Consider the following 57671-nt stretch of genomic DNA (forward strand, 5'->3'; position numbering starts at 1 on the left):
TGGAGGATGGCAAGCACTACACAGTGAAGGTAGTTAAAGTTCCCGCTGGTTACGAGCCGACTAAGATCGGCCAAGGCACGCAGGATAATGACTCCTCTAAGGATTCGGCCAAGACGTACAAGGATCTGTCTCAAGACGGCGCCAAGGACGACTCTCTTGACTTTGGTTTTGTTGAGCCTGAGCCTGACGTTCCGGGTTCTGTCTCCGTCGGTGATTTTGTCTGGGTTGATGCTAACGGTAACGGTATCCAGGATGAGGGTGAAGAGGGACTCTCAGATGTAGTTTTGGAGCTCGTTGGCCCAGACGGCAAGCCAGTGACAGACGTCAACGGCAAGCTAGTCGAGAAGGTCACCACGCGTGCAGACGGCAAGTACACCTTCAGCGATCTTCCAGTATTGGAAGAAGGCCAGAAGTACACGGTGAAGGTTGTAGAGGTTCCTGAAGGCTATGAGCCAACCAAAACGGGTGAGGGAACAACAGATACAGATTCCTCCACGGATCAAGCCGAGACTACCGCGGACCTGACCAAGCCGGATGCAGAAGATAACTCCCTCGACTTTGGCTTTATTAAAGTCGAAGATCCAGAGAACCCTGATTTCCCGGATGATGAAGATCCAGAAGGACCATCCTTTAACTGGAAGTATCTGATTCCTTTCGCTCTGATTCCTGTTATTGGCGCTTTGGTATGGGGTTCTTCGCAGGGAAGTAGCTCCCCTGGAACTCCTGCTCCCACTGCCCCTAAGACGCCAGGGTCCACCACGACCCCAGCTACAGCTGCACCTCAGGCTCCGGAATCTGCTGCACCAAAGGCTCCTATGAAGCGGCAGTTGGCTGCTACTGGTGCGAGCGTTCTGTACACGCTATTGGCGGCATTGCTGCTGGTTATTGCTGGTGTATTCCTTGTGAGGTTGCGTCGTCAAGACTAGTTCTTGGCTACTAGATAACCAGCATTAAATAAGGCGCTATCCACGTTGTTGGGTAGCGCCTTGTTTGTGGTGTCGTCGAGAAGCAAATGCAGATACAATGCGGTGTGCATCCGCCATAAGTAGGCATACGAGACGAAAGACGGACATTTATGCGCAGGGACACAGTCCGCACAACCTCGGGAGATGGGGTGCTGAGGCAGCGATATCGGTCTTTTGTCACGTGGTTGGATTTTCCTAGTGTCAGGCCGCGCCGCATGGTGGTTTGGCAGGATTGGCTGGCTGCCGCGATTCTCTTCGTGGCAACGGCTTTGGTGCGGCTCGCCTTTTTGCTGTGGATGCGTGGCGACGCCAGCCTTGAGGCTTTGCCGTCCAAGTGGGACGGCCGGATTTATTTAGCCATTGCTCAATACGGGTATTTTAGTGAGGCCGGGGGTGCACCAGATCCCGAGATATATCAGACGCGGCTCGCATTTTTCCCGGGATATCCAGGACTGATAGCCGCTGTGCACACAGTGACCCGGCTGAATTATCTCACCAGTGCACTTTTGATCTCGTATGTCGCAGGGGTCGCGATGACCGCCGGCGTGATGGCGATGGCCGCACGGATGGGGGCCGACAAACGGTTGCGATTGGCTGCCGCGATGCTGGTGCTAGGTGCACCTATGAGCACCACATTCACAATGGTCTATACCGAGGCAATCTTTTTGGCCTGTGCCGTGTGGGCTTTGGTCGCCATGGTGGATAGGCGCTGGTTACTGGCGGGAATATGTACTTTTTGTGCGGGCTTTTTCCGGTTAACCGCAATTGATCTTGTGGCGACTTTTGCCGTGGTAGTTGCAATCTATGCTGCCCGCAATTGGCGAGCGTGGGTTGCCGTCGCGGTATCTACTGTCCCGTTGGTGAGCTACCTGATGTACGCATCGCATTACACGCGTGACATTGGCGGTTACTTTGGGATGCAGACCAAAGGCTGGCACTCTACCTTTGACTTTGGTCGCGCTACTGCGATCTGGGTGAGCACTCAGCTGCGCGAAGGCAACAACGTGGGCTATCTGCTGTCCATCGTGTCCATTGTGGGAGCACTAGGCGCGGTCATCGTATCTTTTCGACGGCTTCCGCTGGCGTATTGGCTGTTTGGCGCAGCGATTACGGCTAACGTTGTGCTTTCCGACGGCATCATGCACTCACGTCCCCGACTTCTACTCCCGGCAGTGGTGCTTTTACTTCCCGTTATTTTCCAGCTCCCCAGGGGGCGTTACGCGTTACCCGCAGCCGCGATGTGCTGGTTGCTCGTGGGCGCATGGTTTTCCGCATATATGATCGCGGTGTTCCAGTGGGCGATCTAGCAGGTATTTTCTTCTGCTAGCTATGAACTGCCCACGCCACGTCGTGATAGCGCAAAAGTGGACACAATCATGGCGATCAAAGCCAGAGCCATCCACAACCAGTTAGCTCCCGATACTTGGAACTGCTCGCCCAGGACGGCATATCCCAAAGCAAAAGCAACGATGGGTTCTGTAACCGTCATGGCTGGTAGCGAGTTTTTTAAAGCTCCGGCGTTAAAAGCATATTGCTGTACGACCGTACCTAGAATTGCCCCGGCCGCAAGGGAATAGCCCTGCCATGTGGTGGCAAGAGCAAAGAAGCCTCCGTGGGTGAGCACATCTACGGTGGCCTTAGAAAGAACGGCTACGTAGCCATAAATTCCGCCGGTCACTATGCCTAAGAGCAGGGCTTTTTCGTTCCTGATCTGTTTTTGAGCGAATCGTTCTAAGACAAAGAGGACGAGAAAACCTATGGCCAGTGCGGGAAGCCAGCGTCCCAGCGGGGGCTGCGGGTCGCCTGCGGAAGGATTTCCCAAAAGCACGAGCACAGCGACGGCCACCGTGAGCAGCCCCGCCCACGTTATTTCGTCGATTGCCATGCGGCGGCCGTCGTAACGCGCGGAAAGCGGAAGCGTAAACATCAGGGATAATACGAGGATTGGTTGCACCACTAATAACGTGCCAAAACCCAGGGCGATAATTTGCAGGCCATAGCCCGACAATGCGGTGAAGCTACCTAACCACCAGGCGGGGCGTCGAATAGCTTGCAAGAATGGGGAGCCCTCGGCGGGTGCTTCTTCTGCAATACGATGGCGCACCACTGTGCCCCAGGCGATAGTGAGCGCCGAGGCCAGGGCGAACCCCATAGCAAGAAGAGTGCTGTACATCGACTTCTAGCCTATACGGGTTGTTGCTAGACGACGTAGCACTCGCGGAAGATAGTGCCCCCACTGCGCATGTGCTGCGAGCAGGGGTAGCGGAAGATGAATTAAAGCCCCCAGTGTTGAATCGCGGTGCTACCGTAAAAATATCCAAGGTCAGCTCCACAGTAGGGGAGAAGAAAATGGCAGCGCACAAGGGTATTTCTGTACAGAAAACCAGCGAAGATGTTATCCGTGTCCGGAATCTAGACAAGAGCTTCGGATCTTTTAAAGCACTCGATCAACTAGACCTGAGCGTTGCCCGTGGGGAAGTGCACGGCTTTTTGGGTCCTAACGGGGCAGGAAAATCTACAGCCATTCGCGTGCTGTTGGGGCTGCTCAAGGCCGATGCAGGCGAGGTAGAACTGCTGGGTGGTGATCCGTGGAAAGATGTTGTTGCACTACACCGCAGGCTCGCATATGTGCCAGGCGACGTTTCCCTATTGCCTGGAATGAGTGGTGGGGAGGCTATTGACCTTTTAGGTTCTCTCCGGGGCGGACTGAACACGCAGCGCAGGGCGGAGCTCATAGAGTGCTTTGAGCTCGACCCGACGAAGAAGGGAAGACAATACTCCAAAGGTAACCGCCAAAAGGTGGCGCTTGTTGCTGCCTTAGCTTCTGACGCGGAACTGTTGATCTTAGACGAGCCCACCAGCGGTCTTGACCCTCTTATGGAAAGCGTATTTCAGGACGTTGTACGTGAAGCTAAAGAGCGAGGAGCGACGGTGTTTCTCAGCAGCCACATCCTCGCGGAAGTAGAGGCACTAGCGGACAGAATGAGCATTATTAAAGCAGGTCGCATCGTTCGAACCGCCACGCTAGAAGAGCTACAACAAACTGCGGCAACCACTATTACTGCGGTGTTGCACCGTGTGCCTGATGCCAAAGACTGCCCTGAACAGGCACACGTTAACGGGAACACTCTCACTGTTAGCGTCCCACAAAAGCAGGTCGGAACGATACTGGAACGCATACTTCCGCTGGGCATCGATAAGTTGACTGTGGAGCCACCGTCCCTGGAAAGCTTGTTCAAAGACCTGTACGGGGAAGAATCAGAGCCAGGTGAGGGACAATGATCGGGACAACACGCCCCCTGGTTGGCACAGGTGTGCTGCTCAAAGCCACGCTGCGCCACGAGCTGAAAAGGTTTATTCCGTGGATCGCGATAGTGACCATGTTGTCTACCTCTTCAATTCTTGCCTATGCGTGGATGTTTCCGCATCGAGAAGACCGGGCTGTATTAGATGCCACCATTGGCGGAAACCCGGCCTTAGGGCTCATCTTTGGTCCCGCGAGAAACCTCTATACCAACGAGGGGTTCAATACCTGGCGGGCTTTTGCTTTAGGCGGCTTTCTTACCGGTATTGCTGCCATCTTTGCGGTGACCAAAGCAACCAGAGGCCAAGAGGATTCTGGACAAGCAGAGTTACTTGCCTCCGGGGCTATGGGACGCGGCTCTCGATTGGCTGTGGCCGTGTTGCTGGGGATCATAGGGTCAACACTGGTCGGAGTGGTGACGGCACTATGCACACTCCTCTGCGGGGCGGAAGCAGAGGCGACGTTGCTACTGGCAGCAACGTTTACTGCTACCGGGTGGATGATGAGCGCTGTAGCCGCAGTCGCCGCACAACTTGGCTCTACCGCCCGAGCCGCTAACACCCTAGCAGTGAGCACATTATCCGTGCTTTTTATCCTTCGAGGATTCCTATTATCACTGGAAGCACCCGCGTGGACTAACTGGGTAAATCCGCTCGGTTGGTTGGATGAAACCCGCCCTGCCACGGACAACCACTGGTGGCCGCTCTTATACGCATTGGTGTTTACCCTCATCGTGACGGCTGTGGCCTTTGGCTTGTCATCTGGCCGCGACTTTGGGCAGGGCATCATCCCGTCGCAACCTGGCCCCGCGCATGGTTCGCTGAGAGGAGTAGAAGGCCTCATCTGGCGACTCAATAAAGCACCCGCGTTTACCTGGGTCATCGCCTTTGTGGCTTTAGGCGTGATCTTTGGATACTTCATCGGGTCTGTCAAAGACCTACTGGCTTCAAGTCCCGCGATGGCAGCCATGATGGCGGGCGGCGCTGTGGATCCAGCGCAATTGGTCAATAACTTTGCGGTGACCATGCTCAGCATGTTGGGGATCATTGCGGCTATACCAGGAGTTCAAGTGGTGCTGCGAATAGTCTCGGAAGAGAATAGTCAAAGGATTGAGCCGATTCTCACTGGTGGAATTAGCCGACTCCGGTATTGTGCGGTAACACTGGCCGCTGCAGCTGCAACAAGCACCATGTGTCTTCTCACCGCTGGTGTCCTGGTGGCGTGGCTGAGCAGCCGTGCTGATATTGGGCTTAGTTTCTTGGATGTGTTTATCCAGGCTGCAGTGACCTCGGTAGCAACATGGCCGATCATAGGAATAGCTGCAGTGGTGGTGGGCGCGCGCCCGAGGTTTGCGATTGCCGCATGGGTTGGAGTGCTTGAGTCATTCTCCATCACCATCTTTGGTCCCACATTTAAAGCCCCCGACTGGACAATGGCTTTTAGCCCCTTCCATCACATACCGCATGTGATGGAATCCGATGCTCACGGGTGGGGAGTGCTAGGGCTTCTGGTTGTATCTGCTCTTCTCTGTGTTATCGGGTGTAGTGCCTTTAACCGCAGGGACATTGGAGTGGGATAAAAGTGGAGCATGAGAAGAACAGCATGCTGAAAGTAATGCGGACGACAGTAATTTTCTCTTTATGTCGCGCCGGGAGGGTGTAAAAATATAGGTGGTTTTTAAAAAACTTTGTTTTGACCACTTACATGAGCCGCCTCTTTACTGCGGCGTGAAAAATAGACTGTATGATAGTTATTCGCAATCGTATGGTCTTGATCTAGGGGCACATCCAGTACAGATGGCTCCGGGAAGGGCGTTGCCCGTGGCACTTGTCGTCCAGAAATATGGCGGTTCTTCGCTGGAAAGCGCGGAAAGAATTCGTCGCGTTGCCGAGCGAATCGTGGCCACTAAAAAACAAGGCAACGATGTTGTTGTGGTGTGCTCCGCAATGGGAGACACCACTGATGAGCTTCTCGACCTCGCCTCCCAGGTTAATCCGGTACCACCTGCGCGTGAGATGGACATGCTGCTTACAGCAGGAGAGCGCATTTCCAACGCACTTGTGGCCATGGCGATCGAATCATTTGGTGCGAAAGCCCAATCTTTCACCGGTTCGCAAGCAGGCGTGATTACTACTGAGCGCCATGGCAACGCCCGCATTGTGGACGTTACTCCAGGGCGTGTGCGCGAAGCGCTGGATGGCGGAAAGATCTGTCTTGTTGCTGGATTCCAGGGAGTTAACCGTGAGTCTAAAGATGTGACCACGCTGGGACGTGGCGGCTCGGACACCACGGCAGTTGCCCTTGCCGCGGCGCTCAATGCTGACGTATGTGAGATCTATTCAGACGTAGACGGCGTGTACACGGCCGACCCTCGCATCGTGAGCAACGCGCGCAAGCTAGATCAACTCTGCTTTGAAGAGATGCTGGAACTTGCAGCGAGTGGCTCAAAAATTCTTGTTCTGCGCAGCGTCGAATATGCTCGTGCATTCGGCGTTCCCCTGCGCGTTCGTTCGTCGTATAGCAATGACCCCGGAACCCTAGTTGCCGGATCAATGGAGGATATTCCTGTGGAAGAAGCAGTACTTTCTGGCGTAGCAACTGATAACTCCGAGGCCAAGATCACGGTCCTGGGCATCCCCGATTCACCCGGTGCTGCTTCTGTGGTCTTCCGTGCGCTTGCCGACGCCGAAATCAACATCGACACAGTCCTGCAAAACATCTCCTCCCTGGAAGACAACCGCACGGACATCACATTCACCTGCCCGCGTGCCGACGGCCCCCACGCCATGGAGCTCCTACACAACCTGCAGCCGCAGAACGACTGGCAGAACGTGCTTTACGACGATCAGATCGGCAAGGTTTCCCTTGTCGGAGCCGGTATGAAATCGCACCCAGGCGTTACCGCAGAATTCTGCGAAGCACTCCGCGACCAGGGGATTAACATTGAATTGATCACCACTTCCGAGATCCGCATCTCCGTGCTGATCCGTGAAACCGACTTGCCTGCAGCAGCGCGGGCTCTCCACGAAAAGTTCGAGCTTGGTGGGGATGAAGAAGCTAAGGTTTACGCTGGGACGGGGCGGTAAGCCGGGAGTGGCTTAAGAAAACCGTGTTATAAAAGACCTCTTGTACATAGTATGCAAGAGGTCTTTTTGGTGTGATTGTTTAATTTTGCATGGGGCTCACCCTAAAGGGGGGAGTAAAGATAAGTGTAAGAAAAATCTATGCAAAAGTCTCTAAAACGTTAATAAACCTTATTATTATTTCTGCTATTCTTACTCTTTGGTGACCGTGAGGATATAGTGTCCGATCGGTCAATCTGGTGTTGCATATCGAGACGATGATGCGATATGAACCTTGAGACTTGGCCTAGTCATGTGACGCTCTTTTTGATTGGGAAAATCCTCAGGTGCCTTGTGAAAAATAAGATAGAGAGTAAAGATGGTCGATTCGCGTTTTTATGAACGCTCCCCAATGCGCAGGCTGATCACCCTGATGATGGTGGTCGTTGTTTGCGTAGGTCTAGTGGTTTCCCCTCGTGTTCCTTCTGCTGGTGCAGCAGAGTGTAAGGGGGAGATTAGTAATGTTCAGTGGCAAAATAATAACCATATTGAGAATGGAAAATTTGTCGGTTCGTATGGTGAGGGCGCAGACGTCCAGTTCAATTGGAAAGTCGATGCTAATGCTGACGAAGGTGCCGAATTTACCCTGAAAGTGCCGGACCAGCTTACTCGTCTAGGGCAAGGGAATTTAACGCTTAAATCCCCTAAGGGGGAGGACGTAGCAACGGGAACTTGGAATGAGTCAACTAAGACTTGGACTTTCCGATTGACAAGTTATGCAAAGACGCACGGTGATATTTCCGGTACTGCATTTTTTACTGTGCAGTGGGATAGGTCAAAGACAACGTCGAATACTGATTATTCATTACTTTTCTCAGGATGCCGTGGAGAAGGAACTCTTAGTGGAAAGACTCCAGAAGAAGGGATCGGTGGTGTTGAGCAAGCGACGGGAAAGACTGGACTCTATGACTCCAAAACTGATTCTGCGCGTTGGAACGTCTATGTAGCAACTGCAAGTTCGGATGTGTATGACCCAGTAGTTGTGAGAGACATCGGAAACTCACAGCTTCTCGTGGGGTGCTCGGATGTTACGGTATTTGACCGCACGCCTTATCCGTTCACTGCTATTAAAGATACGCCTATAGACAAGAGTAGGTGGGAGTGTTCAGAGGAAAACGGTGGAATAACTGTTCGCATGCTACCGGATGTACATGGAAGATATCTGACGGCTGGACAGTCGTTAACAATCGGTCTTGAAACTGCTATTACGGATGATGTTTCTCGGATCATTAAAAATAAAGCAACAGTTGAGAATGCGCCTGATGGTGTTAAGGAAGTAGAGTATCAGGTAGACCGAGGTGGTGCTGGTGGTATCGGAGCGGGTTTCCAGGGTAACGTCAGCATTTTGAAAGAGGTGGCGGGCGAGACAGCTCCCGAACAGAGTCAGAAATTTGATTTTGAATACAAATGCGGTGATTCTACTCAGACTGTTTCTGTGGCTGCGGGCGAGACCTCTGCGACATTAACCCAGCGTTCTTCCTCGACATGTTCTATTACGGAGAAGAACGTTGTTGAAGGAGTTACTACCACTTTTGAGGTTGAAAATACGGGAGAAGGCAAACCCGCCTATACGGTTCCGATTGAAAAGGGCGTACTAATACGCTTTGACAAGAACAGCTCCACGAACCTTAAGGTCAAGGTCACAAACACCTACCCCAATAAGCCAGAAGCTAAGAAGGGCAAGTTTGTTATCAAGAAGACTGTTAACGGCCTTGACGCTGGCCAGAAAGATAAAGTCTTCAAGTTCAATTACACCTGTAAAGCACCAGATGGTGATGCCGACACAGAGCCGCAGCTAGCAGAAGTAACTGCTAGCAAGCCCTGGCAATCGGGAGACTATCCTGAGGGAACAATCTGTGCGATAGAGGAAGACCTTGAGAGTGCAAAGGTTCCTGGTTACTCACTGACTTCTGCCCAACCTAAGGGAGATGTCACGATCAAAGCCGAAGGCACTGAAGGTTCCCCGGTAGAGTTCGCTGCAACCAACTCTTATACCAAGGATCTTGGTAGCTTCTCCGTCCAGAAGAAGATCGATGCATCAGCTGAGGCAATGCCGCTGCTCAAAGATCAAGAATTTGGCTTCAAGTACACCTGTGGCGCTGACAACGGCGAGTTTAAGCTCAAAGACGGTGAAACAAAGAAGGTTGAAGGCATTGCCGCTGGCACAAAGTGCACCGTCGAGGAGTCGGATGCCAAGGTGCCAAACGGCTTTACGTGGAGTGGAAAGATCGAAGGCCCTGAGGAAGCTACCAGCTTTGAAATCGAAAAGGATAAAACCCTAGCCTTTACTGCCACCAACACCTATAAGCAACAGCATGGTGGCTTCACACTGTCCAAGAACGTGACCGGTGATGCAATCAACCTGGAAGAATTGCAGAAGCGTTCTTACACGTTTAACTACACCTGCACCACACCAACTGGCACTGTCCTAACAGACAAGGTTGAGGTCACTGAGGGAACCCCGAAGGCAATCGACAACATTCCAGCAGCCTCTACCTGTAAGGTCACGGAAGTCGAGGCCCCTGCTAAAGACACTGACTGGACCGTTGACTTAAGCGTCAATGAAAAGTCGGTAGGCGAGACCGCGGAGTTTACGGTTCCTGCTGAAGGTGAGCCGTCGATAAGCATTCTTGCAAAGAACAACTACCGCCAGCACAAGGGAAGCTTCACGATTGAAAAGATTGTGGATGCATCGGAAGGTATCGTCACGCCGAAGGAATTTACGTTCACGTGGCAGTGCGGCGAGGCTGAAGGCGCTGAGATCGTCCGGGTTACCAACGGCAAGGGTCGTGTAGGAATTGACCGCGCATTCCCAGTGGGCACCAAGTGTTCAGTGAAAGAGCTGGAGGCCGAAGCGGAAGACGCAAGGCTCATCACAAGCTGGGAAAACCAGGAATTCACGATCGACAAAGACAAGCAAGACGTGATTGTTTCTGCGACGAATACCTACAGGTACGCAGAAAGCAAGGTCAAGATTGTGAAGAAGCTTGAAGGTCCGGCAAAGGATAAGGCAAAAGACAAGACCTTTACCTTCGATTACAGCTGCGTCCTTAATAACGAGGCTATTGAAGGTTCTGTGAATATCACTGGTGAGGGTGCAACCGAGATTCCTGAATCTTTCCCTGCAGGTACCAAGTGCACCATTACTGAGCGGGACGCAAGTATCTCTGGAACCACGTGGACACATCGGATTGCAGAGGATGGTCAGATCACCATTCAGAGTCCGGCTAAGGTGTATGAAGTCGGTGTAACCAATGCTTACTCCAAGCCTGGTTTCCCCTGGTTCATCCCGCTGATTCCGCTTGTGATCATTCCGTTGCTGCCGTTGTTCCCGCACCCGACTCCTGCACCGCAGCCAGCTCCACAGCCGGCACCGCAGAATCCGTCGGAACAGCAGCCTTCCCCCAAGACTCCTGAAAAGAAGCCGCAGAAGGAGAAGAAGGTTCTGGCACGCACTGGCGCTAACGTATGGATGTTTATTGTTATCGCTGCACTCCTTGTGCTGTTGGGAGCATTCCTCCGCAGGCGCGGTAACAACTCATAGGATTGTTTAGCTTGTAAATAAGCGGTCATCCTATTTAAAGGAGGCGAGAGGGAAACCTTTCGCCTCCTTTGGTGTTCTCTAGCATCCCTTAACCCGCCCTGGGGGAATGGCGTATGGAATGGGTCAAAACACGATGGGCGCGGTGGCGTCGCGAGGATCCGCTATCGCGTTATAAGGGGCAATCATGGGGCTATGGAGGGTTGTCTTTTATGTGTAGGCTCGGTATTTAGTGGTGGGTGTTGCACAATGACACGCAACGCCCCCGGAGCAAAAGAAAGGGAACTTTGACTATGACTACTGTCGCCGTCGTGGGTGCAACAGGCCAGGTTGGCCGAGTAATGCGTTCGATCCTCGAGGAGCGAAAGTTCCCTGCAGATAAGGTGCGTTTTTTTGCCTCTGCGCGTTCTGCTGGAACTACGTTGCAGTTCAACGGTGGAGACATTGAAGTGGAAGACCTCGCGGTTCAGACCGAGGACTCACTCAAGGACATTGATATTGCATTGTTCTCCGCTGGTGGCAGCACTTCTCGGCAGTACGCTCCCTTGTTCGCCGCTGCCGGTGCCACTGTGGTGGATAACTCTTCCGCGTGGCGCAAAGACCCCGATGTGCCGTTGATCGTTTCTGAGGTTAACCCTGAGGATAAAGACAACCTGGTCAAGGGGATCATCGCTAATCCGAACTGCACCACGATGGCAATCATGCCGGTGCTCAAGGCGCTGCATAACGTTGCATCGGTGACCAAGATGCATGTTGCCTCCTACCAGGCGGTTTCCGGTTCGGGTCTCGCCGGCGTGGAGACGCTGGCCAAGCAGACCGCTGAGATCGGTGATCGTTGTGTGGAATTGGTTCACGATGGTTCCGTGGAGGCCCCGGAGGAGCTCGGCCCTTATGTCGCTCCGATTGCGTACAATGCGCTTCCTTTCGCAGGTAGCTTGGTTGATGACGGCCTGAATGAGACCGACGAAGAGCAGAAGTTGCGCAATGAGTCGCGCAAGATTCTGGGGCTTCCTGAGCTCAAAGTAGCTGGTACATGTGTACGCATCCCGGTGTTCACCGGACACACGATGGTGGTGCATGCGGAATTTGAAAAAGCTATTACTCCTGATGAGGCGCGGGCAGTGCTTATCGACGCCCCCGGCGTAGAAGTAGTAGACGTACCTACTCCGCTTGCTGCTGCAGGTCGTGACGATTCTCTGGTTGGCCGTATCCGCCAGGATCAAACGGTTGATGACAATAAAGGCCTGGTGTTCGTGGTTTCCGGCGATAACCTACGCAAAGGCGCAGCACTGAATGCTATTCAGATTGCGGAGTTGCTTGTGTAAGCAAAGCGTAATTGTTGTAGGCGCGGTACTTCCTCATATCCAAGGAGGTGCCGCGCTTATTCGTATTTAGGCGCTAGCAGCGTTGGGGCGTCCGGCTGCAGCGACTACGTCGGCACGGGCGCGAGCTACGCGGGAACGAATCGTACCGATGCGGACGTTGGCGATTTTCGCTGCTTCCTCGTAGGAATAGCCGAGCACCTGCGTCAAAATGAGGGCTTCACGACGTTCGGCGGGGAGGGCGTCGATAAGCAAACGCACGTCGATCCAGTCGGACCAGGTGTTTTCGCCATTGGTGGAGAGTACGGCGGGGTCGAGGTCTTCTACTTCCGCGGAAGACTTTCGAGGGCGGGCCATGTCATGGCGAATATTGTCCACCCACACGCGGCGTGCGAGTGAGAGTAGCCATGTTCGTGCTGACGAGCGCGCAGCGAATCGGGGGAGTGCGCTCATGACGCGGAGATACGTCTCCTGTGTGAGGTCGTCGGCGATTTCGCTGCCACCTAGGTGGGCGAGCAGGCGCCAGACGTCATTTTGGGTCTCACGGATGAACTCGGTAAGTGCGGTTTTGTCGCCGCGGCCGGCAGCGAGTGCCAGTTGGGTGACGCGATCGTCGCGTTCCGAGTTCTTCATAACTAAGGACTTTACCACCTAAACAAAAGTTGTAAGGTGAACCTCTCAATAAAAATCTGTTGCAAGGTTTTAGTTTTCAATGTAAGGTTATTTTTAACTTAAGACTCATTCCAAGTTCCAAGCCAGCCCTTGAAGGAGGGAATTCCCATGAACTCACCAGTCGACCCCATCATCAGCGCCGGAGAGCGTACAGAGTCTGTTGCTCACACAACGCGCGAAGGCGGACAGCCAGTTCCTAGTGAGAACATTTCCATCACTGCCGGACCTCAGGGCCCTAACGTTCTTAATGACCTCCACCTGATTGAGAAGCTCGCCCACTTCAACCGCGAGCGCGTTCCGGAGCGCAACCCTCACGCTAAAGGCCACGGCGCTTTCGGTGAGCTACACATCACCGAAGATGTGTCGGAATACACCAAGGCCAAGCTGTTCCAAAAGGGCACCGTCACCCCGATGGCTATCCGTTTCTCCACGGTGGCTGGCGAGCAAGGTTCCCCAGATACCTGGCGTGACGTGCACGGATTCGCGCTGCGTTTCTGGACCCAGGACGGCAATTACGACATCGTGGGTAACAACACCCCTACCTTCTTCCTACGTGATGCCATTAAGTTCCCGGATTTTATCCATTCCCAGAAGCGCCTAGGCCGTAACGGCCTCCGCGATGCGGACATGCAGTGGGATTTCTGGACCCGCACCCCTGAATCTGCTCACCAGGTGACATACCTGATGGGTGATCGTGGCACTCCTAAGACTTCCCGCCACCAGGATGGTTTTGGTTCCCACACCTTCCAGTGGATCAACGAAGAGGGCAAGCCGGTATGGGTGAAGTACCACTTCAAGTCTCGCTTGGGCTGGGACACCTTCACCGACGCTGAGGCTCAGGAGATGGCGGGCAAGAACGCTGATCACCATCGCGAGGATCTCTACAACGCTATCGCGCACGGCGACTTCCCCATCTGGGACGTCAAGGTCCAAATCATGCCTTTTGAGGACGCAGAAAACTACCGTTGGAACCCCTTTGATCTGACCAAGACCTGGTCGCAGAAGGATTACCCGCTGGTCGACGTTGGATACTTTGTTCTCAACCGCAACCCCAAGAACTTCTTCACGCAGATCGAGCAGTTGGCGCTCGATCCGTCGAACTTGGTTCCAGGCGTAGGCCTGTCGCCTGACCGCATGTTGATGGCTCGTGCGTTTGCGTATGCAGATGCTCAGCGCACGCGTATTGGTGCAAACTACCGCCAGCTGCCGATTAACCAGCCGGTGGTTCCGGTGAACACCTATGAGCATGAGGGTCCGATGGCGTATCAGTTTAATCCGGCAGATGCGCCGGTGTATTCGCCAAACCGCTATGACAAGGGTGCTGGTTACCTCGACGATGGTGAGACGTCTTCTTCGGGTGTTACCTATGGTCAGGCCAGTGATCTTTTTGTTAATCCTGATCCTCACGGCACGGATCTCACCCGTGCGGCTTATGTAAAGCATGCTGAGGATGATGACTTTATCCAGGCGGGAATTCTCTACCGTGAGGTTTTTGACGACGGAGAGAAGGAGCGCTTTGTAGACAACGTTACCAACGCTATGGCAGGTATTTCTCCAGAGGTTGAGGAACGAGTTTACTGGTACTGGACCCAGGTCGACGAGAACCTTGGCGCAGAAATTAAGCGAGTTTTTGCCACCAAGAAGTAACAACTAAGCATTTAAGCTTTACGACGCCTATCCCACGAGCTTCCCCGCGAAGTTCGAGGGGATAGGCGTTTTTGGGGCTTGGGTGGCTTGATCGGGACACTTTTGGGTGAAGTTTTTCAAAACCGGCATATTTGCCACCTGAACATGTTAGCTTCCCCTTTAACGATTGAGCTTTATGTCTACAGAAGTACTCAAATCCAGAAGCGGTGGTTACTCCATATGAATGGGGAGGTGTAATGAAATTTAAAGAAGATATTTTCCCTGAGCATAAGGATAAAATTGGTGGTCTTGTTCAGTTTGTGAATCTTCCGTATGAGAGCGCCGTTGAGTATGCATGGGATCAACTAAACGTGAACCAGGGCACAACTCGAAAGTTTCCCTCCAGATATGATCTAACAGTAAAACCAGGGGATTTTGTTCATGCGATTCCGCAAGGTGGAAGGATATTTATAACCGTAGAGACGGAGAATCCGCGTTGGATCGCAGTTATGGGTGTTAATGAGCTTGCGGATTCAAGAGTTGCTTTCCTTCCGAATAGGACGGCTTTTCTTGGTTTTAATTTCCCTATTGCTAAGAACTCTGAGGTTGTATCGATTAGCCAATCTGTAAATTCTAATTCCTGTAGCTTTAACTATTCAAAACTTGATTACCCTTGGGGTGGCTATTTTGGCGAAGGGGATTTTTATATTAATCCAGCCAGGCTTAGTGTTTTTTGCGAGAATGTAGAGGGCTGGCATTTTGAAAGGTCATCGAATGATGAACGCGGAGAAAACGACGTAATATTCGATTTTGAAGAGCCTGAATTTTATAGCCGTCGTTTAAAAAAAGAGCGATTTAATCCAGATATGATGCTTCGTTATTTAGAACGCCTGGATATAAGGCTGCGTGATGTGAATTTTTATTCGGGGAAAATGACTATTCTGCAAAGGGCTGACTAATAATGTCGATAGTTGATATGAGGAAAACGCAGCCGTTAGATTCCCAAATCTATTATATAAATATGTCCTTTGATCAGTTCATGGGGTATGTCCGTGAATACATAGACGGTCTTGATGATCAATTCCCAGCGACTCTATTTGAAGTGGGACAGGGGGGACGTGAGAGATGGTTACAGCTACAACGTGGCTGGGAATACGGGAATGTCTTAATCCAGGAAGTGGCTAATCCGGATTGGGTTGCGATTATTGATCCTTACATTGACCATACAATGTCGTATTTTTCGGAGATTAATCAGCCAAACTACGTCTTGCTGGGAGCCGGTTCAACGATGTATTCCGGTATTGAGAAAATAAGCGATGCTGATGGATTTGGTATGCCTCAAACTTTCTCCGTGATCGCATGCGCAATCTTCCTAGAAGACCCTTTCTTTCCTGCGCATGGAAGATTGCGTCCTACTTTTTTGTCGTGCAGCTGGGGACCTCATGTTGAGGCAGGGTGGCTCTTAGCAGAACAAAGTAGATTTTATGACGATGTTCGGAGATCCCTATGGGCATCGAATGAGCTTGGTACGCAGGGGCTCACTAAGTTCGCGGTGAACTTATGGCCTGAAAAAGAAAAAACTTTCGGACGGAAGACCTACAACCACCTTGATCTCGATTGGAACGGATGGGGACCCGACCCTACTTTCCGTCCTGATCCTCAGCGTCCGGTGTATGAGTGGTTCAACCACCGTGTTGTTGATGGCTGGGGAAAAAATTTGGGTTTAGAAGTCTTTGACACCAAATTCCATGTAGGTCGGCAGGCCATCTTTAAAGAGCTACAGCGTAAAGATAACTCGTATATCAATGCACCATTGCTGTATGAAGATTTTCGCCCTTTTGAAGAACGGCAGAAAATGATGGGCTTTAGCCCTGACCATATGCAATGGTTGGTTGATCAGGGATTGTACTGAGAGAGCAGGAGAACATGGCTAAGTGGAATAACGGTTCTATCGGAATTGATGTCTGCGCGGATCAAGAGCTTTTTACTCCCACCGCAGCATCATTATCCTTTGCACCTGGGCATGTGACTATTTCAGACTCCGCAGCAGAATCTTTAGAAGATCAGATCGTTGAAGGCGATATGGCTGAGATTGTTGAGGCCATTGACTCTTTTGCAGCTTGCTCGGTAGCGGAGGCCTCCCAATCGTTTGATTTGCCGGAGCCGGGATACCTTGAGGCAGTTAAGCCGGGTTCTCATGTCACATATCCCGTTGTTGAAGAAACAGATAGCGAACTCGCCGACCTTGCGGGGATCCCCGTAGAAATTGGGGATTTCTCCTGGAGCGCAGTGCTGCTTACTCGGTGGGAGGGCTGCGTGAATGTTGCCCTGGAGTGGGAACTTGCTCGGATGCTCTACTTCTGGAACAAGAGGTGGGGGATGGAGTTGGTGGCACTTTCAGAAGACACTGAAGCCACAATGCTGGTTCGCGTGGGCGATCCGAGAGGAAACCGTGAGGAGATCGTCGCAACGCTTGCCGCAGCGGGCGACGAACTTGTTGTTATTCCGGGGCCAGATGGCTCCCTGATACTGAAAGTGTGGTGGGACTAGTGGGATTCTTTGGGTTTGGAAAGAAAAAACAGCAGCAACCGCAGACTCCGGTGATCCGGATGGCGCTTATGGCGCTGGGGTACTCCCCAGATATTGCTCCCGACGGCAACGGTGGAGAAGTGAACGTGGTGACGCTAGGAGACCTGACGGTTTACTTTTGGAACGATCCCAGCCTGTATCACGCTCAAATCGAATGGCCGTTAACCTTCAGTCAAGAAGACACTATGCATGCGGTGGTGGGCGCACACATGCTGAACGTGAATTCCTCTACCGGTGTCTTCCGCGTGGATACTTCCAAAGGACACACAGCAGTTGTGTGTCGCACGTGGCTACGCGCCGAGGACGGAGCAACGTTTGATCAGTATCTCCGCTTTGTTCAAGCGGCGCTTCAAGACGTGCTGCCCGAGGCTTCAGCTCTGTATGACGACATGTTTGGGACAAACTTTGAGGTTCCAGAGCCACCTGAGCAGCACCCACTCTTCGCAGAAATTCCAGCTCACCTAGATACTCCGGAATTTGAAACACCTGAGGTGACAGCGGATCGGGTTGCGGCGCTGTACTCCGGGGAGATATCTGAAAAAACTGTGCATATGACCGTGAAGGGGCGAGAATTTGTTGCAGAGGTTCATCCAGCGGAGACCCCAACAGGGCCCGCCCGCATCCTGGAGATCTCTAGCTTTAAAGATCTACCAGCCAGCGGCCCCAACGATATTGCAGCGCTGATAAACGCGACGGCGCAGTTCAACGACTCCATGGATCTTATCTGTGCTGTTCTCGATGAAGACGGGCAAAAAGCATCTTCGGAGAATCTGGGACAGCCCGCAGCGCGGATGGTTATTCGCGCGCGTTGCGACGCCACCGTGGGGCTTTCAGATCCCCAACTCAAGGGCTATGTCGATGAGACGATGCACACCATCGCAGGCCTACTCAAAGCCATTAGCTAGAGCTATCCCCGGCTTAGTGCACTTCTAAGAGGAAGGACTACGCCGGGGATTTTTTAGTCTTGTTGTTCTTTAGCTATCCCGTAGAGGGAACGGCCCATGAGGAAGCTGCCCACGGCTAGGACGATGAGCAAACCAGCGATCGTGATGATGACACGAACCAGGTTTCCCCACCAGAAAGTGCCATTGCCGATGTCATTGATAAGGGAAGCAATCAGGATAAGAGGCAGCGCGATGCTTGTCGCAGTACCCATAAGATTTGCTCGGGTAAGAGCATCCGGGGCGCGGAGCAAAGCGATGAGTGTGGTGATGATCAAAAACGACGCTATGAGAATCAACGCGCTTGCTGCAAAGTCATAAAACATTAGCGACGTCCCTTCGAGATGATGCGCGCTGCCGACATCGTGGGCAAGATGCCACCAACCAACGCAGCGAGCAAGGCGATCTCATAATTGATCTGTGTGTGGTTGACCATGCACCAGATCATGTAGAAGCCGATCATGGAGTAAAACACCATGTCTGAGATCACGGCTCGGGTGAGCTGATCTTTGGTACGGATCATCAGAATAATCGTGGCAATAATGCCTAGTATGGTGGCAGCCATGCCAATAGAGGAGGCGATGAGAAACATTAGTTGTCCTCCTTAAACACTGGTTTAGGCGAGGGGTATTCCCAAGTCGCCTGGTCAAGAACTGCAGCAAAGTCAGGATGTAGACCCTTCACATGAGGCGCAAGAGTCTCTTCCATGTGAGCAAGATCTGCGAGCACAGAACGCGGGTCTGCGCCGGCAACCGCGTGAACAAGAAGATAGCGCTGGCCAGAGGATTCGGCGGAGTCGTCTTCCTCCAACGTGATCGACATGGTTCCCGGAGTGGCCGTGATCGATGCCGCAAAAACCGTAATCTGCCAATCTTTTGTTACCCGCAAGGGGTAGCGGACCACACAAGGATCTAAGTTCTTGCTGCCCGTGAGAGTGTCCTTAGTCAGGACCCACCCGGCTATGAAGACTTGGCCAATAAGCCAAAACGTGTACTTGATGGCATGTAGCATTAGCGGCCTCCCTGCAGCGTGGTGTTAGTGGCAACACCTACCGGCGCGTCCTCGCCTTGGTGGAGGACTGCGGTGGAATAGGAGTTGACGTCGAGAAGCGACTCCGATGCGTCGTTTGTAGCAGACACGAGCGGGCCTGCGAACAGGAACATCCCGAAAGAAACAACGATGAGGAAAGCGCCGGGGGCCAAGCGCAACCACGGTACCCGCAGACTTTCGGGGATGCGCTGCGGATTCATCGGAGCGCCCCAATAGACTTCGCGCCAGAGGCGCAGCATGGAGAGAAACGCCCCGAAACTAGCCAGGATAATGATCGCGATGACCAGCCAGGCCTGCCATGATGCAGAATCTGCGATTCCCAAGATCAGGAAGACCTTGCCCCAGAGCCCAGAAAACGGCGGGAAACCAACAACGGAGAACGCGCCGGCAGCAAAGACCGCAGCCACCCACGGATCCCGATGGGCGATTCCAGAGAGCTTAGACATCTTGTCCGTGCCATAGGTTTCCTCGACCGAGCCAGACGTGAGAATCAGAGAGCCCACAGTGATCATGTGGTGCAAAGCATAGAGAATGCCTGCTGCAATCACGGTCTTGGCATTGTGAGAGGCAAAGGCAAGGACAACAAGGATCATCGGCATGCCGTTGACCATCTGATACGCCAAAACCCTGCGCATGGCGCTTTCGCCCAGACCTGAGAAAGCACCCACGACCATGGACAAGATGCAGATCGTGATAATCAGCCAGATCCAGCGGGTATCCAGATCAAAAATCACCACGTAGATGCGCATCAGCATGTACACAGCAACCTTGGTGTGCATGCTAGAGAACAACCCCATCACGCTGGAGGAAGTTGCAGGGTAAGAACGTGGCAGCCATGTATGAACCGGGAAAATGCCCGCTTTGACCACCATGGCCACGACGACGATACCCATGGCTACCGTCACAGGGCCGTTACCAGCGGCGGCTCCCGCTAGTGCTGCAATGTTTACTGCACCGACAACACCGTAAACAATGGCGACACCGATAAGCAGCAACGTAGAAGTAGCCAGGTTGACCAGTACAAACGTGCGGCCAGCGCTGAGGCGTGCCCAGGTGCCGGTCATTGCCATCAGGCCATAGCTCGGAAGCAGCATGACCTCAATGAACACAAAGAAGTTAAAGAGATCGGCGGTGAGCAAAGCGCCCATCACGCCGGTGAGCAGCATGAGCGATAGAGAGGAATAAAAACGCGAGCGAGTCTCACCGACAACAATGGCAAACCAGTTGGACGCAAAGGCCACGACAGAACACGTGATGATCATGATCGCTGAGAAATGATCACCAACAAAGGGGATAGCTACGCCGCCAACGTACTTACCCACAGAGTGGGCGATGGTTCCGTGCTCGGATACGTAGGCAAACAGCCACACACCTGCGGCTCCGGTTCCTATCGGCGTGATAAGAGCGAGGGCATCGCGGAGCACACGCCACGGCGCGATTGCCGCGACCGCGACCAGCGCAAGCGGGATACCAACAAACAATGGAAGCACGTAATCCATTAGTGAGCCTCCTTATTATCTGTGTGATCATCCGCGGAGTTCTGTCGCACGCGGCGGGCGCGTTCGCGTACGAGGTGCGCCTCGTCTTCCGCGAGCTCAGCGTTGGTGGTGGAGCGTCCTAGAGTCTGCAATGGCGAATCTTCGTCGGCAACTTCTTCCGGCTCGGTATCGTCGGAGCGGCCCAAGCCAGACAACGTAAGCATGTACGTGGTGGTTGCCATGGCAATAACAATGGCTGTGAGGACAAAGGCCTGAGGGACAGGATCAGCAGCCACATTGAGATCGGTGATGCTGGGGAAAGGCTCGCCGCGCCACGCTGGCACTCCGATAGCCACAATAATGAGGTTTGCGGCATGGCTAATCAACGTCATACCGATGACGATGCGCAGCATGCCGCGCTGGAGCACAAGGTACACACCACCGGCGGCAAGGATGGCGATTGTGAGTGCGAGAATCACTTACTTCTCCTCCTTTGCGGTGAATGATGCGGCGTCGAGATGGCGGTCGTTATCTTCCCGGAGCGCCTTGGACGCGAGCTCGGCCTTCTTGGCCAAACGAGCGCGCTCTGGTTCAGAAGGAGGCAGGTGAGGCTCGGCCCCAAAGTCATCCAGGTGGCCCACCTTGGGTAGGGGAGTCAAAGGCGAATCCTCCCGGTTGTAGTTCAGGTTCTCGTAATCCAGACCAGGGCGAAGATAACCGCCCAAAGCGTTGATGGCCATGCTGACCATGCCCAGCACAGCAAGGTACACACCGATGTCAAAGATCATGGAGGTAGTCCAGTGTTGCCCGGCCCAGTGCCCGTGAATCGCGTAGAGGAAGGAACCGTGAGTCAGGCCGAGGAAACCTGCAAAGATGGCGGTCAAAATTCCTATGCCCGTGAGATAAATGGGAGTACGTACTGGGAAAATGTGCTTGTCACGAGGGAACGAGAGATAGCTCAGCATCATCGCGGTGCTTGCCACAAGGGCTGCGATGAAACCGCCGCCTGGTGCATTATGGCCACGCCAGAAGATCATGACGGACAGCACCACGAGCACGGGTACCAGCGCTTTAAGCAGGACGCGAAGCGGAATCGCGTTGAGATTCGCGCCGCCAAAAGGCGCCGGGTGGGTGTCTTTGGCAAAGGGGTAGCGAGGCATAGACGTAATCACTGCGGCGATTACGATAGCGGCCATACCCAGGACCGAGAGCTCGCCCAAGGTATCAAACCCACGGAACTCAACCAGGATGGTGTTCACTACGTTATCGCCACCAGAAATCTTGGGGGCCTCGTTGAGGTACCACATGGCTAGCTCGCTGCGCTCGTGGCGCGACAACAGCACCCAGACCGAGAGGAAAGCGAACAGGCCTACTCCGGTTCCCATCGCAATACCGAGGGCTTTCTGACTCTTGCGGGGTTTATGGAAGTGACTTGGCTGCTGGCGCACCACCATCATCATGATGACTACGGTCAGTGCCTCAACCATGAACTGCGTCATCGCGACGTCGGGAGCACCGAGCATGAAGACCTGCAGCGTTACACCTGCGCCGACCACGCCGACCAGAACCACACCGCTTAGGCGTTTTTTGGTGCGCACCAGAGCGATCACTCCGAGCAAGACCATGACCAAAGGTATGGCGTCATACCAGCGATCCGTAGAGATGCGGGCAGGCACCGGGATGCCATCCACTCCGCCGCTCACGAGTCCCGGCAGAACGTAGAATGCGCCGAAGATAATAATGGCCAGGAACATATACGCCAGATGACGGGTAGGAGCGATGGAGTCTGCCATCTTGCCCATCGAGCGACCCAGACGAGAAGAACCTTCATTCATGATCCGGAGTACGTCATTGCCGCTGGCTGGGAATAGCGGACGGCTGCCCAAAGCTGCCCAAATCTGCTTGCGGAAAATAACTCCCACGATTCCCAACACAAACACCACCATGGAGATGATGAACGCAACCGATAGGCCGTGCCACAAGGCAAGATGCGTGTGGGGATCCTCTGCGACTACGTCGACAGCTTCAGAGATAGGGGCATCAAGATAACCCAGGGCAAAAGCTAACGGTAGGGAGAGCGCGCCGGGGAGTGCTGCGGGAAGCCAGAGTGAGACAGGGGCTTCTTTGACGTGCGTCATATCGCGGTCGCCGTCGATAAAGCCATCGGCAACGATGCGCACGGAGTACGTAAAGGTAAAGAGCGCGCCGACGCCTGCCGTGAGCAGGAGGGCTACGATTCCGGCTTTGCCCAGGGGGGCTTCGCTCAAGGCTGCGAGCAGGCCCTCTTTAGACACGAATCCCAGCATCGGAGGCACCGCGGCCATCGAGGCTGCTGCCAGGATGACGGATCCGAAGGTAAACGGTAGCTGTCGCCAGGAAGAGCCCAAACGGGATGCGTCTCGTGTTCCAGTTTGGTGGTCGATGACGCCGATGAGCATAAAGAGCGACGACTTAAACAGCGCGTGCGCGAGCGTGTGCACTAGTGCTGCGGCCAAAGCGAAAGGCGTGCCTACGCCGATGGTGGCCACGATCCAACCAAGGTGGGAAACAGTGGAGTATGCGGTGAGCTTTTTCAGATCTGTTTTTTGGATAGCAAAGAATGCCGCCATGACAGCGGTAAGCATGCCTACCGTTATCAGTAGGAGATTCCACGTGTGGTTGTTATGGAACACAGCGCTGAAGCGCATTAACACATAGATGCCGGCCTTCACCACGGCTGCGGCGTGAAGGAACGCAGAAACCGGGGTAGCGGCAGCCATTGCCTCCGGCAACCAGAAGTGGAAGGGGAACTGCGCGGATTTAGTAAACGCGGAGATCGCAACGAGCACGCCGAGCACCGTGGTGAGCACTGGCTTTTCCGACCAGAAGTCAGACGCCAGAATCTCATGGATATTAGTGGTTCCCGCTTGGGTGGCGGCGATTGCCATAGACACCAGCAGGGTAAGGCCACCGATAAACGTCAATATCAGTGTGCGTTGCGAGCCTAATTCTCCACCGCTGCCGCCAGACCTGGCGATGAGCATGAAGGAAGCAAGAGAGACGAGCTCCCATGCGATGAAGAGGGTGAAGACGTCGTCGGCAAGCACCAGCATGAGGATGGCAGCCATGAAAGCAGTCATCAGAGTGTAGAAGCTGGTATTCCCCGTTTTTTTGGGGAGATAAGACGCAGAATAGATAAAGACGATGGAGCCGATAACAAGGGCGAGGAGCGCAAAGAAAACGCTGAGGGCATCGGCACGCAAAGCTAACTGTATGTCGATGCCGTGGCCGAGGGCGTCGGGTATCCACGTGTATGTCCAGATGAGAGGACTCTCATCGAGGATGGTAGGGAGTTCTTTACAAAGGAGTCCGGCCGCGATGAGCAGCAGGGCCGCTAAGGGCCACCCCGCCTTTCTATCGCAGGCCCGGACGGCTACAGGCGCGCAGGATACCGTAAAGGCAGCCAGCACGAGAACTAACAATAAGGTCACAGATCACTCACACCCACAGATTCGGGGAATTTTTAGATTTTGGTCAACTTTTTTCACGTTACCAGTGTTTGTTGTGTTTACTATGGTCAGGTGGGGCTTACAGCATAGAAGTTTTGCATGCATATTGGGGCGTTTCGGTGGGTCGTTAACCGAAAAATCAGCTGGCTAAGTACATTTTTATAGTATGAGTCGATTTGCCGTTCGCCACTTCAGCGCAGCTATTCTTCTGGCCGCTCCACTGATCGCCGGCACTGTGTACGCAGTGAGCACTGATTACGATCTTGCCAGTTCCTGGTCTACGGGGGAAGAATCAGCCGGGGCCCCCGCCGTGCATGACGACGCAGCGCTTGTCGACGCCCGCCGCGCCGCCGGTGAAGCCGGCGCCCAAGCAGGATTACTCAAAGGCGGCACCAAACAGCTTGCGGACGGCACCCACAAGCTTGCCGACGGCTCCAAGCAACTCGGAGCAGGAACAACCGCAGCCCGCGACGGCGCCGCCAAGCTTGCCGACGGCATGAACCAACTTCAGGCGGCCACCGGCCAGCTGGGAGACGGTGCGACGGAGATCGCCAACGGTGTAGACCAAGCAGTGGGGCAGCTCTTTGCCCTGGAAGCCGTTCGTGGGCAAATTCTCGGTGCGCTTGATCGAACCATCGGAGACATCGCCAAGAGCAAAGACCCCAAGGCCGCGGAGTTCAAGCCACAATTGGAAGACTTCCGCAGCCAGGTAGACACCTTCCAGGTGGACAAAAACATCACCGATCAGCTGACCAAACTCCGCGATGGCTCCCGAGAGCTTGCCAACCAGCTGCATGTGCCGGGCTATGGCTTCCACGACGGCATCTACTCGGCCACCAAAGGGTCCAAAGAGCTTTCCGCAGGGCTTAATGAGCTCGCTGCCGGTGTAGACGAGGCCCTCAAAGGCGTAGAGCAGCTAGATCAGGGTGCTCAAAAAGTCGACGGGATGGCAAAGACAAACCAAGATCGCGTGGGAGCGGTATCCCGAGCTCTGCCTGTTATCCAGGCTGGCACCCCCGAAGCGGAAGAAGCAGGAATAACCAAAACCCTTGCTCCGATGTATGCCTTCCTCATCGCCGCAGGAGTCATGCTTGCCGCCGGTACCTACGGGCGTGGCCGAGCATGGGTAGTGAGCCTTGTTGGAGGCATAGCGCTTGCTGCTCTAGGAGGCGCACTCGTAGCGATCCTGGGTGCCGAGCTTGGTGCGGTGGAGGCTGCCGCAGCCGCCGGTATATGTGCCTTGCTTGTCTTAGCGTCTGGGCTGGGCACAGCAGTCCTGATCCGTGCGTTTGGTGCTACATGGGGCTATCTCGCCGCACTCGTTGGGATTATCGCACAGGTAGGAATCGTGGGATGGGTATGGAATTCTGCGGCGACAGCGCAGATCGGCACAACCGCCCAGGCACTGGTGAACCTTATGCCGTTGAACTATCCCACGCTGGCGCTAAGCTCGCTCGGCAACGGGACAAACTCCCCAGCGCTCTGGGTCTCCGTCCTGGTCACTGCTGGTTTAGCAGCCGCCGGGGCAGTATCGCTGAAGCTGCTGGGCAGGCGCGAGTCCTCAGGTGCTCATGCAGCACCCGAGGACATCACCTACTAGTTTTTCTCTGAATCATGCGCGCCGGTAAGGGGTAACACCTCTACCGGCGCGACGCTTTCTAGGATCTCCTGCTCTGGTGTCGCGGTCTTGCCTGGATCCACTGGCGTTACCTCAGAGACCTCGATAACGCTTTGATCTGCTGTGCCTTCGGGGGAAGCGGTGACTGCTTGCGGCGTTGGTTGGGCGTCGGCAAGCTTAGGCGTGACGTTGAAGAACTTATCCAAGCCCTTGACGTTAAACTGCGTGGAGTTATAACGGCTGTTATTTGAGGTATTCCACTGTGACACCACGATATTCATGTCGGCGAGAGTGGAAAAAGGCGTGATATAGCCGCCGTAGAGCTGGGTGAAGTTGTTTTCATTTTGCTTAGCTCCCCAGCCGCCGGTGCCAGCGACCACCACGTGAGCCGGCTTAATCTGATCCCAGCTTTGGTCGATTTTTTCGGAGATCCGCACCTCGATGGCCCAGGTCTCTTCGTTGAACATGCTGAGTACCCAGTGCCCCTCGATTCGGCGCAGGGACATCTCGCCGGCTTTCACCGAGTTGCTGAGGATCGGTGTGAGAGATGCACCATCGACATGCGTGGACCAGGTGCTTGTTGTGGGGTTATAGTGCTCCCACTTCTGCTCATCGCTGATGTCCGCAGGGCGGAAGCGGGTGAGATAGACGCTGTGCGCGCGGCCAAACTTGGAGGAGACCATGTACACGTATCCGTCGTCGCCGTTTTCCCAGGAGAGAAGGCTGCCGAACTCGTTCATGTAACTAGCGGGTATCTCGTTGACGCTAGACCAGGTCTTTCCCTGATCGGTGGACTTCCAGATCTGAGTTTTTATGACGTTGCCCAAACCCTTATGCCACATGGCCTGCATGTAGATTGTTCCGTCGATGTTAATGACGTCCGAGGGGAGGAGCGTCAGGCGGTCTTTGTGCTCGTACTTAATAAGCTGCTCGGCTTTTTCGCCCTCGTTGAGCGGGCGAAGGATCTGTATTTTCCCGTCTTCTCCCAGCTTGGCCACCAAGCCGATCGGGCTTTTCCACTCGCCTTGCAGGCCCTCGCCAGTGAAAGAATCTCCGAAGATGATGGCAAATTCTTTGCCGTCCTTGGCTAGTCGGACCATTTCACCTAGGTCGCCGGAAAGGATGCCGAACTTATCGGATTTACCGCGTCCAAAGAGATCGTCGAGCATGGTGACCGTGAGTCCCTCGGAGATCCGGTTTGGGCGCTGCGGGGCGGGCTTAGCGTCTGGGATCGAGGAGCCGGAAGAGCCGGAGGAACCAGAGGATCCTGAGAATAAAGCGGAAGGCAGTCTCGTGATTGTCCCAAAATCGATGGCGTGTCCGGTGCTTACGCCGGTGAACGAGCTAACAGTGATGAGGGCGGCAACCGTCAACGTTTTTCGACGGGTCATTCTCATTGCATGCCTTTCTATATACTTCACGCGAATCAAATGAGCATATCAGTAATAAAGGCTGATATTTTTGTGTGACGGGGAGGGGGTTGTCGTTAGAACGCTAGCGGGGTGTGTGGGGTAAAAGCCCAGGTCGATTTTTCTAGCGTTCTCAAAAACGACAAAACCTTGGGGTGCTGAGTTGGGTAGCCTGCATTTCCATAGACAAAGGGGTAGCGTGTGGCCTGATTTTGGGCTTTTGTCTATGGAAATGCAGGGTCTGTCGGTGATAAGAATGGCAGTGGCGGCAGTGCGGTAGAGCAGCGATAGCGCACAGAAAAACAGGCCAGCAATCCATAAGTGGATCACTAGCCTGTTCTCAGTGGTCGGGATAACAGGATTTGAACCTGCGACCTCTTCGTCCCGAACGAAGCGCGCTACCAAGCTGCGCCATATCCCGTCGATACTGGACATACTTTAGTTGATCGACGTGGGAAACAGCAAAACTGCAGATGGTGCGCGAAATGCATTTGCACCGAGTGCACCGTAAGGTGCCAGCAGCTAGCCTTAACGCTTTTCCGTGACGCGGATCAGCGTGGCAGAAGGGCGGCAGAAAAGCCGGATAGGGGCGAATTTAGAAGTGCCCAGACCATTGGAAACGTGCATCCACATGTTCCCAAAAGTGTGCAGTCCCTGCACTCGCTGTGCATCGATCCCGCAGTTGGTAACAAGGGCACGGGAGCCAGGCAAACAGACTTGGCCTCCGTGGGTGTGGCCGGAGAGCGACAACATGTAGCCGTCGCGCTCAAAGCGCTCTAGTACGCGTGGCTCGGGGGCATGCAGCAGCGCAATGCTGAGGTCTGCGTCCGGATTCGGCGGGCCGGCTATTTCTTCATAGTCGTCGAGGTCGTGGTGGGGGTCGTCGACACCCGCAACGGCGATGCGCACATGGTTGATTTGGAACTCGTGTCGAGCCTGATTTGCGTCGCGCCACCCGTGCTCTATGAAGGCGGCACGCATTCCTTTCCATGGCAGTGCTACCTCGCTCGGTTTGCGCTTTTTGCCAAAGAGATAGAGGAAGGGGTTGACCATGCTGGGGGCAAAATAGTCGTTGGTACCAAAAACAAAGAGCCCTGGGCGTCGGAGCAGCGGGCCGAGTGCACGCAGCACTCCGGGCACGCCTTTGGGATCGCTGAGGTTATCTCCCGTGTTCACAACCAGATCCGGGGCCAGCTTGTCCAGCTGTGCTACCCATTCTTGCTTCTTAATCTGGTTGGGGATCATGTGGAGATCGCTGAGGTGCAGGATCCTAAATTCGTCTTCGTCTCTTAAGACTCCAGGTTCTAGGATGGGCAGTTCCACGATTTTGAGCTCAAAGTTAGAGCATTCGCGATATGCCCATGCAAGGGTGGAAAGTCCGGTGAGTCCCAGCACGCCGGTTGCCGTGAGAAGAGTCTTTTTCAATGAAGCCACTCGTACAGCGTACCTGCGAGTAGGCTTAACAACCATGAGTGAACTCAAGATGAAGATCCGTGCAGATTTGACCACCGCTATGAAAGCCCGGGAAAAGGAGCGTACGGGCACGTTGCGTATGCTTTTAGCCGCGATCCAGACAGAGGAGACGAGCGGAACAAAGCATGAGTTGACTGATGAGGACGTGCTCAAGGTCATTGCTCGTGAGATTAAAAAGCGCCGCGAGTCCGCAGAGGTGTACGCCGGAGCAGGCCGACAAGAGCTAGCCGACGCAGAAACTCAGGAGGCAGATATTCTTGCGGAATATCAGCCCGCCCAGCTAGACGACGCCCAACTCGCCGCACTCGTTGCTCAAGCAGTGGAAGAAGTCGCCGCGGAGCATGGCGACGTCACCATGAAGCACATGGGCCAGGTTATGAAGATCGCTACAGCTAAAGCAGCAGGCCAGGCTGATGGCAAGCGCCTGTCCACGGCAGTTCGTGCGGCGCTAGCCTAAGCCCTTTCCCGGGTGGTGACTACCTGCCAAGTAGCTGTTCCAGCAGGTTGGCTAGGTCGTTGCCTCCCTGATTGCGGTTGTCATCGGCGGGGGCTTCGTCTCGTGGTATCAGGGGGCTGGTGGTTCGGCGGGGGGCGGTGCCGTCGGAAAGCACAAGCTTGATGGTGGAGTCGGACTTGAGGGGGACAGGAACCTCGGTGCGGACTACATGGTCCTTGGGGAGGCCATTGCCTGCGGTGTATTCGGTGACAACTTTGTATCCCTTGCCTGTGAGCTCGCGCTTTACGTCGTCGCCGTTGCGGCCGATGTAGGAGCTGCCGAGGTCTTCCGAGGATCCGCGATTGTACTTTGTGTCATAAGCAGGCAGGGTGCCGGTTGCGGCGCGGCCGGCTGCCGTCGCAGCTGAGAACCAGGTGCGGGCGGGTTCGTCGCCGCCGAAGAGAGTGCCTTTTCCACACTGGGAGACCGGTGAGGTACACAGCGGGGACACGGTTGTTCCGTCGTTGTAAATGTAGGCCGCAGACGCAAAGTTGGAGTTAAAGCCGAGGAAAGCGGCCGACTGGTGTGACTCCGTGGTACCTGTCTTGGCGGCTGTTGGGGCACGGAATCCCGCGGCCTTTGCCGCAGCCGCGCCGGTTCCCTTGATGGTGTCCTGGCTCAGGCCGTTGGCCAGCGCATTGGCAATTTCTTTGCTGACAGCTTGCTCACACGCAGGACGCTCTAGGTACACCTCGTTGCCATTGTGGTCGGTTACTGACTCGATAGGGCTTGGCTCGCACCACATGCCATCGGAAGCCAGGGAAGCCGCAACATTAGAGAGCTCAAGGGCATTGACGGCTGTGGGGCCTAAGGTATAGGAACCCAGATTGTGCTCTTTGAAGTAGTCCGCGATGGAGTTATTTTGATCAAAAGAACCCTTCTCTGAGTAACTACGCAAGCCCAGTGCTACGGAAATATCAACCACATCGCGCACGCCAACAGACTCGATGAGCTGGACAAAGGGAGTATTGGGCGAATATGCCAGAGCATCGCGCAGAGACATCTGTGGAGCGTAGGAACCAGAGTTTTCTACGCAGTAAGTTCCGGGTGCACAGCCTGAGGCGCCGCCGTCGCCAAGCCCCTTGGCCTCATAGCGGCGAGGAACCTGTAGGACAGTGTCCAAACCATAGCCCTGCTTGAGTGCAGCCGCGGCCGTGAAAATCTTGAAGACTGAGCCGGCGCCGGCACCCACCAGCGAGGACGTTTGTGGGAGAACCGTCTGACCTGCGTTGAGATCCAAACCGTAATCACGGGAGGACGTCATCGCCAGGATCTTGCGCGAATTAGTGCCGGGTTCAATGATGTTCATAACATCTGCGACTCCCGGGGATTGTGCATTGACCTGGCTGGTGACAGCGTTGTGAGCGGCCGTCTGAGTTTGAGGGTCAAGCGTGGTTTTAATCGTGTAAGAGCCCTTAGTGATCTGCTCGGTGCTGAGGCCTTTTTTGTTGAGGTAATTAAGGACGTGGTCGCAGAAGAACCCGCTATCGCCAGCTGCGATGCAACCATTTGCCAACCCCTGAGGTGCGTCTAGCACACCGAGTGGTTCTGCTTTGGCCACGTCGGCTTCTTCCTGGTTGATGTAGCCGTTCATCACCATGGAATCCAAAACGGTATTGCGGCGCTCAAGAACCGCATCTGCATTGGTAAACGGATTGAGGTAGGAAGAGGACTGCACCATGCCGGCAAACATCGCAGACTGGGCCAAAGAGAGTTCAGAGGCGGATTTGCCAAAGTGAGTCCGTGCTGCGGCCTCGATACCAAAGGAATTATTTCCAAAGGGCACCAGGTTGAGGTAGCGGGTCAGGATTTCATCTTTGGAGAGCATCTTGTCGATGGTCGAGGCCATCCGCATCTCGCGCAATTTACGTGGGATGGATGTTTCCGTAGCTGCTGCTTGCTCGTCCGCATTGTTCGATGTGACAAGAAGTAGGTAGTTCTTCACGTACTGCTGGTCCAGGGTGGATGCGCCCTGTTCAACGCCTCCGGCAAAAAGATTGGCGGCGATTGCGCGCAGATTGCCTTGTAGATCCACGCCTTTATGCTCATAAAAGCGGCGGTCTTCGATAGAGACGATCGCGTCTTTTACCGTCTGTGGGATTGCTTCAGACGGCACAGAATACCTGCGTTGGGTGTATAACCAGGCGATCGGTGAGCCTTGGTTATCTAAAATGGTGGAGACTCCCGGGGCAGACCCATCGGTCAAATCTTGGAGATTGGACTGCATTGTTGCACTAGTGCGTGCAGCTGCAACGCCTGTGATGGCAGCTACGGGGGAGAGCGCTAGGGCGCTGGCAGCCCCTGCTGCTACAGCAGCGGCGACGATCCTGGTGAGTGAATTCCACTTTGACACCCCTTTACCCTAGCTAAGCAACCGTTGTAGGGGGAAGTAGGAAATATCCCCACAAAGTGTGATGCATTCGACTTATGCAACTTTCTGTGAATAGACTTACATGAGTTCACGTTGGGCGCCTGTAAAAGGGTGCAGAGACTTGGCTTTTTGAGTCTCTAGTTCGTTCCAAGATTTATGTCAGGAGGAGTTCATCATGACAACTTCGTTGATGAACGTACGTAAGATCAGCCCCCTAGAGGAAGATGCGCTGGGGTCACTTCGGGCATTGGAGCGTGGAGACTGGGTAATGTATGCCCACTGTCGTAATGAAGACCCGGATGCCCTTTTTGTCCGTGGCGCGGCGCAGCGACGGGCGGCAGCGATTTGTAGTGAGTGCCCCGTGATGATGCGCTGTCGTGCTGATGCTCTTGATAATCGTGTGGAGTTTGGAGTGTGGGGAGGCCTTACAGAGCGGCAACGACGTTCCATTCTGCGCAACAACCCTGACATTGAGAGCTGGCGAGATTTCTTTGCACGTGGCGGCGAGCTCGCCGGAATATAACTGGAATATAGCGAGGAGGCCCTAGTACCACCGCTAAGGTGGAAGCCTGTGCGCTGCTCCCACGAGCGCGACGGGCAGGCTGGCACGTGCGTACTGGGCGTGCGGGATTGCTGCATGGTGGGCGTCGTAACGCTCCTGCATCCCTTAAGCCTTTAAAGCGAGGTTGTGGCAGGTACAGTTATAGGCATGACTAAATGGGAATATGCCACTGTACCTTTGCTCACTCACGCGACTAAGCAGATTCTGGATACTTGGGGCGAGGACGGCTGGGAGCTCGTCAGCGTTGTGCCGGGGCCAAACCCGGAGAATGTTGTCGCTTACATGAAGCGCGAGGTTGAGTGATGCCGGCAAGCGAAAACCTTAAAAACCTAGGCATAGAACTGCCGGACGTTGCAGCGCCCGTGGCTGTCTACATTCCGGCCACCAAGGTAGGAAACCAGGTGTGGACCTCTGGCCAGCTACCTTTTATCGACGGCGCACTGCCGGCAGTGGGCAAGGTTGGGGCGGATATATCCGCGGAACAGGCTGAATCCTATGCTCGCGTGGCCGCGTTGAATGCTCTGGCCGCCATCGATGCTGTGGTGGGCATTGATAATGTGACCCGAGTCCTGAAAATCGTGGGCTTTGTTGCCTCTGCTCAGGATTTCGGCGGGCAGCCTGGCGTGGTCAACGGTGCTTCGCAACTCATGGGGGAAGTCTTTGGCGAGGCCGGGGCGCATGTGCGTAGTGCCGTAGGAGTGGCGGAACTGCCGTTGAATTCTCCGGTTGAGATCGAAGTTGTTGTTGAGGTTGCTGAGTAGGAAAGAGTTGGCAGTCTTCTATGCAAACGGACCCCGCAAAACTAACGGTGGGGTTCCGTTTAAGTAGTTTGGCATGGCAATAATCGCTAAGCTGATGAGCATGGAGCATCCTGCTTACAGTCAGCTACGGCCGGTTAGTCCGTCCGTTTCGGTGGTACTTTGTCCCAATCCGGGGTACGCCGCTCTCGAAGGAACTAATTCGTGGGTCGTGCGTGCAGAGGGGGACTCGCGCAGCATAGTTATTGACCCTGGTCCTGAGGACGAGGGTCACCTTAATGTACTCAATAGCAAGGCCAATGAGGTTGGTCTGATACTGCTCACGCATAGGCATCACGATCATGCTGACGGAGCGCCGCGCTTCTATCAGCTCACAGAGGGAGCTCCTGTTCGGGCGCAGGACCCGGCTTATTGCAAAGGCGGAACGCCGCTTGTCGACGGCGAGGTAATCACCGTGGACGGCGTTACTCCCCAAGTAGAGGTTGTTTTTACGCCGGGACACACCGCCGACTCCGTATGTTTCTTTGTGTGGAGCGGGGAACCGCACGCATCGGAGCTAGAGGGGATTATCACTGGCGATACCATCGCTGGGCGCCATACCACGATGATTTCCGAGACCGATGGTGATCTGGGGGATTACCTCAATACTCTCGCGCTCCTGGAGGAGCGTGGCAAAGACGTGTGCCTTATGCCGGGCCACGGGCCGGAAGGGCATGATGTTGCAAGCTTTGCTCATTGGTACACCCAGCGTCGTCGTCAGCGCTTAGATCAAATTCGCGCAGCGCGCGCCGAGCTCGGCGAGGATGCATCCATCAAACAGCTTATCGACGCCGTCTATGATGACGTAGACCCAGTTCTGCGAGGTGCTGCAGAACAATCGACCCGCGTGGCACTGCGCTATCTGGCGGAACAAGAATAACTGCATCTACAAAAGGCCTGGTGGCTCGGCTGTTCCCATGCGGGAGCCGGGCCACCAGGCCTTTGTAGGGAGTGAAGACTCAACTCCCTACATGTGAGCGCTGGAAAGTGTTAGCGTGCGCGCTTTGCCAGGTGCTCGGTGTCTACGATCAGGACCGACTTGCCTTCGAGGCGGATCCAACCGCGGTGAGCGAATGTGGCTAGAGCCTTGTTCACGGTCTCACGGCTTGCGCCCACGAGCTGAGCGATCTCTTCCTGGGTGAGGTCGTGATTCACGCGGAGGGCGCCGCCCTCTTGGGTGCCAAAGCGGTTTGCTAGCTGCAGAAGCGTCTTAGCAACCCGGCCGGGGACGTCGGTGAAGATCAAGTCTGCGAGGGATGCATTCGTACGGCGCAAGCGGCGCGCTAGGACGCGAAGTAGCTGCTCGGAGATCTCTGGGTGATCGCTGATCCACTGGCGCAGCATCTCCGAATTCATGGTGGCAGCATGAACTTCGGTGACGCAGACGGCGGAAGACGTACGTGGGCCTGGGTCGAAGATGGACAGTTCGCCGAACATGTCGGAAGGGCCCATGACTGTCAAGAGGTTTTCACGACCGTCGAGTGAGTGGCGGGCCAGCTTCACTTTTCCGGAAGTGATGATGTACAAACGGTCGCCAGGCTCACCCTCTTCAAAGATTGTTGCCCCGCGCGGGAATCGGACGCTTTCAAGCTCCTGAATCAGATTACCGACCGCAACTGGATCTACACCCTGAAAAATTCCGGCGCGGGAGAGAATATCCTGCACACCATCCACGTCAATACTCCTCTAGTAGGCCGCGCTAGGAATCTCTCCAAGCCTGAGCTATAGCTAGTGCGGCGTTATAACCGGATCGTGGCACGATTGTGGAGAGCACTTTCGCATTGCTTCGACCGGTTTAGTTAATGTTTCCTAGATCACCATACTATGTACTGCGTCACTTTTGCACCCTCAAAATGGATTGGTCACAAAGTGAGGGGTTTGGGTGCTGAATGGGGGTGAAATTTTTGAATTATCACGAGTAAATTACTTTGCCGTGGGGTTCGGGGTCCGCAGCGGGGGTGCCAAAAAGGTGGGGTTATTTTTCGTCGCTAGATAAAAAATTCTTAGCATCGCCCGTGGAGTCAGGTTCTTCCGCTTCTGCGCTGGTAAGTGGAAGGTCAGTGATGTTGGCTGCGGCGTTATTCTCCTCAGTAATTCCGTGCGGGTGGAGGACCTTGATCTCTAGACGATCCATCCATAAGAGGAACAGTGCGAGAGCAAAGGGGACAAAAAATACCAACAGGAAGCTCATGCTGCCACTTTAGCCTTGCATCAGGCGGCGTGCAGCGCAGTTTCGGACCAATGTCATAGCCCTGGAATAAGGTAGGTGCCATGTCGAGTCAGTATCCATTAGAGTTGCCAACCTCTCCGCCGGTTGCCCGGGTCAAAGTGGGGGCGCATAAGGCTGCACGTGGGCAAGAGACTCCCCTAGGGAAGAAACGTCGGGCGCGGAGGATTAACAGGCTTCTGAGCGTGGGATACCCAGAGGCCCATTGTGAGTTGGATTTTAAAAATCCGTTAGAGCTCACAGTGGCCACAGTACTGAGCGCGCAATGCACTGATGTGCGCGTTAACCAGGTGACTCCTCGACTTTTCTCCATGTATCCAACTGCATGGGATTATGCCAACGCGAATGAAGTTGAGCTGCAAGAAATCATCCGGCCTACCGGATTTTATAAAGCAAAGGCAGCGCACCTCATCGGGCTAGGGCAGAAGCTGGTGGCTGACTTTGATGGCGAAATCCCGCAGGGCATAGAGGACTTGGTCAGCCTGCCTGGTGTGGGAAGGAAAACTGCCAATGTAGTTCGCGGAAATGCCTTTGATATCCCGGGCCTGACCGTGGATACGCATTTTGGCCGGCTGGTGCGCCGCATGGGCTTGAGTTCTCACACTGATCCTCTGAAAGTGGAGGCAGAACTCGCAGAGCTCATAGAGAAGAAAGAATGGACGATGTTTTCCCACCGCATCATCTTTCATGGTCGTCGTGTATGCCATTCGCGTAAAGCTGCCTGTGGGGCTTGTTTTCTGGCTGCGGAATGCCCGAGCTTTGGCGCTGAGGGGCCTGTAGATCCCGAGCTGGCATCTGCGTTGGTGGTAGGGGATAATCGTGAAGCATTATTGGAGTTGGCAGGAGCTTAAGTATGAAAAAGACAATCGCTGCTTCCTTTGGCGTTTTTGTCGTGATGCTTGTGTTCCTGGTGGCAGCAGTTCCTCATCTTCTGCATGGAGACAGCTCGGGTAACCAGAAGGAAAGCGCCGGGGCTGAGGGTAGTGACACTGTGGCCCAGAACGTTCAGAATCGCCCGGAATGCCCCGTTACGGACGTGGGTGGGGTCGCGCTTCCGTGCTTGGGTGCTCAACACCGAGCTCATCCTATGCCTGCTGTTACGGTGGTATCGCTATGGGCTTGGTGGTGTGAGCCGTGCCGCAAGGAGCTACCGCTTTTTGACGAACTCGCGGCTAAACATCCAGAGTTTTCCGTGGTAGGAGTTCATGCAGACACTAATGCCGCTAACGGCGCTGCACTGCTCAACGATCTTGGTATCCAGATGCCATCGTTACAAGACAATAACAATAGTTTCGCAGCTTCACTTGGGTTGCCTAAGGTAGTGCCCATCACCCTTGTTTTTGATCAGAATGGAAAGCTCATCTCGACGATCCCGAAGCCCTTTGAGCACTATAGAGACCTTGAGTCTGCAGTGCTAAGAAATCTTCCCGCAACTGCTACCCCTACGGAGGTTTCCTGATGGACATCAACGAGGGGAGACTCGGTGATTTCCCACGTCCAGATATCCCTGGGGAAAATATCACGCTGCGGCCTGAACGCGCCCCCGTATGGATGAGGCGCCTAGTCGGAGATGTGACGGGTGGCGCCATCGACGGCAGGATCCGGCGGGCACTGCGTCCGGAGTCTTCCCCAGATTCCACTAAGCGTGCCGCGGTGCTGGTTCTCCTCGCCGGCGCGGAAACTTCAGCGGAGATGCCTAACGACGCCTCCGTGCTGCTCACACACCGTTCGCCAAGCATGAGAGCCCACTCTGGACAGATAGCTTTTCCGGGTGGCCGCCTGGATAAGACTGATGTGAATGCGGTGGATTGCGCTCTCAGAGAAGCATGGGAAGAGACTGGTTTAGACCGTCGGACCGTGACACCTCTCGCGCAGCTTCCTGAAGTGCATATTCGCGCAACAGGTTATCCAGTGCTTCCTGTGTTGGCCCACTGGCACAGCATCGGCCCCATTGGCGTGGTCAGTCCACAAGAGGCCGACTCAGTGGCTAATATCCCCGTGTTGTCTCTCACGGATCCCGCTAACCGGTTTATGGTGCAACACAAAGACTGGTCTGGGCCGGCATTCCGGGTAAATGATTATGTGATCTGGGGTTTTACCGGAGGACTGCTTGATGCTCTTATCGCACATGCGGGATGGGAGCATCCATGGGATAAAACCACCCACTACGATTTGCACAAGACACTGTCTGAATCGCGAAACAACGAGCGGCTTGGCCAGTTGTATCCGCGCAGGTAAAACACCGACTGCGGTCAGGCTCTCAGATATCGCGCCTAGTGCGCTTTAGTACACACGCTCATAGGAAGGTATCCCACAGACGTGACTCCAGGAACAGTCGTGGACATAATCATCGGGCTGGCGCTCATCTTGGCTATCTTTTCTGGATGGCGACAGGGAGCATTCGCCTCGGTGCTCTCAACCTTGGGTGTGATAGCAGGCCTGATATGTGGGGCTGCCCTAGCTCCGGTAGTCATGGAACAGACGGAATCCACAGCATTGCGTTTCCTGCTTGCTTTGGGCACGGTGATTCTTCTTGTAGGAATAGGCAATCTTGTTGGAGGGCTTATCGGCTCGTCGCTGCGGGATCGGGCTCAGTGGCGCAAAACTCTGGCGCTCGATTCGATGGTAGGCGCCTTATTCCAGGCGCTCGCTACATTGATCGTTGCGTGGTTGGTTGCCATCCCGCTGGCCACAAGCTTGAGCGGTTCAGTATCGCAGGGCATTAAGAACTCCACCATCTTGGGTTTTGTTGATCGCAACATTCCAGCTGCCTTGTCGACGTTGCCTTCCCGGATCTCGGCGATGCTCAACGAGTCTGGGTTGCCGCCTCTGATTTCTCCCTTTGTGGAAGGAACACAATCAAAGCAAGTAGAAGCGCCCGCGATTAAAGTTGCTGACACAGCCCTTGTGGAGCGTCTACGTCCTTCGGTTATCCATGTGCTGGGCGAATCTGAAAAATGTAGCCGACGTCTGATGGGCTCTGGTTTTGTTATAGATGAATCTCACGTGATCACTAATGCACACGTGGTAGCTGGCACCGATAAAGTCAGCTTGGATACCGTCGAGGGTGTCTTTGCCGCTGAAGTCGTGTACTACAACCCACAGTTGGACATAGCAGTGCTGAAGTCTGACAAGATCAGTCTTCCTGCTCTTTCCTGGGCTCAAGAGCCGGCTGAATCTGGTGCGGATGCCATAGTCATGGGATTCCCAGAGTCAGGCCCCTTTGAGGCGGCCCCAGCACGTGTGAGCGACCGCATTACAATCTCTGGCGCAGATATCTATTCCAACGGCAGGGTTGAGCGTGAGGCCTATACCGTGCGCGGTAGCATCCGAAAAGGAAATTCCGGTGGGCCCATGGTGGATACTGAAGGAAACGTGCTGGGAGTGGTCTTCGGGGCATCTGTAGACAGCAGCGACATCGGCTACGTGCTTACCGCTCAAGAAGTACAAAACATCGTGGGCGACATCGCCGCAATGGAAAGCCCCGCAGACACTCAGAAGTGCGTAGCTAGTTAGACAGACCGGATAAAACGCAGCACCTCGGAAACAAAACCTTTAGGGTTTTCCAGGTGCGGGCGCTGGCCTGTTCCCCCCACAGTGGAGGTACTAAGTCCTGCTGCCGACCGTGAGTGCGCGCGGCGGGCGAGCCATGCGGACGTGGCGGAGGCGTCGACAAGCATATGCACAGGCACCTGGACCTTAGGCAGCGTCCACTTCATAGGAGGAACGTTAACGCTGTAACGAGAGGTCTTTGTTACCGGGAGGAACGTGGAATCGATGGACATCGCTCTACGACGCAAACGAAGCTCCTGCTCGAAACGCTCGCTGACGTGAAAACCAAGGCCGGTGGTGAGCCGCAGATCGCGTTCAATGAGACGGTCGCGCCGGGACCAACACCAGGAACGCAGCAGATGGGGGAGCCGGAACATCATGGTCAGCGGAAGAATATGAGAAAACAGCCAAGGGCGAAGACCAATTGCTCGGCGCATATCGGCGGGATGCAGCGCTCCAATGGCTAGTAAAGAATCCACGTGATCGGGATAATTAGCGGCTAGCAACCATGCGATAGAAGCCCCAGAGCCCACCCCGATGACGTGGGCAGAATTATGCCCGAGCGTCCGGATGGATCCTGCGATGTCGCCCGCGGCAAAGCGGTGTTCGTAGCCGCTTGGGGGCTTGTCCGAGAGCCCGTATCCACGCATGTCCAGCGCTGCGACGTGAAAACCAGCCTCTGCTAAAGGCTCGATGATGTGGCGGAAATCGAACCAGCCTCCAAAAGAGTCGTGCAGAAGCACAATGGCGGGATTCTGCGGGTCGCCCGCTGTAGCAGCGTGAAGGCGCAGCCCACGAGTATGGAGCATCTGGTGATGGAAAGGCCCTTCCAACGCAACTACAGAAGGCGACAGCGGCTGCCGATGTTTCTTCAATCTTTTAAGCTTTCTTGTGGAGGCTCATAGGACGCAAAACGCCCCGCACAACGGCGTGTGAGGGGCGCACTAGTGTTTTCGTTGTAAACGTTAGCTATACATTCCGCGCTGCTTAGTCTCCAGGTTGGCTTGTGCCTTTCCCGGAACGAGATTCTTAAGCTCTGTGACGGACTGAATAGTCTGCTTGGGCTTGCCGATCTTCTTGACCTTCTTAAAGCCCACAAAGGCAAGAAGGGCCGCGAGGACGATCATGATGAGGAAGACGATGAGGAATGCAGCCCAACGATCCAGCCAGACGCTGAGCAGTTCTGCAAGGAAGAAGAAAAAGAAGAAGGAGCTGTAGAGGGCGATAGTGCCAGCGACACCAAACAGACCGCCGCCGATCACGCCTTTTTTAGCTTCTGCAGCAAGCTCGGTCTTAGCAAGCTCAACCTCTGCGCGGAACAACGAGGACATCTGCGCAGTAGCGTCACTTACGAGGGAACCGATGGAGCCTTTGTTAGTGGCATCGACATCAGTCAGGGGGATTCCATTAACCTTTGCGTCGAATTGATCCGCGCCATCAGTGAAAAAGCCGTTGTCCTTGCTCACAGGTTGATCCCTTCAGATCGAATTCATTTAAAACAGTTATCTTCAATCGTGCCACGAAACGCGCGTGAAGGTGAATTTACTGGATAGATTGTTGTGTATTTGTAGTATTAAAACTCATGGCAACCTTGGACCATCTACTCGCATCCGGTGAAATTAAAGCACTCGCTCAACGTGCTACAGATGGCATCGCCGCAGTACATCGCAGGCCAGTCAACCTGCGCAAGTATGAAGTTACCTCCTCAGAATCGCTGCTGCGAGGCGCACGAACCAGCGCCGCTCTTGATCCCGAACTGGGGGAAAAGTACCACATCAGTGGGTACAGCATGCTCGCGCCAGCTGTGATCGAACAAACATCGAGGACCTTTCTCCGTGCGCCACTCCAAGTCCTTGCCCGTATAGACGCCTTGGCGGGAGGGCCCGGCAGACCTACCTCTGCATCCGCGGAACTTGAAGTCCTAGCCAGCGTGATCACATCGGACCCCAATCCGGCTCTGATACCGGCTGTTGTGCATGGGGAGATCATCGGGCGCGGAGCTTTTGGCCCTAGAAGTGCGCTCGTGGCACGCGTTGCTGCTCGTAGTGCAGCGGTCACCTTTGGCAGTGATCCTCGTGGATTATGTGTGCCAGAAACCTATCTGCGCAGGCACCGATCCGAATATCAAGCGAGCGCAGCGCACTTCACGGCAGGTCAGGAGCAGGCGGTGACATTCATAGAGCTGTATCTCAAAGCGATGATAGCCGGCGCGCAAGAGGCGGAATCCATCGCAGCTGCGGCTCGGTGATGGGGCTGGGTTGCGGGAAGGAGTGGGGCGTCGGCAAGCTAAGTGCGCTTATCCGTCCGCTTATTCCACCACACCACGCCTCCCAGCATCGCGGCGACTCCCGCAGCGACACCCGTGCCGATTTGAACTTCCCGCATCGTGGGCTTGGGAAAAAGGGGAACAGGGTTTTTAAACGTGCGGATTTCCCAGCCCTTTTCCGTAGCTATTCGACGCAGCGCTCGATCCGGGTTCACCACAATCGGGTGGCCGACGGCTTCGAGCATAGGAAGATCCGTGACCGAATCCGAATACGCAAAGCTGGACTCCAGTGCATATCCCCGCTGTTGAGTGAGCTCTGCAATCGCCTGAGCCTTCATCTCCCCCTTGCAATAAAAGGGCATCTCACCAGTAAATTTGCCGTCTTTTACCACCAACTCTGTGGCAACAACTGTTTCCACTCCCAGCTCCTGAGCGATCGGCTCCACCAAAATACGAGCTGACGCGGAGATGATTACCACATCGTGGCCTGCCTCCTGATGCATGCGGATGAGCTCACGGGCTTCTTCATAAATGGTGGGCGTGACCAGCGAGTGCATCGTCTCCGTGGCGATGGTTTTTACCTGTTCCTCGCTCCACCCAACAATCATCTGAGCCAATTGGTCCCGAGTGGTATCCATTTGCTCGCTACTGTGGCCGGCGATCATATAGGTGGCTTTAGCTATAGAAATCTGCAAAGCGGTGGCAGGGGAGATCAAACCGGAATGGAGAAACTCTCGGCCATACACATAGACGGAGGATGTCGCGATGATCGTCTTATCCAAATCAAAAAAAGCGACAACTTCGGAAGAATCGGCGGGAAATATCATGCCGGAAGCAGGGGCGGAATCATCGTGTGATGCTCCGGGGCGGGGGTGCTCGGATGAATGTGCCATAGTGCCTAGCGATTGTAGCTGTTTTTACGCCGTTACGAGCAAAAATGTCAGGTGTGTGGTGCGGTGACGACGCGTTAGCGGCGGACTAGAGGCGTACTGAAGGTGTATTGAAAAGAAAAAATGTGCTCGATGTCTCGCGGGGTATTGCCTGTTGTTGTGGTTTGTGCAATAATGACGAGTGCAAGGCCCCGATATACAGTGTGGCCTGCCCCGGCCCGCCCCCCCTGTGGCCGGGTGGCGGCTCGTGCTTACCCCCCCTAGCGCGAGCCGCCCTTTTGTATGTTTAAGCGACCGTTGCTGGGTTAAGCGGTGGCGGGTTTAGTCTTCGGTTAACTCTTGTCCCTCAGTACCGAGACTGCATAGTGAACAGCTTCACTGCCTTAATCACTTAATCACTGCCGATTTTGAGTCGTAGGATTCTCTCGCAGCAGCTTTACTGCGGTTTGCCTTTGACTCGGAAGTGGGACTTGCTGGTTATCGGTTTGCTTCTATTTCTGTCAGGTTCTTCTACCGCTTGCTGTACCAACGGACGCAATGTCCACCTCTACCTATTGGGTCGCTCTAGCACTTGCGGTAGCGGATATAAAATAAATGAAGTGATGTGAGCTAAAGCGAAAGTTTTCTGTGTATTGAAATACGGAGCGTGCAACATGGCAGCTAACTGGAGCCTATCGTCCTTTGGGTTTTATATGAATTCACTACTAAAAAGGTATTTTGCAGGCGATGTTGCTATGCCTCCCGAGGACGTTGAAGTGCGAGCTACTTGGAGAACCTCCGAGTACGTCTATTGCGTATTTTCAGTGATGTCCGCACAAGGAATTGCGTATGTTGGCATGGAAATGCCCCCAATACCGAGCAGTGAGGGTGTCTCTTCGGAAGAAGATACTGCCGTCAAAGGATGGGTGGATCAACTTGCCGGTAATACAATTGCCCCGGATTTAGATTATGGCTCCGACGATAAGATTAAATGGCTCGGAGGGGACAGAGATGACGATCCCAAACATTTTGTGGAACTGAGAAGAATGAAAGACGAAGGGGCAGAAATTTATATTCCATTAACTGCTCACGGCTAATGGTTCAGTTCTGTCCCATCAAATTGTTTCCAGTCTATGTTCCTTCGCATTGCTCCTGCGTGGGTAGGGGTAAACCCAATTGATAGGAAAGACCAGTTCATCTAGCTGATTGATCTGGTCTGAGCGGACGCATGGGGCAAGTCTTCTCAGATGACATTGCTCTTGCAGCTATGCGGTTTTTGGAGTGTGCGATGTCGTTTTTGAGAACGCTAGAAAACTTACCTTGGGGTTTTGCCTGGTTGTGTGTCCGCTTCAGCGGCTAGCGTTCTCAAAAACGACAAACCAGTAGCCTCGTGTGCCTAATAGTGAGTTCATCCCCATTACGCAACCCGATCGGGGAGTTATCCACAGAAATTAGAAAAATCGAGACGAGAATCGTGTTATCCACAGAAGCTCTTTACTCACACTCGTCATAAGCCGGCGTTGCGTGAAAGCTGTCAGTTATGAAGCCAGCACCAGTACTCATAGCAGTAACGGATCCCATTGTTCACCCCGAAGCCGTGCATATAGTCGCAGCTACGGGGCGACCCATGATCGATAGCACTGACCCCCGGGAAATTACTCGCCATGCTCATCGAGCTGCTGCCGTGCTTGTCGACGCAACAACGGCTCCGCACGCAGCAACGCTTCCCGCTGGCACTCGGCGGTTTCTGCTCGCAGCAGAACCTGGCCCCATCGATTGGAAACTGGCCATGGCGTGCCATGCAGAGGCAGCATACGTTGTGCCGGCGCAAGCGCCAGAATTACTCAAAGCGCTTGGTAGAGACGATGATCCGCCACCAGCGGAAGGCGTTGTGATAGCGGTTATGGGCGCCGTCGGTGGGGCGGGGACGTCAACTCTTGCCAGCGCTATAGCGCTCAGTTGTGAGAACGCTGTGCTGATTGATGCCGATCCTTCTTCTGGCGGTGTAGATCTTCTCCTAGGTATCGAGGAATCACCGGGTATGAGGTGGAATGATTTGGTGTTACGTCAAGGTGACGTGCGTTCTGACGACCTCATCGCGGCGTTCCCTAAGACTGCTCAGGGGCTTTCCGTCCTCACGGTGGCCCGTGGCAATGACGTGCGCACTATTGATGACACAACATTGAATGCGGTTATTCGGAGCCTGCGTGGGCACACCAGCGTGGTTGTCGACCTTTTACGCGGAACGAGCATTGCCGATTCCGCTCTTGACGCCGCCGATTGCGTAGTGCTGTGCATTCCCGCCGAAATTCGCGCGGTCGCAGCCGCAGAAAAATTAGTCCAACAGATGCGCGCCCGCAACATCAAAGTCGTTGGCGTGCTGCGGCACCGCTTATGGTCATCGGTGGATGCCACTGATGTTGAACGAGCAGCGCACCTCGATGTTGTAGCGGAAATAGGAAATCTGTCACGGCTGACAAAAACCACCGAATACACGGGTCTTTCGTCGCCTTTGCCGCGCAGTCTCAAGGCTGCAGCGACGGCAGTGCTGGAAGAAGCGCAGGCAGCATGATGAACCATCAAGACGTGGTAGCACGTGTTCAACGCAGAATCGCAGAAGACCCAGAGTTGGCGGATTCTGCATCGCTTGCGAGTCTGGTCAGGCAAGAAGCACACGGAGTCATAAGCGACGTAGACATGATCTCGCTGCTTAGGCAACTGAGATACGACTCCGTTGGGATCGGCCAGCTAGAGAGGCTTCTGGTTATCCCCGGAGTGACCGATATCGTGGTCAATGGAACCACAGGAGTGTGGTTTGATCGCGGGCAAGGATTGGAACGCGCCGACGTGGTTTTTGCCTCAGATGATGAAGTCAGGCGATTAGCCACCAGATTCTTAGTGGCATCCGGCAGCAGGCTTGATCATTCGCATTGCTTTGGCGACGGGCGAATCACCAGGGATGACGCCACAAGTATCCGCGTTCATGCGGTATTGAGCCCGCCGTCGGAAAGCGGTACCTGCCTTTCCCTCCGGGTACTCAGACAAGCAACGACGACGATAAAACAACTCACTGCAACGGGGACTTTTAGCCCAGAAGTAGCTGGTGGGCTGCAAGAGATGATTGCGCTGCGCAAACCCTTTTTGGTCGTTGGCGGGACGGGAAGCGGGAAAACGACACTGCTGAGTGCCCTGCTTGCTCAAGTAGACCCAGGAGAGCGCATAGTGTGCATTGAAGATACTGCGGAACTCCGACCTGCACATCCTCACGTGGTGTCGCTTGTCTCTAGAACTAAAAACACTGAAGGTAGTGGTGAGATATCAATGACCACTTTGTTGCGTCAGGCTCTTCGGATGAGACCAGATCGCATTGTTCTCGGAGAAATACGCGGTCCAGAGGTGGTCGATTTGCTTGCGGCCCTCAATACCGGACACGAGGGTTGCGCAGGAACCCTGCACGCCAATTCGCTGCAGGAAGTACCAGCTCGGATTGAAGCTCTAGCAGCTCTTGGTGGGCTTGATCGGCAAGCTTTGCATTCCCAACTCGCAGCGGCTTCACCTGTGGTTTTGGCTATGAAGAGAACCCAGCAGGGGAGACGGCTTCAGCAGATCGGTGTTCTTCAGGGATACCCACTTGAAGTGCATTCGGTGTGGGACGACACAATGCAAGGAGCGCCCTCGTGGAATCCTTCATGATGCTTGCAGTTGCCGCCTGGTTTTCAGCATGTCCGTCTCCGAAACAGCGGGTTATAGGGAAGAAAGCCACACGACGATGGCAGAAGAAAGCCATAACCGTGGCCCTTGTAGCGGTCATATTTTTTCCCTTTCGGCATCATATTTCTCTCGTGGTTTCAGGAGCGCTCATCGTCGCTACAGTTGTGAATGCTTGGAATAAGAGGCGATCAGAGGTATCTCAACGCAAGCAACAAGAGGAAATATCAGCTGTATTGGGAAGTCTCTCTGGGGATTTACGGGCGGGAGTCGAAGCTTCCAGGGCTTTAGAAAACGTGGCTCAGAACCTTCCTGAATCGGCGCTGAGGGATACGCTCATGGCGGCGTCGAGAAGCTCGCGCCTTGGAGGGTCAGCGTCCGCATATTGGCAGCAACGTGCTGTTGCTATCCATGGCATAGAGAAAATAACCCATGCTTGGCGCCTGAGTGAACGGTATGGGATTGCGCTGGCGCCTTTATTGGAGAAAAACAGAGCCTCATTGGATGAAGATCTGCGCCATGCAGAACGCACCCAAGCTGCCATGCAAGGAGCTAAAGCCACGGCATATATCCTCACCGCACTACCTTTTGCAGGGATTCTTCTGGGGCGAGGAATGGGTGTGAATGCCTTGGAATTTTTGCTTCACACACGTATCGGAGCAGTGCTTTTAATACTGGGGACACTATTGGTCTGCGTGGGGAACCTGTGGAGCCAAGCGATAATGGAGAAAGCGCGATGATGACGGTTATTGCGGTGGCATTAATAGCATTAGCGGCCAGCATCACACGGCCTGATGTTGTATACCGAATCCATCGCGCTCGTGACGGACCTCAGAGAAAGTCCGCTGGGGTGAAAAAGCATTGGGACGCGCTAACGAACAAGTTTTTTGCGACTCAGCTATCGGGAGATTTTCTACGTAAGAGCGCCTCTCAACTGGATCTTTTTGCTGCTTGCGCGCAATCGGGTTTGACGCCTTCACAGGCTGCATATGCTGTGGCTTTGACGGAAGAATCATCATGTGTGGGAACTCGGACCAGGAGTGAATGGTCGGATGTGGCCATCATGCTCGAAATGGGAGTGCCCGCTGAGCGTGCATGGCAGCCCCTCGCTAGGCACCCCGCGCTAGGAGAATTGGTAACAGTTGCGCGAGCTTCGGAGAGATCAGGAGCGACGTTGGCTGAGGCGTGTGAGAGGTTGGCTAGGCAATTGCGCGCACGGGCATCAGACCTAAGCCTTGCCCGTGCAGAACGCGCGGGAGTGCTCATTGCACTGCCATTGACCGTATGTTTTCTTCCCGCATTCTTCTTACTCGGACTTGCGCCAGTGGTCATCAGCTTGGGGATTGAGATTTTTTCTTGATTGACCCACGTGATTGCCAAAACAGAAAACGAAACAACGACATAACCGACATAACAACGAAAAGGAACAAAAGTCATGCTTACTGCATTCATCCATAACTGTCACAAGCTCATTGATAATGAAGATGGGATGACCACCATCGAGTACGCCATGGGAGCGCTGGCAGCCACAGCTTTGGCAGGCGCGCTGTATTTAGTGGCTACGAGTGGCTCAGTATCAACTGCTCTGGAAGGCATAATCACGAATGCTTTGAACAAAACGCCAGGTTAATAAGCGCTCATGAGCACCATAGAAACAGCAATTGCATCGGCGGCACTCATTATTGTTGCTGCGACGATGTGTGGCGGGATTGTTAGCGTCGCTGCGCAATTAGCCGCAATTGATAATGCTGGTGCCGCCGCACGGGCTCATGCCATAGGCGTGGAGTTTGTAGCAACGCGAGGAACGATTGATTTCACTGAATCCGGTGGATTGGTTACCGCTACAGCGCGCGTTCCGAGTCCACTAGGAACGCGAACAGCTACCGCGATTTTTCCCAAGGAACAGCCATGAAAAATCTTCAACTGCTTGTACGCAATCAAGACGGAAATACAACAGTTTTGGGAGCTGGAATAATGGCGGCACTCTCTGCTGTGCTGCTCTGCTTTGTAGTAATCGCCAACTCTGTTTTAGATCAGCACACCGCCCAAAACGCGGCCGACCTTTCTGCGATCGCAGGAGCGACCGCCGCAGCGCAAGGCTTGAACGCCTGTGAAGAATCCCAAAGAATAGCGGTACTCAACGGCGCAGTCCTCATCGACTGCACGCATGCCTACGAGGACGTCATCGCCGAAGCCAAGGTGGACAGGCAAACGGCGAAAGCGCGAGCGGGGCCCTTATAAACCGGGACCTCTATGAACGAGACCTCCGGCTAAGGCGTGACACCGAGCATCGCGCACATGGCACCAAGCAACGTTAGCGCGCCGCCCTTATCCAGAGGGCTGTTCCCGTTACCGCACTTGGGTGATTGAACGCACGATGGGCACCCCGACTCGCACGAGCATGAGCGGATCGCGTCAAAGGTCGTGGCAATCCATTCGGGGAAGCGATCGTAACCGCAATCGGCAAACCCAGCACCACCAGGGTGCCCGTCGTAGACAAAGACTGTGGGTAGCCCAGTGTCTGGGTGAAGCTCTGTGGACACACCACCAATATCCCAGCGATCACATGTAGCAATCAGTGGAAGGATGCCGATCGCCGCATGCTCGGCGGCGTGTAGCGCGCCGGGGATATCGGTGATTCCTAGTTGAGTCAGGACAAGCGGATCAATTGTGTACGCAACCGCGCGCGTGACGAGCGTTTGTGGTGGGAGTTGGAGAGGCACCATGTCTAGAACCGATCCGTCTGGTGCCTTCACTACATAACCCGTGACCCTGTCGGTGACTTCCACATGTAAGTTGGAAACCCACAGGCCAGGTGCGGGGTTAGCAACTTTATCTACCTCGCCTAGGATGCGGATGTCTGTGGTGCTTCGGGCGTAGGTGCTGTAATCGGGAGCATCAGGGCGGGCTAGTGCAAGGCGTTGGTCAAGATCGAGGCTGTTAATAACAAAAGTCTCGCCCCGGTGGAGATAAACAGCGCCAGGGTGGACTTGGGAGACCGCTCGAGTCTGTTCGATGGTTCCCAAGACTCGACCGTCAGTTTCATCGACAATGGTGATGGCGGATCCGGACCCTCGTAGGCTCACTAGCTCATGCGCGGGTGGTTCGCCGGGTTTCTCAACAGCAAACCACCCGTGGCGGCGGTGTCTCAGCAATCCTTCGCGCTCTAGCTGCTCAGCTACTTGTTGGGCCCCTAGAGCATTAATCTCCGCATCGGAGAGTGGAGCTTCTGATGCCGCGCAACAGAGGTGCCCAGCAAGAATGTGCGGGTTATGTGGGTTGAAAACGGTGCGCTCGATGGGTCTACCAAGAAGCGCTTCTGGGTGGTGGGCTAAATACGTGTCCATGGGTTCATCACGGGCGACGAGGGTGACTAAGGAACCTTGGCCGCGTCGGCCAGCTCGACCTGCCTGTTGCCAAAAGCTAGCGACAGTTCCGGGGAAACCTGCGGTCACTACTGCGTCGAGTCCTCCGACGTCTATACCGAGTTCCAGGGCATTGGTGCTGGCGACGCCGAGGAGTTCGCCGTTATCTAGCTGTTCTTCGATTTTTCGGCGGTCTTCGGCCAGGTACCCGGCTCGATAAGCTGAAATTCGGCGGGCCAGATCAGGGTGGCCATGATAGGACAGTTCTTCTGCGCAACGTAAAGCGGTGAGCTCGGCTTGGCGTCGGGAGCGAACAAAGGTGAGGGTTCGTGCGCCTTCTGTGATGAGAGTAGCCATGATGCTGGCTGCCTCCGATGATGCTGCGCGCCGTACAGGAGCGCCATGCTCGCCCTCCACGCCGTCGAGAAAGCCTGGTTCCCACAACATGACGGTGCGTGCGCCAGTGGGGGCTGAATCCGTGGTAACCGCATGCACGGGACGGCCTAGGAGCAATTCGGCGTGCTCAGCAGGGTTGTTGCTTGTGGCCGATGCCAAGATCACCGTGGGAGTACTTCCATAGCGGGCCGCTATCCGGAGAAACCGACGCAAAACAAGGGAGACCCCAGCGCCGAAAACTCCTCGGTAGGAGTGGCATTCGTCGATCACGATAAACCGCAGGTGTCGGAATAGCCGAGCCCAGCGCTGATGGTTGGGAAGAATTCCTGCGTGGAGCATGTCGGGATTGGTGAAGATGAAGCGGGACTGTTCACGGATCCCGGAGCGTGCATCGGAGGGGGTGTTGCCGTCGTAAGGGGCAGGATGGACAGAGCGTAACGTATCGCCTCCCATGGTTTGCGCTTCTCCCACCAGCTGCGTGACTGCATTGAGCTGATCTGATCCGAGTGCCTTTGTGGGCGTGAGATAGATCGCGCATGCAGTGGAGTCGTATGCAAGGCAAGAAAGTATAGGGAGTTGATAACCCAGTGATTTACCGGAGGATGTACCTGTTGCAATGACGGTGTCTATTTTTTCCCACGCTTTGTGTGCGACTTCTTGCTGATGGGAGTACAACCGTTGAATGCCTCGGTTCACAAGGGCTTCTTTGATAGGGGGATAGACCCATTCTGGCCATTCTGCGTAGCGTGCTGGCTTGGCTGGGGCGGTTTCCAGGTGTGTACACGTGGAGTTGGGGTACCTGTCTGCCACGATGGAAGCGAGCTCTTGGCCCAATTGATACCCCATATCGGGGTTAGTTCCAGCCATGGGAAATCCTTAATTATTTTAGTGCGACCTGCAACAATCTAGCATTTTTTTGAATGACCTATCGCTGAGCGCTTAAACGTGACACACTGGGCTATGGTCGCCGAATCCAGCTAACGGTTGGTGGCATTTTTACAGAGGTGATCTGCGGGCTTTCCAACATGAAAGTTCGTGGTGTTTCCGAGGTGTGAGGATGAACGGCTCCACTGCAATTCGGTATTCACCGAAAATTCTAGAAGTAAGGTTTTAAATATGGCACAGGGAACTGTGAAGTGGTTCAACGCTGAAAAAGGTTTCGGCTTCATCGCACCGGACGATGGCTCCGCTGATGTTTTCGTTCATTACTCTGAGATTCAGGGCAATGGCTTCCGCACTCTCGAAGAGAACCAGAAGGTTGAGTTCGAGATCGGCGAGGGAGCTAAGGGTCCTCAGGCTCAGCAGGTTCACGCTCTGTAATTCCTCGTAAGGGGAGTGCGTAGCACCTACAAGCTTTAGTGCCTCCGGCGGTCACATGATGACCGTCGGGGGTACTTTTTTATAGTTGAACCATCCCGATAAGGGGAGTAGGAAACGCCCTTTTTCCTGCCTTATTAGTGTTTTGGGATTCCTGCGTTGGACAAAGGTGCGTAGTAGACCCGTACTATAAGGTGCCAACGCATTTTTATCGTGCTTTTTGTGAATTGAGGTTTTCACCTTTTATGGCTGAAAAGAGCGGACCTAAGCGCCTTGTGATCGTCGAGTCTGCGACGAAGGCTAAGAAAATTGCCCCCTACTTAGGCGATGACTACATCGTTGAGGCCTCCGTGGGGCATATTCGCGATCTCCCGCGAGGCGCTGCAGATGTTCCAGCTAAGTACAAAAAGGAGCCGTGGGCTCGGCTTGGCGTGAACACAGAGAATGGCTTTGCGCCTTTGTATGTGGTCAGCGCAGACAAGAAGAAAAAAGTCGCAGACCTCAAGCAGAAGCTTAAGCTTGTCGACGAACTCCTACTTGCCACAGACCCCGACCGTGAAGGGGAAGCCATCGCATGGCACCTGCTTGAGGTTCTCAAGCCTAAAGTGCCCGTGAAGCGCATGGTGTTCAATGAGATCACCAAACCAGCGATTCTGGCGGCTGCGGAGAATACCCGCGAGTTGGACGCAAACTTGGTCGATGCACAGGAAACTCGCCGTATCCTCGATCGCCTCTATGGCTACGAGGTTTCTCCGGTGCTGTGGAAGAAAGTCATGCCGAGGCTTTCTGCGGGCCGTGTTCAGTCGGTGGCTACTCGCGTGATCGTTGAACGAGAACGCGAGCGTATGGCTTTTGTTTCCGCTGAATATTGGGACATCGAGGCGGAATTTGATACAGGTAAGCCCGATACGGATGGAAACCCACACCAATTCACTGGCCGTCTTACCTCCGTTGATGGCAAGCGCGTGGCTACGGGCCGCGACTTCAATGATCGCGGTGAGCTTAAAGGCGACGTTGTGGTCGTCGATAAGCAGCGCGCTGAGGCGTTGGCTGCGGAACTGACGGGTGCTCCCATGAGCGTGGCTAAGGTGGAAGAAAAGCCTTATACGCGCCGCCCTTATGCGCCGTTTATGACCTCAACTCTGCAGCAAGAGGCCGGTCGCAAGCTGCACTTTACGTCCGAGCGCACCATGCGTATTGCGCAGCGTCTGTATGAAAACGGTCATATCACTTATATGCGTACAGACTCCACGACTCTGTCGGAGCAAGGCCTCAAGGCCGCCCGCGAACAAGCGATTTCCCTTTATGGGAATGATTATGTGGCCGATGGGCCGCGTCGTTATGACCGTAAGGTGAAGAACTCGCAGGAGGCTCACGAGGCTATCCGCCCGGCGGGCGAGCGTTTTGCGACCCCCGGAGAACTTCATTCCCAGCTCGATGCCGAGGAATTTAAACTCTACGAGCTCATTTGGCAGCGCACCGTCGCTTCCCAGATGGCAGACGCCAAGGGCACCTCCATGAAGGTGACCATCGCAGGAAAGAACGCTGAGTTCTCAGCGACTGGACGAACGATCACCTTCCCGGGCTTCCTACGCGCATACGTGGAAATCACCAAGCTTTCCGACGGCCGCGACCTCGCCGACAACGCCGAGCATCATCTGCCTCGTCTCGCTGAGGGCGATGCATTGGACGTGAACAAGCTGGAAGTCGACGAGCACTCCACCAACCCGCCTGCGCGCTACACAGAGGCGTCGCTGGTGAAGAAAATGGAAGAGCTGGGCATTGGACGCCCATCGACGTATGCCTCGATTATCAAGACGATCCAAGATCGCGGATACGTTTATTCCCGCGGTAACGCGCTAGTCCCCAGCTGGGTAGCTTTTGCAGTCGTCGGGCTTTTGGAGAAGAGCTTCTCCGCTCTTGTCGATTACGATTTCACCTCCTCGATGGAAGATGAGCTAGACGACATCGCCGCAGGTCGGGAAGATGGCACCGCGTGGCTCACCGGTTTCTATTTTGGTGATGCTGAAGCCTCCGACGCCACTGCAGAATCCATCGCACGCCATGGCGGGCTTAAGGCACTGGTTGGCGACAACCTCGAACACATTGACGCGCGCTTGGTCAACTCTCTAGAGCTCTTCCAGGACTCAGAAGGCCGCGCTGTTAACGTCCGGGTTGGGCGGTACGGACCTTACATCGAACGACAGATCGGTGTAACCGCTGATGGCGAAGCTGAATATCAGCGCGCCAACTTGTCAGACACCACAACCCCAGATGAACTGACCCTCGATGTGGCGGAGAAACTGTTTGCGACGCCTCAGTCCGGCCGTGAGCTGGGAAGGAATCCCAAGAACGACCGCATGATCGTGGCCAAGGAAGGGCGTTTTGGCCCTTACGTCACCGAGCTGGTCAACGACGATGAGCGTATTCAGGTGGAGACCAAGGCAGAAGAGATTGTTGCTGCTGAACGCAAAGCCGAAGACGAGCAGCGTGCCGCCGAAGGTAAGCGCGCCAAGAATTGGGAGACCAAGACCGCAGTTAAGCAGAAAGAAAAGCGGATCGCTGAGATCGTTGACGAGACCCTGAAACCAGGCACCGCGTCGCTGTTCAAAGCCATGGAGCCTGCTACCGTCACGCTTGAGGAAGCCCTGCAGCTTCTGGCCCTTCCGCGCGAGGTTGGTGTTGACCCCAGCGATAATGAGCCCATTACCGCGCAGAACGGTCGCTACGGTCCGTACCTGAAAAAGGGCAACGATTCGCGTTCGCTGGCCAAAGAAGAGCAAATCTTTACTATCACTCTCGACGAGGCCCGCCGAATCTACGCTGAGCCTAAACGACGTGGCCGAGGCGCTACCTCCCAATCCGTGATCAAAGAACTTGGCGATAACGACGTCTCCGGCAAGCCCATGTCTGTGCGCGATGGCCGCTTTGGACCTTATGTAACCGACGGCACTACCAACGCTTCTTTGCGACGAGGCGACGACCCCACGGCGCTTACGGATGCGCGCGCTAACGAGCTTCTCTCAGAGCGTCGTGCGAAGGAAGCCGCAGATGGCGGCACAGCGAAAGCCACGAAGAAGACGGCAAAGAAGACTGCGAAGAAAACGACCAAGAAGACCACAGCGAAAAAGGCTGTGAAAAAGCCTGCGAAGACCACAAAACGAGTGGTCAAGGCTGGACGCAAGAAATGATCTACTGAAATTAGGCTCCTCAAAGGGGCCTAATTTTGTATTTAGGTATGAACCTTTGCTTCAAGCCTGCATTACCATAGACATTAAGCAGTTTTTGGGCCTTTGAAGCCTCTTATGTCTACGGTAATGCAGGCTCTGGAGCGTCTTGGGGCCCTGAACGCAAAAATCCCCTCTGTCAGAACTCACAGAAGTTCAGTCAGAGGGGATTGCGTCTGCTTTAAGCAGAGGCTTTGCTACGAACCCAGCGGTAGAGCGAGACCACCATGAGCACAAATATTATGAGCCCTACCCAGGTGGCAACATTTTCGCCATAACCAAAGATAGCTAGCGGTTCTTCGTCTCCCGTGCCGCCGACCATGGCGGCGTTGAATACACCAAAGAGGGATTCACCCACGATCACGCCGGTGGCAAGCAAAATGCCCATGCGCTTGGAGAACTCCGGATTGCTTTGCTTTTTTGCCCACTTGTCGTAGAAGTATCCGATGAATGCGCCGACCGGAATAATGACCGTGAGGGCGATGGGGAGGTAGATGCCCATGCCTACAGAGAGTGCAGGAAGGCTCCAGCCCTTGGTGCGCTTGAGAACCTCGTCGATGATGATGACAATAACGCCGATGATGGCGCCGAGGCCAATGCGGCTCCAGTTGAGAGAGTCACCGAAGATGCCGTTTGCCACCGAGGAGAGTAGCGCTGCCTGCGGGGCCGCGAGAGCGTTATCGCCAGCGCCTTCCATCCCTACAAAGCCGAAGCCGTCGAGCATGAGTTGAAGGACGGGAGGAATGATAATCGAGCCGAAGAGCACACCGATGATGAGAGCGACCTGCTGTTTCCACGGGGTCGCATTGACCAGCTGACCGGTCTTGAGGTCCTGCAGGTTGTCGTTTGAAATCGTGGCAATACCAAAGACCACCGCAGAGGTGAACAGTGTGTAAGCAACCAGAGCGGGAGCGTTGGAGTCGGACTCGGACCCAGTAACTACCTTGATAAGCAGGGCCGATGCAAGAACAACGATGATGCCCACACCGGAGATCGGGGAGTTAGATGCACCGATGAGGCCGGCCATGTAACCACATACAGAGGCAACGATGAGGCCAATGAGCAGCACGAATACGATGCTGAGGATCACGAGCGTTGCTGTGTGGTGGGAAATTTCAGATGCGTGAATGAAGAGATAGAGCAGAGCTCCCACGGGCAGCATGGCGGCTAAGATCGTTCCGACGACCAGCCTAAATGGAATGTCGCGTTCGGTGAGCTCGACGTCGCTGCCTGCGGCACGCGCGCGAGAGGATGCGAGGGATTCCTTTATGCCCTTGACGATGGGCCCGATGATCTTGATAAGCGTCCATACTGCAGCGACTGCCATCGCACCGGCGCCGACAAAGCGAACCTCGCCGACAAAAGTAGAACTTACGACGCTCGAAAGCTCGCCGCCTGCCGCTAGAGGGGCTGCAGAGAAGTAAGGAAGCAGAATACCGTAGGAGATCAGGAGGCCGACGATCATAGAGATGCCGACCGCAGGGCCGACCAGGTGGCCTACGCCAATGAGCGCGAGGGACAAGCTGGAACCAAACATGGTTCCGCCGGCACCGACTTTGAACGTGGCGGAAACCGATCCTGCGACACCCTTCATTGCAGTGAGCAGAGAGTAGCCAGCAGAAGCAATACCGCCCCAGATGATAACAACCAGGCCTTTTTTATTACCTTCGTGTTCTTGGGCATTGCCTGCGTCGTTGCCGACTTTCAGTACCTCAGCTGCTGCCACGCCTTCGGGGTAAGGAAGATCAGATCCCGTGACCAGTGCACGACGTAGCGGGATGGAGTACATCACGCCTAGGATGCCGCCAATTGCGCAGACAAAAGCCGTGGTCCAGTAGGGGAATCCGCTCCACCATCCGACCATAATGAGGCCGGGGAGGACGAAGATGATGGCAGATAGAGTGCCAGCTGCAGACGCAATCGTTTGAACGATGTTGTTCTCTTGGATGGTGTGTCCTGCGAAACGACGCAGGATGGCCATCGAGATAACCGCAGCGGGGATGGATGTGGCAAAAGTAATGCCAACTTTAAGCCCCAGATAAACATTGGCGGCCGTGAACACGAGGGTGATTAGGCCGCCGATGATGACGGCGCGCAGGGTGAGTTCGCGGATGCTGGAACCCGTGGTTGGTTTCGCAATGTCGGTGTCAGACACGACATTTCCTTCCTAGTATGTGGGGAAAGATGCGCGGTTCACAGAGGGACAGCAAACGCGCAAGAATCACAAAAAGATCGGGTTTAGCGTAGAACTGAGGCCCAGTAAAAGTCCATTCGGTCGACAGATAAACAACGCGTAACAGCGTGTGCTCAGGCCATCATCTTCTACGTGCGCGTGTAAAAGGAAGGAAGAGTCAGCGTTCTTCTTGCTAAGAACGGTCTGCAAGCGTAGGTCGGATGGGACGTGCAAGCTGCGTCATCATGCTGCGTCCGCGCAGTTCCACGGACTTCATGAGAGTCCAGCGACCCTGTTCTGCCTCGTTAGCTTTCTTGAGGGTTGCGGCGTTAGTGAGAACACGGCCAGGAGTGTCTTTGGCAATCTCCGTGAGACGTGCTGCGGTATTCACAGCGTCTCCGATGACTGTGTACTCAAAACGGTCAAGACCGCCAATATGCCCTGCAACCACGTGCCCTGAGGCAACACCAATGCCGGCTTCCAGCCGTAGTCCACTGAGCTCTTGTCGTAGCTCACGCGCGGCGGCGAGTGCATGCCCGGTGGCGTCGGAAAGCGTAATAGGTGCACCGAAAACCGCAAGGGCGGCATCACCCTGGAATTTGTTGATGATGCCCTTGTTTCGGTGAACCACGCCGACTACATGCTCGAAAAACTTGTTCAGCTCTGCCACGACCTCTTCTGGGCCATGGTTGACGGCGAAGGTTGTGGAGCCGATGACATCGACAAAGACCACGGCGACTTCTCTGTCCTCGCCGCCCAGCTGAGGTTTTTCTTCGAGCGCCCGACGCGCGACCTCAGCACCCACATAACGGCCAAAAATATCGCGGACGCGTTGGCGCTCTTTGAGCCCACGCATCATCTCGTTGAAACCTGCCTGCAGTACGCCCAGCTCGGAACCATCGTAGATGTCCACCTGGACATCGCTTTCTCCCCGGCGCACCCTGTTGATGGCCCCCTGCAACTCCAGGATGGGGTCTACAACGCTCATAATGGACAGGGTCGTGCCCAAGAATCCGGTGACAAGTGAAACTAGAGAGAGCGTGAGAACAGCCGGGATAATGTCGCGGACGTTATGGCCAAAGAAACCCGCATGGTAGCCCACGATCATAAGGATCACGCCGAAGATGGGGACCGCTGAAGTCAACAGCCAGGTGAGGCGCAGACGAGAAGCAATGGGAGGCTCAAGAGTCGAGTCCTCAAACCTGCGGGCTAGGGCAGTGGCCGCCACAGGGCGTACGAGGCGCTCGGCCTCAAGATACGTCAAAACAATGACAACAGACCCGCTTAGCGTAGTGGCGACGACAATGGCCAGAGCTAAGCGCGGCGAAGTCTGTGCGGAAGCCACCGCAAGAATCACGATGCCGATAAGCCACACCAAAGCGCACAGAGCCGATTGATAAAAGGGGATGCGCATGACGAGGTTGCGCACCATGTTGGGGTCGTGAATATCTGGGTGACGCTGCCAATCCAGGACAGGACGGAACAGCCTGAACGTCACCACGATGCCAAAAGCAACCGCGACCACCAAGTAACTAATCCCTAAGGTGGGAAGATAGCTGGTTCCCTTGGTAAAAGCCGCAAACTCTGGCATGGGGACGAGGTATCGCAAAAACAGCATGACGCCAACTGCCCCCAGCACATTAGAGCCGAGGACAGTGGTGGCGTATAACGGCCACGATGTGCCAAAGAGCCATTTAAAGGCGCGCCACATTTTGGTCATGCCACTACTTTAACGGTCATACAAAAC

At 54.6% G+C, this 57671-nt stretch carries 52 protein-coding genes and 1 tRNA gene (1 of these 53 only partly in view); 33 read left to right on the forward strand and 20 right to left on the reverse strand.

Going from position 1 to position 57671, the window contains the following annotated elements; all coding sequences use genetic code 11:
* Both CULFRC11_RS01060 and CULFRC11_RS01065 read left to right on the forward strand, forming a co-directional pair.
* Positions 1 to 926, forward strand: the end of a protein-coding gene (locus CULFRC11_RS01060; RefSeq protein ID WP_031269892.1) for an SdrD B-like domain-containing protein. It extends 2416 nt beyond the left edge of the window; the window shows 926 of its 3342 coding nt (coding positions 2417-3342); its start codon lies off the left edge, out of view; the stop codon is at positions 924 to 926.
* Positions 927 to 1180: 254 nt separating this feature from the next.
* Entirely contained in the window at positions 1181 to 2272 is a 1092-nt protein-coding gene (locus tag CULFRC11_RS01065; RefSeq protein WP_031269894.1) for a hypothetical protein, read from the forward strand.
* 20 nt (positions 2273 to 2292) lie between these two features.
* Here the strand turns inward: CULFRC11_RS01065 and CULFRC11_RS01070 are convergent, their stop codons facing one another.
* Positions 2293 to 3138 carry a DMT family transporter gene (locus tag CULFRC11_RS01070; RefSeq protein WP_023634951.1) on the reverse strand — a complete coding sequence of 282 codons (846 nt, stop codon included), beginning with the start codon at positions 3136 to 3138 and terminating at the stop codon, positions 2293 to 2295.
* Between the two features lie 176 nt (positions 3139 to 3314).
* Between CULFRC11_RS01070 and CULFRC11_RS01075 the strand changes: the two genes are divergently transcribed.
* From CULFRC11_RS01075 to CULFRC11_RS01095, 5 genes are all read left to right on the forward strand, one after another.
* Positions 3315 to 4247, forward strand: a complete 933-nt coding sequence (locus tag CULFRC11_RS01075) for an ABC transporter ATP-binding protein (protein ID WP_031269895.1) — start codon at positions 3315 to 3317, stop codon at positions 4245 to 4247.
* Entirely contained in the window at positions 4244 to 5848 is a 1605-nt protein-coding gene (locus CULFRC11_RS01080; protein ID WP_023634953.1) for an ABC transporter permease, read from the forward strand. Before CULFRC11_RS01075 ends, CULFRC11_RS01080 begins: the two co-directional genes overlap by 4 nt.
* 241 nt (positions 5849 to 6089) lie before the next feature.
* Positions 6090 to 7355 carry an aspartate kinase gene (locus tag CULFRC11_RS01085; RefSeq protein WP_031269898.1) on the forward strand — a complete coding sequence of 422 codons (1266 nt, stop codon included), beginning with the start codon at positions 6090 to 6092 and terminating at the stop codon, positions 7353 to 7355.
* A 355-nt stretch (positions 7356 to 7710) separates the two neighbouring features.
* A complete protein-coding gene (locus CULFRC11_RS01090; protein ID WP_038620291.1) occupies positions 7711 to 10935 on the forward strand; it encodes a DUF5979 domain-containing protein in 3225 nt (1074 codons plus the stop codon).
* 290 nt (positions 10936 to 11225) lie between these two features.
* A complete protein-coding gene (locus CULFRC11_RS01095) occupies positions 11226 to 12257 on the forward strand; it encodes an aspartate-semialdehyde dehydrogenase (RefSeq protein WP_013910626.1) in 1032 nt (343 codons plus the stop codon).
* 66 nt (positions 12258 to 12323) lie between these two features.
* Here CULFRC11_RS01095 and CULFRC11_RS01100 read toward each other — a convergent pair whose 3' ends face one another.
* Positions 12324 to 12887: an RNA polymerase sigma factor gene (locus CULFRC11_RS01100; protein WP_013910627.1), complete on the reverse strand. Its 564-nt coding sequence runs from the start codon at positions 12885 to 12887 to the stop codon at positions 12324 to 12326.
* Positions 12888 to 13034: 147 nt separating this feature from the next.
* Here CULFRC11_RS01100 and CULFRC11_RS01105 point away from each other — a divergent pair, with 147 nt between their 5' ends.
* The 5 genes from CULFRC11_RS01105 to CULFRC11_RS01130 all read left to right on the forward strand — a co-directional run bounded on the left by CULFRC11_RS01105 (position 13035) and on the right by CULFRC11_RS01130 (position 18046).
* The gene (locus CULFRC11_RS01105) at positions 13035 to 14573 is read left to right on the forward strand and encodes a catalase (protein WP_013910628.1); all 1539 of its coding nucleotides are present in this window, start codon (positions 13035 to 13037) and stop codon (positions 14571 to 14573) included.
* Positions 14574 to 14809: 236 nt separating this feature from the next.
* Positions 14810 to 15511: a hypothetical protein gene (locus CULFRC11_RS01110; protein ID WP_038620294.1), complete on the forward strand. Its 702-nt coding sequence runs from the start codon at positions 14810 to 14812 to the stop codon at positions 15509 to 15511.
* 62 nt (positions 15512 to 15573) lie between these two features.
* Positions 15574 to 16464 carry a hypothetical protein gene (locus CULFRC11_RS01120; RefSeq protein ID WP_230478238.1) on the forward strand — a complete coding sequence of 297 codons (891 nt, stop codon included), beginning with the start codon at positions 15574 to 15576 and terminating at the stop codon, positions 16462 to 16464.
* Between the two features lie 14 nt (positions 16465 to 16478).
* Positions 16479 to 17102: a hypothetical protein gene (locus CULFRC11_RS01125; protein WP_023634957.1), complete on the forward strand. Its 624-nt coding sequence runs from the start codon at positions 16479 to 16481 to the stop codon at positions 17100 to 17102.
* The gene (locus tag CULFRC11_RS01130; protein ID WP_023634958.1) at positions 17102 to 18046 is read left to right on the forward strand and encodes a hypothetical protein; all 945 of its coding nucleotides are present in this window, start codon (positions 17102 to 17104) and stop codon (positions 18044 to 18046) included. Before CULFRC11_RS01125 ends, CULFRC11_RS01130 begins: the two co-directional genes overlap by 1 nt.
* 53 nt (positions 18047 to 18099) lie before the next feature.
* On the opposite strand, the gene CULFRC11_RS01135 is transcribed toward CULFRC11_RS01130, so the two are convergent.
* Genes CULFRC11_RS01135 through CULFRC11_RS01160 form a run of 6 tightly spaced genes read right to left on the reverse strand, consistent with a single transcriptional unit; the run spans position 18100 to position 24080 of the window.
* Entirely contained in the window at positions 18100 to 18408 is a 309-nt protein-coding gene (locus tag CULFRC11_RS01135; protein ID WP_014835827.1) for a Na+/H+ antiporter subunit G, read from the reverse strand.
* Positions 18408 to 18674 (reverse strand): cation:proton antiporter, encoded by a 267-nt coding sequence (locus CULFRC11_RS01140; protein ID WP_023634959.1) that lies wholly within the window; start codon positions 18672 to 18674, stop codon positions 18408 to 18410. Before CULFRC11_RS01140 ends, CULFRC11_RS01135 begins: the two co-directional genes overlap by 1 nt.
* The gene (locus tag CULFRC11_RS01145; protein ID WP_023634960.1) at positions 18674 to 19093 is read right to left on the reverse strand and encodes a monovalent cation/H+ antiporter subunit E; all 420 of its coding nucleotides are present in this window, start codon (positions 19091 to 19093) and stop codon (positions 18674 to 18676) included. Before CULFRC11_RS01145 ends, CULFRC11_RS01140 begins: the two co-directional genes overlap by 1 nt.
* Positions 19093 to 20631: a monovalent cation/H+ antiporter subunit D family protein gene (locus tag CULFRC11_RS01150; protein ID WP_023634961.1), complete on the reverse strand. Its 1539-nt coding sequence runs from the start codon at positions 20629 to 20631 to the stop codon at positions 19093 to 19095. The genes CULFRC11_RS01145 and CULFRC11_RS01150 overlap by 1 nt, the downstream gene beginning before the upstream one ends.
* Entirely contained in the window at positions 20631 to 21089 is a 459-nt protein-coding gene (locus tag CULFRC11_RS01155; RefSeq protein WP_023634962.1) for a cation:proton antiporter subunit C, read from the reverse strand. Before CULFRC11_RS01155 ends, CULFRC11_RS01150 begins: the two co-directional genes overlap by 1 nt.
* Entirely contained in the window at positions 21090 to 24080 is a 2991-nt protein-coding gene (locus CULFRC11_RS01160) for a DUF4040 family protein (protein ID WP_023634963.1), read from the reverse strand.
* A gap of 184 nt (positions 24081 to 24264) precedes the next feature.
* Between CULFRC11_RS01160 and CULFRC11_RS01165 the strand changes: the two genes are divergently transcribed.
* On the forward strand, positions 24265 to 25698 hold the full coding sequence (locus CULFRC11_RS01165; protein ID WP_014835831.1) for a membrane protein: 1434 nt from the start codon (positions 24265 to 24267) through the stop codon (positions 25696 to 25698).
* On the opposite strand, the gene CULFRC11_RS01170 is transcribed toward CULFRC11_RS01165, so the two are convergent.
* From CULFRC11_RS01170 to CULFRC11_RS01180, 3 genes are all read right to left on the reverse strand, one after another.
* The gene (locus tag CULFRC11_RS01170; RefSeq protein WP_038620297.1) at positions 25695 to 27113 is read right to left on the reverse strand and encodes a DUF4185 domain-containing protein; all 1419 of its coding nucleotides are present in this window, start codon (positions 27111 to 27113) and stop codon (positions 25695 to 25697) included. The genes CULFRC11_RS01165 and CULFRC11_RS01170 overlap by 4 nt on opposite strands.
* A 356-nt stretch (positions 27114 to 27469) precedes the next feature.
* Positions 27470 to 27546, reverse strand: a tRNA-Pro gene (locus tag CULFRC11_RS01175).
* A gap of 107 nt (positions 27547 to 27653) precedes the next feature.
* Complete coding sequence (locus CULFRC11_RS01180) at positions 27654 to 28595, reverse strand: metallophosphoesterase (RefSeq protein WP_031269901.1); 942 nt, start codon at positions 28593 to 28595, stop codon at positions 27654 to 27656.
* Here CULFRC11_RS01180 and CULFRC11_RS01185 point away from each other — a divergent pair.
* Entirely contained in the window at positions 28594 to 29055 is a 462-nt protein-coding gene (locus tag CULFRC11_RS01185) for a GatB/YqeY domain-containing protein (RefSeq protein ID WP_014835837.1), read from the forward strand. The two genes, CULFRC11_RS01180 and CULFRC11_RS01185, sit on opposite strands and share 2 nt — an antisense overlap.
* Before the next feature lie 19 nt (positions 29056 to 29074).
* Here CULFRC11_RS01185 and CULFRC11_RS01190 read toward each other — a convergent pair whose 3' ends face one another.
* Entirely contained in the window at positions 29075 to 31447 is a 2373-nt protein-coding gene (locus CULFRC11_RS01190; RefSeq protein WP_023634965.1) for a transglycosylase domain-containing protein, read from the reverse strand.
* Positions 31448 to 31640: 193 nt separating this feature from the next.
* Between CULFRC11_RS01190 and CULFRC11_RS01195 the strand changes: the two genes are divergently transcribed.
* The 4 genes from CULFRC11_RS01195 to CULFRC11_RS01205 all read left to right on the forward strand — a co-directional run bounded on the left by CULFRC11_RS01195 (position 31641) and on the right by CULFRC11_RS01205 (position 33704).
* Positions 31641 to 31988 (forward strand): WhiB family transcriptional regulator, encoded by a 348-nt coding sequence (locus CULFRC11_RS01195; protein WP_013910652.1) that lies wholly within the window; start codon positions 31641 to 31643, stop codon positions 31986 to 31988.
* 186 nt (positions 31989 to 32174) lie between these two features.
* On the forward strand, positions 32175 to 32330 hold the full coding sequence (locus CULFRC11_RS11195; RefSeq protein WP_013910653.1) for a Sp36 family protein: 156 nt from the start codon (positions 32175 to 32177) through the stop codon (positions 32328 to 32330).
* Complete coding sequence (locus CULFRC11_RS01200; protein ID WP_023634966.1) at positions 32330 to 32788, forward strand: RidA family protein; 459 nt, start codon at positions 32330 to 32332, stop codon at positions 32786 to 32788. The genes CULFRC11_RS11195 and CULFRC11_RS01200 overlap by 1 nt, the downstream gene beginning before the upstream one ends.
* A gap of 73 nt (positions 32789 to 32861) precedes the next feature.
* A complete protein-coding gene (locus CULFRC11_RS01205; protein WP_023634967.1) occupies positions 32862 to 33704 on the forward strand; it encodes an MBL fold metallo-hydrolase in 843 nt (280 codons plus the stop codon).
* A 110-nt stretch (positions 33705 to 33814) separates the two neighbouring features.
* Here the strand turns inward: CULFRC11_RS01205 and glxR are convergent, their stop codons facing one another.
* Both glxR and CULFRC11_RS01215 read right to left on the reverse strand, forming a co-directional pair.
* Complete coding sequence (gene glxR / locus CULFRC11_RS01210) at positions 33815 to 34498, reverse strand: CRP-like cAMP-activated global transcriptional regulator GlxR (RefSeq protein ID WP_013241065.1); 684 nt, start codon at positions 34496 to 34498, stop codon at positions 33815 to 33817.
* Positions 34499 to 34799: 301 nt separating this feature from the next.
* The gene (locus tag CULFRC11_RS01215) at positions 34800 to 35015 is read right to left on the reverse strand and encodes a hypothetical protein (protein WP_031269902.1); all 216 of its coding nucleotides are present in this window, start codon (positions 35013 to 35015) and stop codon (positions 34800 to 34802) included.
* 80 nt (positions 35016 to 35095) lie between these two features.
* On the opposite strand from CULFRC11_RS01215, the gene nth reads away from it, so the two are divergent.
* The 4 genes from nth to CULFRC11_RS01235 all read left to right on the forward strand — a co-directional run bounded on the left by nth (position 35096) and on the right by CULFRC11_RS01235 (position 38567).
* Positions 35096 to 35902: an endonuclease III gene (nth, locus tag CULFRC11_RS01220; RefSeq protein ID WP_023634968.1), complete on the forward strand. Its 807-nt coding sequence runs from the start codon at positions 35096 to 35098 to the stop codon at positions 35900 to 35902.
* Positions 35903 to 35904: 2 nt separating this feature from the next.
* Positions 35905 to 36510, forward strand: a complete 606-nt coding sequence (locus CULFRC11_RS01225) for a TlpA family protein disulfide reductase (protein WP_023634969.1) — start codon at positions 35905 to 35907, stop codon at positions 36508 to 36510.
* Positions 36510 to 37289 carry an NUDIX hydrolase gene (locus CULFRC11_RS01230; protein WP_023634970.1) on the forward strand — a complete coding sequence of 260 codons (780 nt, stop codon included), beginning with the start codon at positions 36510 to 36512 and terminating at the stop codon, positions 37287 to 37289. Before CULFRC11_RS01225 ends, CULFRC11_RS01230 begins: the two co-directional genes overlap by 1 nt.
* 81 nt (positions 37290 to 37370) lie before the next feature.
* Complete coding sequence (locus CULFRC11_RS01235; RefSeq protein WP_023634971.1) at positions 37371 to 38567, forward strand: MarP family serine protease; 1197 nt, start codon at positions 37371 to 37373, stop codon at positions 38565 to 38567.
* Here the strand turns inward: CULFRC11_RS01235 and CULFRC11_RS01240 are convergent.
* Complete coding sequence (locus tag CULFRC11_RS01240; protein ID WP_038620300.1) at positions 38564 to 39478, reverse strand: alpha/beta fold hydrolase; 915 nt, start codon at positions 39476 to 39478, stop codon at positions 38564 to 38566. The genes CULFRC11_RS01235 and CULFRC11_RS01240 overlap by 4 nt on opposite strands.
* Positions 39479 to 39568: 90 nt before the next feature.
* Entirely contained in the window at positions 39569 to 40069 is a 501-nt protein-coding gene (locus CULFRC11_RS01245) for a phage holin family protein (protein ID WP_013910662.1), read from the reverse strand.
* Positions 40070 to 40185: 116 nt separating this feature from the next.
* Here CULFRC11_RS01245 and CULFRC11_RS01250 point away from each other — a divergent pair, with 116 nt between their 5' ends.
* A complete protein-coding gene (locus CULFRC11_RS01250; protein WP_023634973.1) occupies positions 40186 to 40851 on the forward strand; it encodes a hypothetical protein in 666 nt (221 codons plus the stop codon).
* Between the two features lie 38 nt (positions 40852 to 40889).
* Here the strand turns inward: CULFRC11_RS01250 and CULFRC11_RS01255 are convergent, their stop codons facing one another.
* Positions 40890 to 41762: an HAD family hydrolase gene (locus CULFRC11_RS01255; RefSeq protein ID WP_023634974.1), complete on the reverse strand. Its 873-nt coding sequence runs from the start codon at positions 41760 to 41762 to the stop codon at positions 40890 to 40892.
* Positions 41763 to 42412: 650 nt separating this feature from the next.
* Here CULFRC11_RS01255 and CULFRC11_RS01260 point away from each other — a divergent pair.
* The 8 genes from CULFRC11_RS01260 to CULFRC11_RS01295 all read left to right on the forward strand — a co-directional run bounded on the left by CULFRC11_RS01260 (position 42413) and on the right by CULFRC11_RS01295 (position 47687).
* A complete protein-coding gene (locus tag CULFRC11_RS01260; protein ID WP_023634975.1) occupies positions 42413 to 42835 on the forward strand; it encodes a hypothetical protein in 423 nt (140 codons plus the stop codon).
* Positions 42836 to 43278: 443 nt separating this feature from the next.
* Positions 43279 to 44310: a septum site-determining protein Ssd gene (gene ssd, locus CULFRC11_RS01265; protein ID WP_023634976.1), complete on the forward strand. Its 1032-nt coding sequence runs from the start codon at positions 43279 to 43281 to the stop codon at positions 44308 to 44310.
* Positions 44307 to 45431: a TadA family conjugal transfer-associated ATPase gene (locus tag CULFRC11_RS01270; protein ID WP_023634977.1), complete on the forward strand. Its 1125-nt coding sequence runs from the start codon at positions 44307 to 44309 to the stop codon at positions 45429 to 45431. The genes ssd and CULFRC11_RS01270 overlap by 4 nt, the downstream gene beginning before the upstream one ends.
* On the forward strand, positions 45431 to 46186 hold the full coding sequence (locus CULFRC11_RS01275) for a type II secretion system F family protein (protein ID WP_031269906.1): 756 nt from the start codon (positions 45431 to 45433) through the stop codon (positions 46184 to 46186). The genes CULFRC11_RS01270 and CULFRC11_RS01275 overlap by 1 nt, the downstream gene beginning before the upstream one ends.
* Positions 46183 to 46806, forward strand: coding sequence for a type II secretion system F family protein (locus CULFRC11_RS01280; protein WP_023634979.1), 624 nt, complete (start codon positions 46183 to 46185; stop codon positions 46804 to 46806). The genes CULFRC11_RS01275 and CULFRC11_RS01280 overlap by 4 nt, the downstream gene beginning before the upstream one ends.
* A gap of 75 nt (positions 46807 to 46881) precedes the next feature.
* Positions 46882 to 47076 carry a DUF4244 domain-containing protein gene (locus CULFRC11_RS01285; RefSeq protein WP_013910669.1) on the forward strand — a complete coding sequence of 65 codons (195 nt, stop codon included), beginning with the start codon at positions 46882 to 46884 and terminating at the stop codon, positions 47074 to 47076.
* 9 nt (positions 47077 to 47085) lie between these two features.
* Entirely contained in the window at positions 47086 to 47358 is a 273-nt protein-coding gene (locus CULFRC11_RS01290; protein WP_023634980.1) for a hypothetical protein, read from the forward strand.
* The gene (locus tag CULFRC11_RS01295) at positions 47355 to 47687 is read left to right on the forward strand and encodes an Rv3654c family TadE-like protein (RefSeq protein WP_023634981.1); all 333 of its coding nucleotides are present in this window, start codon (positions 47355 to 47357) and stop codon (positions 47685 to 47687) included. The genes CULFRC11_RS01290 and CULFRC11_RS01295 overlap by 4 nt, the downstream gene beginning before the upstream one ends.
* 29 nt (positions 47688 to 47716) lie before the next feature.
* Here CULFRC11_RS01295 and CULFRC11_RS01300 read toward each other — a convergent pair whose 3' ends face one another.
* Positions 47717 to 50074, reverse strand: a complete 2358-nt coding sequence (locus tag CULFRC11_RS01300) for a DNA 3'-5' helicase SftH (RefSeq protein ID WP_038620305.1) — start codon at positions 50072 to 50074, stop codon at positions 47717 to 47719.
* Between the two features lie 249 nt (positions 50075 to 50323).
* On the opposite strand from CULFRC11_RS01300, the gene CULFRC11_RS01305 reads away from it, so the two are divergent.
* Entirely contained in the window at positions 50324 to 50527 is a 204-nt protein-coding gene (locus CULFRC11_RS01305; RefSeq protein ID WP_013241084.1) for a cold-shock protein, read from the forward strand.
* A gap of 242 nt (positions 50528 to 50769) precedes the next feature.
* The gene (topA, locus tag CULFRC11_RS01310; RefSeq protein ID WP_023634983.1) at positions 50770 to 53715 is read left to right on the forward strand and encodes a type I DNA topoisomerase; all 2946 of its coding nucleotides are present in this window, start codon (positions 50770 to 50772) and stop codon (positions 53713 to 53715) included.
* Positions 53716 to 53932: 217 nt separating this feature from the next.
* On the opposite strand, the gene CULFRC11_RS01315 is transcribed toward topA, so the two are convergent.
* Both CULFRC11_RS01315 and CULFRC11_RS01320 read right to left on the reverse strand, forming a co-directional pair.
* The gene (locus tag CULFRC11_RS01315) at positions 53933 to 55906 is read right to left on the reverse strand and encodes an OPT family oligopeptide transporter (protein WP_038620307.1); all 1974 of its coding nucleotides are present in this window, start codon (positions 55904 to 55906) and stop codon (positions 53933 to 53935) included.
* A gap of 211 nt (positions 55907 to 56117) precedes the next feature.
* Positions 56118 to 57644, reverse strand: a complete 1527-nt coding sequence (locus CULFRC11_RS01320) for an adenylate/guanylate cyclase domain-containing protein (RefSeq protein WP_023634984.1) — start codon at positions 57642 to 57644, stop codon at positions 56118 to 56120.
* Positions 57645 to 57671: the final 27 nt, after the last annotated feature.

Source organism: Corynebacterium ulcerans (genome assembly GCF_000767685.1).
Classification (GTDB): domain Bacteria; phylum Actinomycetota; class Actinomycetes; order Mycobacteriales; family Mycobacteriaceae; genus Corynebacterium; species Corynebacterium ulcerans.

Bases quoted from the DNA above. Each gene is read 5' to 3' on its own strand.
- CULFRC11_RS01230 (WP_023634970.1), top strand. From the start codon at position 36,510: ATGGACATCAACGAGGGGAGACTCGGTGATTTCCCACGTCCAGATATC.
- CULFRC11_RS01080 (WP_023634953.1), top strand. From the start codon at position 4,244: ATGATCGGGACAACACGCCCCCTGGTTGGCACAGGTGTGCTGCTCAAA.
- CULFRC11_RS01270 (WP_023634977.1), top strand. From the start codon at position 44,307: ATGATGAACCATCAAGACGTGGTAGCACGTGTTCAACGCAGAATCGCA.
- CULFRC11_RS01145 (WP_023634960.1), bottom strand. From the start codon at position 19,093: ATGCTACATGCCATCAAGTACACGTTTTGGCTTATTGGCCAAGTCTTC.
- CULFRC11_RS01320 (WP_023634984.1), bottom strand. From the start codon at position 57,644: ATGACCAAAATGTGGCGCGCCTTTAAATGGCTCTTTGGCACATCGTGG.
- CULFRC11_RS01165 (WP_014835831.1), top strand. From the start codon at position 24,265: ATGAGTCGATTTGCCGTTCGCCACTTCAGCGCAGCTATTCTTCTGGCC.
- CULFRC11_RS01205 (WP_023634967.1), top strand. From the start codon at position 32,862: ATGGCAATAATCGCTAAGCTGATGAGCATGGAGCATCCTGCTTACAGT.
- CULFRC11_RS01195 (WP_013910652.1), top strand. From the start codon at position 31,641: ATGACAACTTCGTTGATGAACGTACGTAAGATCAGCCCCCTAGAGGAA.
- CULFRC11_RS01285 (WP_013910669.1), top strand. From the start codon at position 46,882: ATGCTTACTGCATTCATCCATAACTGTCACAAGCTCATTGATAATGAA.
- CULFRC11_RS01125 (WP_023634957.1), top strand. From the start codon at position 16,479: ATGGCTAAGTGGAATAACGGTTCTATCGGAATTGATGTCTGCGCGGAT.
- CULFRC11_RS01140 (WP_023634959.1), bottom strand. From the start codon at position 18,674: ATGTTTCTCATCGCCTCCTCTATTGGCATGGCTGCCACCATACTAGGC.
- CULFRC11_RS01260 (WP_023634975.1), top strand. From the start codon at position 42,413: ATGGCAGCTAACTGGAGCCTATCGTCCTTTGGGTTTTATATGAATTCA.
- CULFRC11_RS01070 (WP_023634951.1), bottom strand. From the start codon at position 3,138: ATGTACAGCACTCTTCTTGCTATGGGGTTCGCCCTGGCCTCGGCGCTC.
- CULFRC11_RS01215 (WP_031269902.1), bottom strand. From the start codon at position 35,015: ATGAGCTTCCTGTTGGTATTTTTTGTCCCCTTTGCTCTCGCACTGTTC.
- CULFRC11_RS01075 (WP_031269895.1), top strand. From the start codon at position 3,315: ATGGCAGCGCACAAGGGTATTTCTGTACAGAAAACCAGCGAAGATGTT.
- CULFRC11_RS01280 (WP_023634979.1), top strand. From the start codon at position 46,183: ATGATGACGGTTATTGCGGTGGCATTAATAGCATTAGCGGCCAGCATC.
- CULFRC11_RS01225 (WP_023634969.1), top strand. From the start codon at position 35,905: ATGAAAAAGACAATCGCTGCTTCCTTTGGCGTTTTTGTCGTGATGCTT.
- CULFRC11_RS01170 (WP_038620297.1), bottom strand. From the start codon at position 27,113: ATGAGAATGACCCGTCGAAAAACGTTGACGGTTGCCGCCCTCATCACT.
- CULFRC11_RS01290 (WP_023634980.1), top strand. From the start codon at position 47,086: ATGAGCACCATAGAAACAGCAATTGCATCGGCGGCACTCATTATTGTT.
- CULFRC11_RS01110 (WP_038620294.1), top strand. From the start codon at position 14,810: ATGAAATTTAAAGAAGATATTTTCCCTGAGCATAAGGATAAAATTGGT.
- CULFRC11_RS01100 (WP_013910627.1), bottom strand. From the start codon at position 12,887: ATGAAGAACTCGGAACGCGACGATCGCGTCACCCAACTGGCACTCGCT.
- CULFRC11_RS01180 (WP_031269901.1), bottom strand. From the start codon at position 28,595: ATGGTTGTTAAGCCTACTCGCAGGTACGCTGTACGAGTGGCTTCATTG.
- CULFRC11_RS01305 (WP_013241084.1), top strand. From the start codon at position 50,324: ATGGCACAGGGAACTGTGAAGTGGTTCAACGCTGAAAAAGGTTTCGGC.
- nth (WP_023634968.1), top strand. From the start codon at position 35,096: ATGTCGAGTCAGTATCCATTAGAGTTGCCAACCTCTCCGCCGGTTGCC.
- CULFRC11_RS01135 (WP_014835827.1), bottom strand. From the start codon at position 18,408: ATGTTTTATGACTTTGCAGCAAGCGCGTTGATTCTCATAGCGTCGTTT.
- CULFRC11_RS01200 (WP_023634966.1), top strand. From the start codon at position 32,330: ATGCCGGCAAGCGAAAACCTTAAAAACCTAGGCATAGAACTGCCGGAC.
- CULFRC11_RS01255 (WP_023634974.1), bottom strand. From the start codon at position 41,762: ATGGCACATTCATCCGAGCACCCCCGCCCCGGAGCATCACACGATGAT.
- CULFRC11_RS11195 (WP_013910653.1), top strand. From the start codon at position 32,175: ATGACTAAATGGGAATATGCCACTGTACCTTTGCTCACTCACGCGACT.
- CULFRC11_RS01275 (WP_031269906.1), top strand. From the start codon at position 45,431: ATGCTTGCAGTTGCCGCCTGGTTTTCAGCATGTCCGTCTCCGAAACAG.
- CULFRC11_RS01150 (WP_023634961.1), bottom strand. From the start codon at position 20,631: ATGGATTACGTGCTTCCATTGTTTGTTGGTATCCCGCTTGCGCTGGTC.
- CULFRC11_RS01250 (WP_023634973.1), top strand. From the start codon at position 40,186: ATGGCAACCTTGGACCATCTACTCGCATCCGGTGAAATTAAAGCACTC.
- CULFRC11_RS01095 (WP_013910626.1), top strand. From the start codon at position 11,226: ATGACTACTGTCGCCGTCGTGGGTGCAACAGGCCAGGTTGGCCGAGTA.
- CULFRC11_RS01300 (WP_038620305.1), bottom strand. From the start codon at position 50,074: ATGGCTGGAACTAACCCCGATATGGGGTATCAATTGGGCCAAGAGCTC.
- CULFRC11_RS01105 (WP_013910628.1), top strand. From the start codon at position 13,035: ATGAACTCACCAGTCGACCCCATCATCAGCGCCGGAGAGCGTACAGAG.
- CULFRC11_RS01065 (WP_031269894.1), top strand. From the start codon at position 1,181: ATGGTGGTTTGGCAGGATTGGCTGGCTGCCGCGATTCTCTTCGTGGCA.
- CULFRC11_RS01185 (WP_014835837.1), top strand. From the start codon at position 28,594: ATGAGTGAACTCAAGATGAAGATCCGTGCAGATTTGACCACCGCTATG.
- CULFRC11_RS01120 (WP_230478238.1), top strand. From the start codon at position 15,574: ATGTCCTTTGATCAGTTCATGGGGTATGTCCGTGAATACATAGACGGT.
- CULFRC11_RS01090 (WP_038620291.1), top strand. From the start codon at position 7,711: ATGGTCGATTCGCGTTTTTATGAACGCTCCCCAATGCGCAGGCTGATC.
- CULFRC11_RS01295 (WP_023634981.1), top strand. From the start codon at position 47,355: ATGAAAAATCTTCAACTGCTTGTACGCAATCAAGACGGAAATACAACA.
- topA (WP_023634983.1), top strand. From the start codon at position 50,770: ATGGCTGAAAAGAGCGGACCTAAGCGCCTTGTGATCGTCGAGTCTGCG.
- ssd (WP_023634976.1), top strand. From the start codon at position 43,279: ATGAAGCCAGCACCAGTACTCATAGCAGTAACGGATCCCATTGTTCAC.